This is a genomic window from Bradyrhizobium sp. 154 (genome assembly GCF_023073875.1).
In the GTDB taxonomy this organism is placed as follows: domain Bacteria; phylum Pseudomonadota; class Alphaproteobacteria; order Rhizobiales; family Xanthobacteraceae; genus Bradyrhizobium.
Genome location: NZ_JADPKG010000023.1, coordinates 55420 through 112815, shown reverse-complemented (window position 1 = coordinate 112815; position 57396 = coordinate 55420). Strand labels below are relative to the sequence as shown.

Genomic DNA, 57396 nt, shown 5'->3' with positions numbered 1-57396 from the left:
TACATGCAATATATCCATGTTCAGCCATCACCGCGCACGATCCAGTTTTCGATCAGACCAGGGACGATCCGGCCCCTCGCGCGCTCGGGCCTTGGATGGATGCTATTGAGCGCCCGTTCGGATGATGTGGTCGAGAAGCTCGTGCGCCGCATCAACTTCGAAGAAGAGGACCGAAAGAAGAAGGTCGACCTGAAGGAGCTGATGCAAAAACTCCGTAAGATCCGCAAAGATGGCTACGTCATCTCCCTTCATACCGTTACAGCCGGTGCTGGAGTGATTGGCATGTTGCTCCCGGAGCGGCGTCATGGTCGCATCCTGGCGATTGGCGTCGGGGGCCCGGTTGAACGGCTGGTTTCCAAGCGAACGCAGATCCTCAGATCGTTGCGCGAAGGCATCGACAAATTCGTCTCAAGGGAGGACCTCACACCTGCGACGAAAGCCCGCGACTAAGCAGTTCATTTTCACATATCTGTAAATATCAACGCATATCTGTAATGCTCTAGCTTTCAGCATCGGCTCGGCACATTGTCCTCCCACTCCACGCCCCGAATGCGCGGAGATACTAAGATGGTCAATAAGGGTGGGATCGTGCAGGAGAAGGTCGTCGATCTGAAAACCAGGGATGGGGTGATGAACACGTATGTGTTTCATCCTGACCGTCCAGGACCGTTCCCTGTCGTCATCTTCTATATGGACTCGGTCGGTGTCCGCGAGGAGCTGTCAGACATGTGTCGGCGTCTCGCGACGGTCGGCTACTACGTCATCATGCCGAACATGTATTACCGCATGGTCCGCTGCGTTGATCTCGACGCCAATCGCCTGTGGGACCCGGCTTGCGTGGACAAGCTGGAGCTGATGTGGAAGCTCAACCGCCATCTCACCAACACGATGGTGATGGAAGACACTCAGGTCATGTTCGACTTCCTCGCCAATGAGGAGGCTGCGCGACAGGGCAAGACGGGATGCGTTGGCTATTGCATGAGCGGCCGCTACGTCTATCGCGCGATGGGCGTGTTTCCGGATCGCATGGCCGCAGGCGCGTCTGTCTATGGTGCTCGGCTCGTCACCGACCAACCAGATTCCGCACATCTCGTCACGGACAAGATCAAGGGCGAGATCTACTTTGCCCTCGCCGAACACGATCACTACGCACCGCCCGAGATGCTGGAGCAGGTGTCGCAGGCAATTAAGACGGCCGGTATTAACGGACGGTTGGAATACTATCCAGAAGCCGAGCACGGTTTCGCGTTTCCAAGCCGGCGCCTCTACCACAAGGCCAGCACTGAGCGACATTGGGAGCGCCTGTTCGATCTCTTTCAGCGCAATCTGAATTGAGTTCGAACATCTGAGCCGACCTGCATTCAAGGAACCCGCCGGGGCGTCGCAGCGCGTCCGGCAGAAAATCATAAGGGAAGAACGATGAAGCTTGCGGATCGTATAAAGGTCATGTTTTCGGCAGGGGCCGTCGTGGCCACCACTTTGCAGCTCGCTTACGCGCCCAGCGCGATGGCTGCGGACCCGGTAAAGATCGGCCTTGCGCTGCCGCTGAGCGGCGCGGCAGCGACTTACGGACAAGAGCTGCAGCGCGGCGCCGAATATGCAGCGGACCTCATCAATCAACGCGGCGGCATTCTCAGTGGCCGGAAGCTCGAGCTGGTTTTCGAAGACGAAAAAGGCACTCCGCAGGGCGGAGTCGCAGCGGTCCAGAAGCTGATGTCCGTCGGGCGCGTGAAGGCGATTACCGGTGGGACCAATAGCTCGGTCGTGCTCGCGGAATCTTCCGTGACGAAGAAGCGGATCCTGCAGGTGAACGCGGGCGCACAGGCCGATGCCATCACCGATCAGGGCAGCCCCTGGCTATTTCAAATCAACAATACCGTCTCGCTGAATTCGGAGGCGTTTAACGCCTATATCGTCAAGACGTTGAAGCCGAAGACGGTCGCCTACATGGGCGAGAATTCCGAGTTCAACAAAACTGTTCTCGAGAAGCTCAGAGAGAGCCTCAAGTCGGCTGGCATTGAGCTGGTCAGTACATCAACCTACGACGCGGAGACGAACGACTTCACGTCGATCCTCACCAAGATCAAGGCAAGCAATCCGGACATGATTTACGTCGCCGACGCCTATCCGGCGCGCGCTGCTCAGCTCTGGAAGCAGGTGCGCCAAATCGGTGGCTTCAAGACTGAGGTGATGTCGCCAGGCGTTGTGACGCCGGGCATGATCAAACCCTCAGAAGGCGCCATGAATGGCGTTATCACGGGTGAGATTTTCATGGCGTCCGATCCGGGGCCGGACGGGAAAGAATTCGTCGAGAATTACCAGAAGAAGTTCAACAGTGTCCCGGGCAAAGGCGAACTGGTGATCTTCGAAGCGATCAACCTGATTGCGTCCGCGATGGACAAGGCCGGCACCGATAGCGACTACGACAAGATCTCCAAGGTCATTCGCGAAGGCGCCTGGCAGAGCCCGCGTGGCCTGCTGAAGTTCGACGAAAAGGGCAGGGCGCGCGCGCCGTACTTCTACATTCAGCGGGTCGAGAACGGGGCTGTCGTTCAGCTCGAGCGCGTCAGCTCGAACTGAAGATCGACCGCAGATCAAAGTAGAAGGTACGTCGCCTTTGGAACTTCTGGCTCAAACCCTGGTCAACGGATTGGTGCTGGGCGCCGGCTATGCCGTCATCGCCGTCGGCCTGACGCTGATCTTTGGAATCGTGGGCATCGCAAACTTTGCCCATGGCGCGTTCTTCGCCATGGGCGGCTACGCCTGCTATTTGCTGACGTCGCAAGGCCTGAGCTATTTGGCCGCTGTTCCGCTGTCCGTCCTGATAGTCGTGATCATCGGAGCGCTGACCGAATGGATTGTCATCAGGCGAAGCCTCTACGGAGACTCACATCACGGCTCGTTGATCGTGACCTTCGCGCTCGGTCAGGCGGCGGTGGCCGGACTGATCCTGATCTTCGGGCCGGATCCGCTTCCTGTGCCGTCGCCTTTAGGGCAGAGCACGATGCGATTTTTCGGGATCTTCGTCACTTCGCAGCGCGCTTTCATCTTCGTTTTCTCGGTGCTCGTGCTCGGTGCCCTTGGCCTGTGGCTTCGTCTGAGCATCAAGGGTCAGCAGGTCGTCGCGGTTGCCCAGAACGCGCGCGGTGCGCTTTATTCCGGGATTGACGTGCCCTGGATACGCGCGCTTGCCTTTGTGCTCGGGGTCGCCGCGGCGGGTCTTGCCGGTGCCCTGCTGGCGCCGATCACGACGATCTATCCGACCATGGGATATAGCGCCCTGATCGTCGGATTTACTGTCGTGATCCTCGGCGGCATGGGCAGTATTCCCGGCGCGATGCTGGGAGCGCTTCTGATCGGTGTCGCCAACGCGCTGTTCGAAACTTATGTCTCGGTCTCCTGGACGCCCGCGTTGGGCTGGGCGCTTGTCATCGCCACGCTGCTGTTCCGTCCACAGGGACTGCTTGGTCAACTCCAGCAGCATCGGCACTAGTATGGCGACCCAGGACTTCGGCACGATGATCGACAGGAAGCAGCTCGCTGTCTCGGACAGGGAAAGGTCTGCACGCACCGCGCGGGAGGCCTCCTACGTCGCCTGCGCCCTCATTGTCATCGCCGTGTTCGCTTACACCTTCACCGACCCGTTTGTGGTAACTCTGGCAGGCTATACCTGCGCGTTCGCCTTGTTTGCCTTGAGCATCAACATCATCCTCGGCGGTGTCGGCGAAGTCCCGCTTGGCCAATGCTTGTTCTTCGGTGTCGGGGCTTATGGCGCGGCGATCGGAATGGGCAAACTGGGGCTGCCTTTCGAGGTCTCGGTGCTCATCGCGCTCGTCTTGTCCGTAGTGCTGGCCGCGATCATCGGCGTCATTACGCTGCGCCTGACCGGTGCGTATTTCTCGATCGTCTCGTGGGGGCTTACCGGCGTCGCCATGGTAGCGGCGACAAATCTCGAGGAAATTACCGGAGGTCCGCTCGGTCTGTTCGGGTTCCCGCCAATCGAGATCGGTCCACTTCAATTGTCGGATCCGCAAACCTACTTCGCGGTCACGGCCACTATTCTCCTGCTCGCAATCCTTTTTCTCGTAGCCCTGCGCCGGTCTCCCTTCGGCGCCGCGATGGAGAGTGTGCGCCAAAATCCCCATCTCGCCCGCTCGGTGGGCGTCGATGTCGCGCGTGTCCGGCTGAAGGCATTTATGCTGAGCGCGCCGTTCGCTGCGCTGGCCGGCGCTCTGGCTGTTCCCTACAGCCAGATCGTGACACCCGAGGTGTTCAGCGTTGCAAACACTGTGGACGGACTCTTGATGGTACTGCTGGGCGGCGCTCAGCTTGTGGTCGGTCCCGTCATCGGTGCAGCAATGTTCACGTTGATTCCGCAGGCCTTGAACCTCGATCCGAACATAAGGATCCTGGTGTTCTCGTCGATCATCATTCTGATCATGATGTTTGCCCCAGGCGGTCTGCATCAATTGGGTGTCGTCCTGCGGGATCGGTTCGGAGGGAAGACAGATGACGATCGCAGTCGCTGAGCGTCCGGCCGTCTCGGCCCGGGATATCGTCAAGCGGTATGGAGGCGTGACGGCCTTGAACGGCGTCAGCCTCGACGTTCAGGAAGGCGAGATTTTCGGCATCATCGGTCCGAATGGCGCGGGCAAGTCGACGTTGTTCGACATCCTCTGCGGTATCACAGCCCCGACAAGCGGATCGATCCGCATCATGGGCAGCGAGATCGCGGGGATGCCGCCGCACCACATCGCGCGCTCGGGTGTCGCCCGAACCTTCCAAAGGACAGCGGTGTTCGCCGAAAGCACGGTGCTCGAAAATCTCCTGTTCGGGCGCCATGCAAGCTTTCACCACGGGGTGCTGGGACGGATCGTCGGTAGCAAGTCGTATGCGGAAGATCAGCGGGCTTTCGAGGCCGGCGTCGAGGAGGTGCTCGCGCTGATCGGCCTCGACGGCGAGCGGCACCGCAAGGCCGGCGTGCTGGCCTATGGTGTGCAGCGCCGGCTCGCCGTCGGCATCGCCTTGATGTCCGATCCCAAGATCATGTTCCTCGACGAGCCCGCAGCCGGCATGAACGGCCGCGAGACTGCCGATTTCATCGCGCTGATCCGTGCGATAGCCCCGGGGCGGACGATCCTGATCGTCGAGCACGACATGGCCGTCATCCGGCAGCTTTGCGGCCGCGCGCTCGTCGTCGTCGACGGCACGCCGGTCGTGGTAGACGCGCCACATCACGTTCTCAATCATCCGGAGGTCGTGACCGCATATTTGGGGGCTGACGATGACGAGTGACGGCACGCTGCTGACCGTCAAGGACGTCTCGGCAGCTTACGGCAAGGTCGTTGCCCTCCGCGGAGTCTCGCTCTCGGTCAATCGCGGCGAGATCGTCGCCATCCTCGGCGCCAACGGCGCCGGCAAGACCACGCTCCTGAATGCCATCTCCGGCGTTCTGCCGATCACCGCGGGCCGCATCGAATTCGCCGAACAGCGCATCGATGGGCGCAAACCCTGGACGCTCAGCCGCGCGGGCATCAGCCACGTCCCCGAGGGACGCGAGATATTTCCGTCGATGACTGTCGAAGCGAACCTGAAGATCGTCGACGCGTTCGGCAGTGGCCCCGTGTTCTCGGTCGAAGACGTGCTGAACATGTTTCCGCGCCTGCGCGAACGTTTCCGGCAGGCGGCCGGAAATCTCAGCGGCGGTGAGCAGCAGATGCTGGCGATCGGCCGCGGCTTGATGGCGCGTCCGCGGCTCATCCTGTTCGACGAACCGTCACTCGGTCTGTCGCCGTTCTTCTCCAAATTCGTGCTCGGCGCGATTGGAGCGCTGCGGGCCAAAGGCCTCTCGGCGCTTCTGGTCGAGCAGAACATGCGCGCGGCGCTCAAGATTGCCGACCGCGCCTATGTCCTCAGAGTGGGCTCGATCGTGCGCGAAGGAACGGCCGGCGAAATCGCCGATGCCCCTGATATCCAGGAAGCCTATCTCGGCGCTTAGCGCAATCAGTTCGTTGCAGGGATTTGAGACAGACACATGCAAGGTCGACGCAATCTTCCACTCGATGGCCTCACGGTCATCGATCTCGGGCAGGTTTATCAGGGGCCGTACGCGACCTACCTGATGGCCAAGGCCGGCGCCAAGGTGATCAAGGTCGAACCGCTGGCCGGTGAGCCGGTGCGTCAGCGCGACAGCGTCAGCCGCGGCTCGGGCGCGCCGTTCGCGATGCTCAACGGCCACAAGAAGTGCATCACCCTCGATCTGAAATCCGCGAAAGGCAAGGAGATCCTCAAGCGTCTGGTCAAGGACGCCGACGTCCTCCTGGAAAACTACGCACCGGGTGTGATGGATCGTCTGGGCATCGGCTGGTCCGTGCTGCACGAGCTCAATCCCCGATTGGTCTACGCATCGGGATCCGGTTACGGACTGTCGGGTCCGGATAAGGACAATCTGGCCATGGACGTGACGGTTCAGGCCGTGTCAGGCTTGATGAGCGTCACCGGCTTTCCAGATAGTCCGCCCGTCAAGGCCGGCCCGGCCCTGGTCGACTTCATGAGTGGAATTCACCTCTATGCCGGGGTGGTGACGGCGTTGTACGAGCGGCAGATCACGGGCGTCGGCCGGCTGGTGGAAGTGGCGATGCAGGAGGCCGTGTTTCCCGCGCTCGCCTCGAACCTGGCGTACATGTACGACATCGGCAGGGCACCGCCGCGCACCGGCAATAGACACGGGGGGCTCTCCGCGGCGCCTTACAACGTCTATCCGGCAAGCGACGGCTACATCGCGATCATTGCGACCAACGACAAGCATTGGGGCAATCTGCTGCAAGCGATCGGACGGACTGAACTCGCGGACGATCCGCGATTCCGCGACAAGGTCGCGCGCGTTCGCAACATGGACGAAACCGACCAGTTGATCGCGGACTGGAGCTCGAAGATCACCCGCGAGGAGGCCTGCGCGGCCCTGGCGAAATTCAAGGTTCCGTCCGCGCCGGTCCGCGACCTCGAAGAGGTCTGCAATGACCGGCATATGCATGCGCGCGGGATGCTGGAATGGCTCGAGCATCCGCAATTCGGACGGATCGTGATTCCGGACAGCCCGATCCGCATCCACGGTGCCGACAGGCTGCCGGCCGCGATCTCCTCCAGATTGGGTGCGAACACCGACGAGGTACTGTCGTCTATGCTCGACATGTCGGAATCCGAAATCGCCGTGCTCCGAACCGAGGGCGTAATCGGCCCGCACCCTTCATCCACCTAACGAGAGAATGACGATGTCAGCTTCGGAAACCCTCGTCGTCGAAACTGCCGCGCGTGTCCTTGCGGATTTGGCCGATCCGCAGACCATTGTCCAAAGCCGCGACGATGCCTGGAAGGTACCGCTCTGGTCGTCGCTTCAGGAGATCGGGCTGGACCTTGCCTGGGCTTCCGAGACCGCTGGCGGGGCAGGGGCGTCGCTTGACGATGGCTTCGGCATCATTCGCGAGGCCGGCCGCGCGGCATTGGGAGTGCCACTCGCGGAAACGCTTCTCGCCGGGTGGCTGCTGGATCGTGCGGGTCTGACCGCGCCGGGCGGCCCGATGACGGTGGCGCCGGTGCGGCCGAAGGATCATCTCACGCTCGACAAGGCCGGCCGCGTCAACGGCCGGGCCCGCATGGTGCCCTTTGCAAGCGATGTCGAGCATCTCGTCGTTCTGGCCACCGGAGACGACGGGCCGTCAGTGGCTCTGGTCCGAACGGCCGATTGCAAGCTGAAGCCCGGCAAAAGCCTGGCGGGCGATGCGCGCGACACCGTGGAGTTCGCGAACGTGCTGCCGGTTCATCGTGCGCGCCTGAAGGAATCGGGAGCGCGCGAGAAGGACGTCCTCCTGCTGATGGGCGCAGCTGTGCGAGCGCAGCAGATTGCAGGCTCTCTGGACAGGATCCTCGAACTCTCCGTTCTTTACTCGCAGCAGCGTGTGGCGTTCGAGAAGCCGATCTCGAAATTCCAGGCGATCCAGCACAGCCTCGCGCGGCTCGGTGGAGAAGTTGCTGCGGCAGCGTCCGCTGCGGCGTCAGCGGCTGATACCATCGTCAATACCAGCTTCGATGACGACGCCGCATTGCTGGAGATCGCAGCGGCCAAGATCCGTTGCAGCGAGGCTGCGGAGGTCGGGACAGGCATTGCCCATCAAGTGCACGGCGCGATCGGCTTCACTGACGAGCATATCCTGCACCGGTTCACGCTCCGTCTGCTGTCGTGGCGGGATGAGTTTGGCGACGAAACGTTCTGGAGTCTCAAGCTCGGCGAGCTCATTGCAGCCAGAGGTCCCCGGAAACTCTGGCCCCTGCTGGCCTCTCGCTGAAAGGAGCCGCGATGTCCCTCATTCATTTCGATGCCATGCGCCTGCCGGCTCATTGCCAGGAACTGCGCAAGGAGGTCCGGGCGTTTCTGGAAAGCGAGATCGCTGCCGGCACGTTCGATCCGGACAGGCCGGAGGTCGGCGACAAGAACGCGGACGAGTTCTCGCGCCGCGTCGGCGCGAAAGGCTGGATCGGCATGACGTGGCCGAAGAAATATGGCGGTCAGGAGCGCAGCTTCCTCGAGCGCTATGTCGTCACCGAGGAGATGCGCATCGCCAATGCGCCCGTGCGGCGCTTCTTCGTCGCGGACCGGCAGAGCGGCCCGACCCTCATTCGATACGCCCATGAAAAGATCAAGCAGGACGTCCTTCCCCGCATCATCCGCGGCGAGCTGTTCTTCTGCATCGGCATGAGCGAGCCCAACTCCGGCTCGGACCTGTTCGCGGCAAGCACGAAGGCGACCAAGACGGACGGCGGCTGGCTGATCAACGGAACGAAGGTTTGGACGAGCAGCGCGCACATTGCGGACTACATGATCGGCCTGTTCCGGACCTCGGGTTCGACTAAGGAGAACCGGCGGCACGGCCTGACGTCGTTCCTGGTCGACATGAAGACGCCGGGCATCACCTGCCGGCCGATCGGGCAGATGAGCGGCCAGCGCGACTTCAACGAGGTCGTGTTCCAGGACGCTTTCATCCCGGACGATCACGTCATCGGCGAGGTCGACGGTGCCTGGAAGCAGGCAACCAGCGAGCTGGCCTATGAGCGCTCCGGCCCTGAACGGTTTCTCGAAACCTACGACGCGCTGCTTGCTCTCACTCACGCGGCGGGCGCGAAACCGGACGTGCGCGTGACCGTCGGCATCGGTCGGTTGGTCGCGCAGTTGCACACGCTGCGCCGCATGTCGGTCTCGGTGGCTGGGATGCTCGAAGCAGGCCGTGAACCGGTTGTGGAGGCCGCGATCGTCAAGGACCTCGGCACGGTGTGGGAGCAGGGCCTGCCGCACCGGGTTCGCGAGCTCGCCTCGTTGCTCGACCTCGAGGACGACGAGGAGGACACCTTCCGCAACAAGCTCGACTTCGAGCTCAAGATCGCACCGAAGCTGACAATCCAGGGCGGCACCACGGAAGTCCTGCGCGGCATCATCGCGCGCGGATTCGGACTTCGCTGATCAAGAAAAGGGAATCTGACACCACATGAGCACTGATATCGCGGTTACCACGCAGGGCCACGTCGCAATGATCGAGATCCAGCGGCCGCCGCTGAACTATTTCGATCTTCAGCTCATCCGCGACATCGCCGATGCGCTCGAAAAGATCGATGCAAACAGCGAGATCCGGTCCGTCGTTCTTGCCGCGCAGGGCAAGGCGTTCTGTGCCGGCGCGGATTTCAATACGCCGGCCCGGGACGCGCCGGCCAGTGGCGACCAGCGAGACGGCGGCCACCTCTATATCGAGGCCGTCCGCATCTTCCGGAACAGGAAGCCGATCGTCGCAGCGGTGCAGGGCGCCGCGATCGGTGGCGGCTTTGGCCTCGCGATGTCGGCGGATTTCCGTGTGACCTGCCCCGAGGCCCGGTTTGCCGCGAACTTCACGCGCCTTGGCTTCCATCCGGGCTTCGGACTGACCGTCACCCTGCCGGAAGCCATCGGCAAGTCGAACGCCGAGCTGATGTTCTACACCAGCCGGCGCGTCACCGGTGAACAGGCGCTGGCGATGGGATTGGCCAGCGTGCTGGTTCCTCAGGACCAGGTTCGCGCGGCCGCCATGTCGCTCGCGCAGGAGATTGCCGAATGCTCGCCGCTCGGCCTGCTGTCCACCCGTGCGACGATGCGTGCCGGACTGGCGGACCGCGTCAAGAAGGCGACGGACCATGAACTCGCCGAGCAGAACCGTCTGCGCGTGACGGACGATTTCCGTGAAGGCGTCAAATCCACGGCGGAGCGCCGATCCGCCAATTTCACCGGCAAGTGAGGGGGCAAAATGATCGAGAAGCTCGAAAAATTGCCGGATGGCAGCGCTGATTGCCACGTCCACATCTATGGGCCGTTTGATCGTTTCCCGGTCGACTATTCCGGCAAATTTGCTCCGAAGCAGGAATTCCCGGTCGAGATGCTATTCGAAGTCTGGAAGTCGATCGGCATTTCGCGCGGCGTGATCGTCCATGCAGGCAATGCCGGCTCGGATAATGAGGTGACGTTCGAGGCGTTGAAGCGTTTTCCGGACAAGCTGCGTGCAGTCGCTATCCTCAATCAGGACGTGACCGACAAGCGGTTGGACGAGTTGACCGATGCCGGCTTCAAGGGCGTGCGCATCAATCTCCTGTATCAGGACGGCAAGCCTGTGTTGTCGGGCGGCGGCATGAATCTGGACGACCTGAAGGCCTTGGCGCCGCGCATCGCCGAGCGTGGCTGGCACGCGCAGCTCTGGATCGAGACCGGCGATCTGCAGCAGCTTGCGCCGGAGATCGAAAAGCTCCCGCTCGACTTCGTCATCGACCACCAGGGCCGCACCATGGCAGACAAAACTGTCAGTTACAGCGGCTACCAGTGGTTCTGCGACCGCGGCCTCAAGAGCGGCCGCTATTGGTGCAAGCTGTCTGGCGCGGACCGCAACACGCGCATTGGCAGCCCGTACAAGGACACCGAGGACTTCATGAAGGCGCTGGTTGCCGCCAACCCGGACCGGCTGGTCTGGGGCAGCGACTGGCCGCATGTCGGGCACGCAGAAGACGCCGTCCCGAAGGAGTCCGTGCTGATGGATCTGTTCAGGCGTTGCGTGCCTGACGAAGCCGTCCGCAAAAAGATCCTGATCGACAATCCGACCCGGCTCTACGGCTTCTGATCGCCGAGAGCTGCAAAAAGATCACGCCGGGCTGGGCCCGGCGGAATTCCTGGGCCGTAGAGCCACCGTCGAACTCGCAGTTGCGATAAGCACGTCGTTGGCGTCCCGCAGCTCGGCCTCCATGAAGCCGATGCTGCGGCCCTGCCGAACGACCTTGCCATGGGTGCGGTACAGGCCGGGATGCGCCGGAAGCAGGAATGCGACCTTGATCTCCAGGCTCGCGACCGTGATCAGGTATTCACCGCGCAGCAAGCTGGCGGTCGCCATGGCCGCATCGAGCCAGCCCGTGACGATTCCACCTTGCACGATGCCACCCTTGGGATGGCCTTCAGTGGAATGACAATGCCGCGGCTCGGCATGCCATTCGATCACGACGCGATCGCGTGTCTGATCGTAGGCGACAGCGCCGACGCCGAGCAACTCCCAAGCCGCTGGCCGTCGGGCCTCGGTCTGCTTGATCAAATCTTGGTACGACATGTCTGGTGATGGCTCGCATTGCTGGATGTTCACGAGGCGAGCCGCAGCACGCTCCGCAAACAATCAGCACAGGCAATGTCGCTGCGCAACCACCCCCGGCGGTTATCAGCTATCCGCCGCGATGCCTTTCTGCCATGTGGAGGGATTTCCGCCAAAGCCGCGGCGGGCCCGCTTTTCGAGCCAGTAACCCATTTGCGGCGGGACCGCGCTGAAAGTCGGGTCGACGCCGAGTTTCTGCGCCGCATCCATCGCCCAGTTCGGGTTGTGGATGAACTCGCGGCCGACGGCGACGAGGTCGGCCTTCTTGTCCTGAAGGATCGCTTCGGCCTGGTCGCCGTGAATGATGAGACCGACTGCCATGGTCATGATATCGGCTTCGCGGCGGATATAGTCCGCGAACTGGACCTGATAGCCGTACTCGTTGAGGCGGAAGAAGTTGGGGACCTTGCTGTTGAGCCCGCCGGTGCTGCAGTCGATGACATCGACGCCCTTCGTCTTGAGGATGCGCACTAGCCTGGCGTTCTCCGTCGGACCCCAGCCGGCCTCGTCCTCTATCGACAGGCGGACGAACAACGGCTTCGACGCCGGCCAGTTGGCGCGCACGGACTCGGCGACCTCGATGGCAAACCTCATGCGGTTGGCTTCGCTGCCGCCATAATCGTCCGTGCGCTGGTTCGCTTCCGGCGAGAGGAACGAATGGATCAGATAACCATGGGCGGCGTGCAGCTCGACGACGTCGAAGCCGGCCCGATCGGCGCGCGCGGCCGCCTTGCCCCAGGCGTCGATCGCATCGGGAATTTCGCTGCGCTCCAGCGCGCGGGGCGTGAAATAGCCGTTGCCGAACGCAAGCGCGCTCGGACCGATCAGGTCCCAGCCGTCAACGTCATCGACGTCAGCAAGGTCCTGGGCGGAGAGGGTGCCATCTCCCTCCCAGGGCCGCCGGGCCTTTCCTTTCCGGCCGGTATGACCGAGCTGGATGCCGGCTGTGGCGCCGTTCGACTTGATGAAGCTCGCGATGTCACGGAGCGGAGCGATGAACTTGTCGTCCCAGATGCCGAGGTCTCCGACCGTTCCGCAGCCGCGGCGCTCGACCTTGGTCGACTCCACGATCACCATGCCGGCGCCGCCTGCGGCGAACTTGCCCGCGTTGGCGATATGCCAGGCGGTCGGAAAGCCGCGCTCCGCAACGTATTGCAGCATCGGCGGGACCACGATCCGGTTCTTGAATGCGACGTCCCGAATGCGTAGCGGCGAGAACAGCAGCGTTTCGTTCATCCCGGACTCCCTTGTTTGTTGCGGGGAAGATTAGGGGGCCGGTGTTCGCGTGCCAATGCGTGTCACTGACGGCGCAGCATTTCCATGGATGTGAAAAGGGACGCACGTTGACGACATCCGCGGCAGCGCCAGGCGGCAGCACTGCGTCCGCCGCCCGGCTTTCTCACAATACCTGGCGATCACGACTTCTTCATCAGCGAACACTTGCTTTGTTCGCGCGGAATGTTGGCGTCTTCGGCCGGGACGGTTGCGACGACGTCATAGAAATCCCACGGCGTCTTGGACTGCTCCACCGTCTTTGCCCGCAGCAGATAGTAGTCGTGGATGTGCATGCCGTCTTCGCGCACATAGCCCGTCTCCGAGAAGAAGTCGTTCACGGGCATTGAGCGGAATTTTGCTAGTACCGCAGCGGTGTCGAGCGTGCCGGCCGCCTGGACGGCCTTCAGGTAGTGCATGGTCGCCGAGTACATGCCGGCCTGAACCATGGTCGGCATGCGGCCGAGCTTGTCGAAGAACCGCTTCCCGAACGCGCGCGAGGCATCGTTGCGATCCCAGTAGAAGGCTTCCGACGTGTACAGACCCTGCATGTTCTTCAGGCCGACCGACTTGGCGTCGGTGATCTGAAACAGCAGCGCTGCAACTTTCATCTTGCTCTTGAGACCGAGCAAGCCGAATTCGTGAGCCTGCATCAGCGAGTTGGAGGTATCACCGCTGGCATTGGCGAGCGCCAGCACATTGGCGCCGGAGCTCTGGGCCTGCAGCAGGAAGGAGGAGAAGTCGCTGGTGTTGAAGGGGTGGCGCACCGAGCCGACGACCTTGCCGCCGTTCGCTTTGACCACAGCCGAAGCATCCGTTTCGAACGCATGACCGAAGGCATAATCGGCCGTCAGGAAGAACCATTCGTTACCGCCTTGGTTCATCAAAGCCTTCGCTGTGCTGCGCGCCAGCGTGTTGGTATTGTATGTCCACTGGAAAGTGTTGGGAGAGCATTTTTCGTTGGTGATCGTCGAAGCGCCCGCCGACGACACAATCATCATCTTGTTCTTGTCGCGGACGAGGTCCGCCAGGGCCAGCGCGACCGCGGAGTTGCCGATATCGAGAATGACGTCGACGTTTTCGGTATCGATCCATCGCCTGGCGATGCCCGAAGCAATATCCGTCTTGTTCTGGTGATCGGCGAAAGTGAGCTCGATCGGCTGTCCCAGCAGCTTGCCGCCGAAATCGGCGATCGCCATTTTGGCGACTTCGACCGCCGCAGGCCCGGCGGCATCCGCATACTGCCCCGACTGATCGTTGAGCACGCCGAGCTTGACCGGCTTCGATGCAGGCGCCTGCGCGTGAGCCGAAGCAAGGCTCAGGAAAACCATCGATGCTGCCAGCGCACTTTTCATTTCTTCACTCCCTTTGGAAATGTCTGTTTCTTGAACTTCGATTGATTTCGCGACGAGATCCGCGCGAGCGAGGTCTTATTCGGCCGCCTCGCGGTATCGCTCCACCCCGTCCAGGCTTTCGCCATTTGCTCGAAGGGCGCCGCCCCATTTCGCCAGCCACCAGCCATATTGCTCGGGCCATTTTTCGAAATTGCCGGTCAACCCGAAATGCTCTGCGGCGTGGAGAGCCCAGAACGGATCGTAGAGCATCTGGCGGGCGAGGAAGATGAGATCGGCCCGCCCGTCCTGCAGGACTTTCTCGGCGAAGTCAGGGGTCCGGATCATGCCGACGGCGCCGGTCGCAATGTCGGCGTCACAGCGAATGCGTTCGGCAAAGGGTACCTGGTAGCCGGGACCGCGGCCGAGATTGGCATTGGTCGATCCGGCGCGCAGATTGCCGCCCGTCGAACAGTCGACCAGATCGACGCCCAGCTTTTTCAATTCGCGGGAGAAGACAACGCTGTCCTCGATCTCCCAACCGCCGTCGATCCAGTCTGTCGCGGATATGCGCACGAACAACGGCGTGGATGAAGGAAGCGCAGCCCTTACGGCGCGCGTCACTTCGAGCGGAAAACGCATCCGGTTTTCGAGCTTGCCACCATATTCATCGTTGCGGAAATTGGCGAGCGGCGACAGGAACGATTGCAGCAGGTAGCCGTGCGCCATATGAAGTTCGATGACGTCGAAACCCGCGAGCACGGCGCGCCGCGCGGTCGCGACGAAGGCATCGCGCACGCCCTCGAGACCTTGCTTGCTGAGAGGAATAGGGGTCTGAAAACCATCGGAGAACGCGACATCCGACGGGCCCGTGGGCACCCAGGTTTCCTCGCCCATCTCGATATCGCGGTCGGTCAGATGGCTGTTGCCCCGGAACGCGCGCTGCTGGCTGGATTTGCGTCCGCCGTGATTGATCTGGATCGCGGCTTTTGAGCCTCCGGATTTGATGACATGAACGATCTGGCGCATGCCGTCGATCTGGCCGTCTTCCCATAATCCGGGATCGCCGTTGGTGATGCGCCCCTTCCGGGTGACCGATGTCTGCTCTACGAAGACGAGACCGGCGCCGCCTTGGGCGAACTTGCCGTAGTGAACCAGATGGAACGGCGTGACGTAACCGTTCACGGCCGAATACATCCCCATCGGCGAGACGACGATGCGGTTGCTCAGCTCGACGCCACGGAATGCGATGCTTTCAAACAGCTTGACCATTGTGATCTCCCCCTGAATTTCGCGGACCGAGACATTCGCCCCTCGATGTTCGTCATGCTTGTGCGATGGCGCCGGCGCGGCGGAGCGCATCGATCTCGCCGTCGGACAGGCCGAGATATTGCGACAGCACTTCGCCATTGTGCTGACCGAGACGCGCGGACGGGATGTAGTCCGGCGCCGCTGTATCATGCAGCACCAGCGGACTGCGATGAACGAGGATGTCGCCGTATTCGGGATGGGCGATCTCGCGCAGCATGCCGCGGGCGTGGAGATGCTTGTCTTCGGTCACCTCGCGCAGGTCGCGAACCGCGGCGCAAGGAACCCGGTTGGCGCGGCAGAGCTCGGTGATCTCGTCGCGCGTGAGCTGCGAGGACCAGTCGGACACCATCTGGTCGGTCAGGTCGATGTGCTTCAAACGGTCAAGCACCGTCTTGAAGCGCACGTCGTCGGCCAGTTCCGGCCGCCCCATCGCGCGCGTCAGTCCAGTCCAATGGGATTCGTTGACGCTGATGATGGCGACGTGGCCGTCGGATGCGGGGTAGACATTATAAGGCGCCTCGGCCAGTCCGCCGTGACGGTTGCCCGTGCGGGGAGCCGCCGCCTTGCGATTGAAGACATCGGCCAGATTCGAGGCCATTGCCGGATAGACGGTCTCGACCATCGCGATCTCGACCAGCCGGCCGCGGCCGCTCTTCTCACGGTCGTAGAGCGCGGTGAGGATGCCCGCGTAAAGATGTACGCCGCTGATGAAGTCGGTGATAGCCGGGCCGGCCTTGACCGGCGGACCATCGGAAAAGCCCGTCACGCTCATGATACCCGACACGGCCTGCACCGTCAGGTCCATCGCCAGATTGTCGCGGCTCGGACCCGACAGGCCGTAGCCGGTCGCCGAGCCGTAGATCAGCCGCGGATTGATCGCGCTGAGCTCGGCATAGCCGATGCCCAATCGATCGAGCACGCCCGGCGCGTAGTTCTCAATCAGCACATCGGCCTTCGCCGCGAGCTCCTTCAGGACCCTGACTCCATCAGGCGACTTCAGGTTCAGGCTGATGTTGCGCTTGTTGGCGTTCAGCATCGCGAAGGGGACGGCGTTGCCCTTGCTGATGCGGGCGCGATGACGCACCGGCTCGCCGTTCGGCGGCTCGACCTTGATCACGGTCGCACCGGCCTGCGCCATCAGGAAGCCGGCATACGGACCCTGATACACCTGGCCGAGATCGATGACGATCACGCCGTCGAGCGGCAATGTTTTGTTATTGTCCAAAGTGTCCCCGGTCCTGTCAGAAATTGTAGAGCCGCGCCGGATTGGCGATCAGGATCTTTCGGCGGGTGGCCTCATCAGGTACGCATTCGTGCAACAGACGAAGCAGGTCCTGGAGGTCGGGCATCGTCTCGGCGCTGTGGCCGACATGGGGCCAATCGCTGCCCCACACGACCTGGTCGGGCCCCGCCCGAACGATGGCGCGCATGAAGGGCGCCGTGTCCGCATAGGGACGGCCGATGCGCGTGTTGCGGTCGGCACCGGATATCTTGGTCCAGTAACGCCCGGTCTTCAGCCGGTCGGTGAAGGCCCGGAAATCCGGGTGCTCGTGGCCCTTGTCAGCCATCGTCCGTGACATGTGGTCGATCACGTAGTCGAGTGGCAGCTTCTCGAGTTCGGCCGCGGCGGCGGCCAGATCCGAGCTCTCGATCCAGAGCTGGGCGTGCCAGCCGCGCTCCGCGATGCGAGGGGCGAGCTTGACCAGATCGTCGTAGCTGGTGCCGAGCGTCGAGACTGGCTTGCCGTCCTGCCGGATCATGGTCACGCGCACCGCCTTGAAGCCGGCGTCGGTGAGTTCATCGAGCCGCCGATCCGAGACGTCAGGCCGCAGGATCGCGACGGCGCGAAGCCTGTCGGGGTAGCGACGCAGCGCGTCGTAAGTGACGGCGTTGTCGTCTCCCGATCCGACCGCATGGACAATGACACCACGCGTGATGCCGAGCTTGTCCCAGATGACAAAGGCGTCTTCGATGGTGAACGGCTTCGCGGCGGTAAATCGTCCCTCGTCTCCCTGCGGAAAGCGATCGAAGGGGCCGTAGATGTGAAAATGACAATCGCAGCTGCCTTCAGGCAATCTGTAGTCCATGCAAGCAAATCCCTGTTCGGTCCTAATGTTGCCGCTGCTGCGCGCCGTGGCCCGGTCAGCGTCACCGACGTGAATGCGACGGTCGACATTCGAGGAGAATCGTCGGAGGAGGTTCAACTTGGCGACGGGACGCCCGCGCAGCGGCCAGTCGACATCAGTCGATCGCAGCATTCCATTCCCGGCTCCATGACGTCTCCCTGCAGCACGCCCACCGGTGTGTGTGACGTTTGTTTTTTGAGCGGCTATGACGCCGGGCCTCGTCGACCAGGAAGAACACTAGGAGCGGCGCGGCTCAGAGTCCATAAATTACATATATGTAGTTTCATTTCCATATATATGGAAGAACTGGTTGCGAGGGAGGCCGGAGAATTGGTAATGCTCGCAACGCTCAGGGACCGCTTGACGAGGGTCGTCCCATAGTGCGGAACTCTTTCCAATGTGTAAGCGATGGATTCCAGCATCAAGTCGGCCAAGCGGATCTTCGAAGTCCTCGAGTACTTCGAGGATGTGAAGCGCCCGATTTCACTCAAGGAAGTCGCGACCAAGTGCGACTATCCGACGTCCAGTGCCGCGGCCCTGCTGAAAAGCATGGCGATGCTCGGATACCTGTTCTACGACAGCTACAATCGCACCTATATGCCGACGATGCGCATTGCGCAGATGGGCCGATGGCTGGACACCGGGCTCTTCGGCGACAGCGCCATCCTTGCCTTGGTTGATTTCGTTCATGGGAAGCTCGACGAGCTTGTAAGCATCAGCACACAATCTGATCTGCATGCTCAGTACATTCACGCCCTGCAAACCAGCAAGCGCCTGCGCTTTGAAGTTAAACCCGGTGATGTCCGGCCGCTTGCGATCAGCGGAATCGGACGCACGCTGCTCAGTGGTCATACCGACGTTGAGATTGAACGGCTCCTGCGCCGCATCAATGCCGTTTGCCCGCCGGAAGAGCACTTCGAACTGAAAGCGTTGATGAAGATAATTAACGGCATCCGGCGCGACGGCTACATGTTTTCAAAGCACATCATCGTCCAGGATGCGGGTGTGATTGCAGTCCTGCTGCCAAAGCGCGACTTTGGACGCAATCTGGTCCTCGGTGTCGGCGGGCCGGTCTCCCGTCTTGAGGAGCGGCAGGACGAAATCCTAGCCTGTATCCGCGAAGGTGTTGCGCGGTTCCTGGCGTGAACTCGGATGATGGGCGCGCTCAGAGACTTTGAATGCACACTCGCGTTCGCCGCGACCCCAAATGCGTCAGCTTTGACCCCGAACCGAATCAAGAAGACGGCGTTTTCTGATGCGGAGCTTTCCTCCACTGCTGCCGGATAGCAGCGGGACGGGCACCTTTCTGTCTTTGACGGTATCTTGAAATCTCCGTGCCTGTGAGCCTGTATCAGTCTTGGATACGCAAGCGAGGGGCGATCCTGTCGATAGACCCCAATAGGTAGCGGAATTGCTAGCGCTTCGGGTCGATGAATTTTTCCTGTGAATTCAAGAGCAAAAATTTGCAGCGGGTATACCGGCGGCATTGCTCCGTCGGAGTTGAGAATTTCTTCTTAGAAATCAATGACGAGCCGGCGTGCTAAACGACTGAGTGGGGGTAGTATGGGCGGCGGCTGTCTCGCAATTTGGCGTGGTTTGGTGGGGAGGTTCTCACTTCCTTTCGTATTCGAGCGTTGACCCCACTTAACCTCGATCGGTGCGTGAATTCCACGTGCTTCCACGAGCAGAGTACCGTGGCGCATTATAGCGTGCAGAATAGCAAGAGCCACGAGAGGCGGAGCCTCGGAGTCACATCGGCTCGATGCCGATTTTCTTGATGATCCTCGCCCATTTCGCGGCTTCCGAGGCCATAAATTCCTTCAGGCCGTGCGGGTCCATCACCAGCGGCTCCGCGCCCTGTTCGACGAAGAGGGCGCGCACTTTCGGGTCGTTCACGGCTTCGGCCATCGCTTTATACAGCCTTTCGACGACGGCTTTCTCGGTATTCGCCGGCGCAAGCAGCGCGAGCCAGGCCGCGCTCTCGTAATTTTTAAGGCCGGCCTCGGCCGCGGTCGGCACATCCGGCAGCGCCGTCATGCGCTTGTCGCTGGCAACCGCGAGCGGACGTGCATCACCGCTTTTGATCAGACCGAGGACGTTCGGCAGGAGTTGGAAGCCGAGCGGGACCTGTCCGGCAATGAAGTCCGGCGTGTAGGCGGCGATGTTGCGGTAGGGCACGTGCGTCAGTTCGGCGCCCGTGAGCTGCTCGAAGTAGGCAGCCGACAGGTGTTGCGAGGAGCCGACGCCGACGGTCCCGTAGTTTAGCTCGCGCGGATGCGTCTTGGCGTAGTCGATCAGCTCGGCCAGCGATTTTGGCGGCAGCTTCGAGTTGATCACGATGACATTCGGCAGCGTCGCAAACAGACCGATCGGGGCGAGATCTTTCAGCGGATCGTAGGGGAGGTCCTTGTAGAGAGACTTGTTCGCGGCCAGCGGACCGGAGGTGCTCATCAACAAGGTGTAACCGTCAGGCGATGCATGAGCCGCCGCGGCGGTGCCGATATTGCCGCCGGCGCCGGGGCGGTTGTCGACCACGAAGGCCTGCCCGAGCGATGTGGACATTCGGTTGAGCAGGATGCGCGTGACGACGTCGCTGGCGCTGCCGCCGGCAAAGGGCACGAGCACTTGCACCGGCCGGGCGGGATACTCCTGTGCTCGTACAGTACGAAGTCCCGTGGCGGCGAGCGCTGCGCCCGCGCCAAACGACAGCAAGGACCTACGGTTGAGGCGAAAGCCGTTGGCGCACGGCGCCGTGCTGTCCGCGATCTTGCTGCGACCGAACCGTGTCATCTCGGACTGGACCTCCCTGTGTCTTGTTCTGCAAGACCTGGAATCGTCCGGGACAGGAGTCATCGGGATGAGCGCCAGGTTCGCGAGCTTCTGCGCCTGGACTGTAGTTAGCAGGCCATTCCGGCCGTGATGTCGGCTGGTCTCAAAACTTACCAGCGCGTCTCATTTTGCAGCGGGCGTGACATCTTGTCCGCGCGGAATTCTGCATTCAGGAGATCGCCTTCCGACTCGGTTTCCTGCGCTCCTTACGTGAGGGCGAAGTTGCGTTACCCGAGGCAGGCTCCACGAACCCGCTCGCCACGGCGGCGGCCTGCGCAAGATCCTGGCTGATGACATCGAGCACGGCCTTGGCTGCGACTGAGACGGCGCGCCTTGGGTGATGCACCCATGCAATCGAGCGCACGATCCTCTGCTCGTCGAAGCGATGCGCCCGGATGCTGCCGCTGGCGAGCGATTGCCGGAGCGCGATGGTCGGCAGCACCGTCGCAAAGTCAGTGGTCGCGATCACGTCGCAAAGCGCGGGCAGGGTGTCGAGCTCCAGCCGCGGGCGCAGGTCGATGCCGATTGCGGCGGCGTGCTCGTCGAGAATCAGTCGCAGGCCGTGGCGCTTGGAGGGCAGCACGAGGTCGACATTCGCGATGTGGTCGAAAGGCAGTTTTGCCGGCGGCCTGATCGGGCCGTCCTTGCGGCAGGCGAACACCATCTCCTCGTCCATCACATGATGCGCGGCCAGTGGCGTCTTGCGGCGCGGCACGTTGATGAGCGCGAGATCGAGTTGGCCGGTGTTGACCCAGTCGACCAGCGTCTCGGTGTAGCCCTCGCAGGCTGACAGCGTGATCTCGGGGTAGCGGCTCGCGACCGTCGCCGACGAGCTCGCCATGGTGCTCTGCGCCACCGAGGTGATGAGGCCGACCGAAACGCGGCCCGAGATGCGCCCGCCGAGCTGCGCCATCTCCTGCCGCGCATATTCGGCATCGCGCACGATCGGCGCCGTCAGCCGCACCAGCGCTTCGCCGGCGCTGGTCAGAGTCATGCCCTGGACGCTGCGGTCGAACAGTTTCTGGCCGAGCTCGGCCTCGAGCTTGGCGATCTGCATGCTCAGCGCCGGCTGCACGATGTTGAGCTGGCGCGCAGCCCTTGTGACGTTCTTCTCCTCGGCCAGGCACAGGAAATATTGCATTTGCCTGAGTTCCACGGGGCTGTCCTTCGTTCGCCGGTCTTGTCCTTTGTTATCATTTCAGATGATTGGTGACATAAGCAATCATTATTTGTTCTGATGGATGCGATTGCCTAGTCTGGTTATGGACCGCAGCCTCAAGGGCGCGTGCCCGAGGGAGCGAAACCAGACCTATGCAGGACTCAATGCCCAAGGGGATGATCATCGGCATTTCCGGCGCCTCCGGCGTCACCTATGGCGTGCGCCTGCTCCAGCTCCTGCGCAATGCCGGCGTCGAGACGCATCTGGTGATGTCGAAGACCGCCGAGCTGACCTTTGCCTACGAGACCGATCTGAAGATCGCGGAGGTGAGGGATCTCGCCAATGTCTGCCATGGGATCGACGACATGGCGTCCGCCATCTCCAGCGGCTCGTTCCGGACCGCCGGCATGATCGTGGCGCCGTGCTCGATGCGCTCGATGTCCGAGATCGCCTCCGGCGTGACCACGACGCTTTTGACCCGCGCCGCCGACGTCGTGCTCAAGGAGCGCCGGCGCCTGGTGCTGATGGTGCGCGAGACCCCGCTGCACACCGGGCATCTCAGAACGATGACGGCGCTCTCCGAGATGGGCGCGATCATCGCGCCGCCGGTGCCGGCCTTCTACGCCAAGCCCGAGAACCTCGAAGACATGGTGGAGCACACCGTCGGCCGCGTGCTCGACCTGTTCGACATCGATATCGGCGTCGTGCGCCGCTGGGGCGAGGACGAGGCGCTCAAGCGCCGCCCGCCGCAGCTGCGCAAGATCGCGCCCTGACCGTTAGACGCTAAGGATAAAGTTCATGCAAATGGAAAATCCGGCCAGGAAGAGCGCCACGGCGCAAGCCGATCTGCGCGGCTGGCTCGCTTACCTCGCTGAACGCGGCAAGCTCGCGATTGCCCGCGAGGGCATTGGCCTCGCCGATGAGCTCGCTGCCGTCGCCAAGCGGCTGGAGCGCGACAGCGCCGTGCTGTTTCCGCGCCCCGACGGGCACGAGATTCCCGTTGTCGCCAACCTGTTCGCCGGCCGCGACTGGGTGGCCGATTCCATCGGTGTGACCGAGGACGAGTTGTTGCCGGGGTTCCTCGCTGCCGCGAACCATCCGTTGCCGACGCATGAGGTGCCTACCGGGCCGGTGCAGGACGTCGTCCACGAAGACGTCGATCTGCTCCGCCAGCTTCCGGTGCCCAAGCACAATGAGCGCGACAGCGGTCCCTATATCACGGCCGGCCTGCTGATCGCGCGCAATCCCAAGACGGGCGTTCAGAACGTCTCGATCCATCGTTGTCAGATCAGCAGCAGGAACCGCATCGGCGTGTTGCTGCTGCCGCGGCATACTTTCTCCTATTATCGTCTCGCCGAAGAGCTGGGCCAGGCGCTGGAGATCGCGATCGTGATCGGCGCGCATCCGGCCTTGATGCTGGCCTCGCAGGCGATCGCCGCGCTGGACGAGGACGAGATGGCGATTGCCGGTGCGCTGTTAGGTGCGCCCGTCGATGTCGTGAAGTGCCGGACCAATTCGGTCCGCGTGCCCGCCCATGCGGAGATCGTGATCGAGGGGCGCATTCTCCAGGGCGTGCGTGAGCCCGAGGGCCCGTTCGGCGAATTCCCTCAATATTACGGTCCGCGCGCCAATCGCGAAGTGATCGAGGTCGATGCGATCACGCATCGCGCCAAGCCGATCTTCCACACCATCGTCGGCGGCGGTTTCGAACATCTCATCCTCGGCGGCGTGCCGCGTGAGGCGACGCTGCTGCAGCATCTGCGCCGCAGCTTTCCCAATGTGCTCGACGTCCGCCTGACGCGCGGCGGCACCTGCCGCTATCATCTCGCGATCATGATCGACAAGGCCAATGACGGTGAGCCCAAGAACATCATGATGTGCGCCTTCGGCGCGCATTACGACATCAAGCAGGTGATCGTGGTGGACAAGGATGTCGACATCTCCTCGTCCGACGAGATCGAATGGGCGGTGGCTACGCGCTTCCAGGCCGACCGCGACCTCATGGTCGTCGCCGGTGCGCTCGGCTCGAAGCTCGATCCGACCACCGACAACGGCATCAGCGCCAAGATGGGGCTCGATGCGACCGCGCCGGTCAGCGCGCCAGAGCTCGCCTTCAAGCGCATCCGCGTCAAGGGCGAGGAGGACGTCGATCTCGCCACCGCGTTGCAGGCCGACCCCAGTGCAGCGGTCGCGCGTCTGCTTGCGGAGGCGCGCGCATGAGCGGAGTACCACCCGCCTGCAACTTGCGTCTTTGTGCGCGGTTGGAATATGAAGCGGGTGCCGCTAATAGTGCCGCGCCAATGAAGCGATCATTTTGCAGCGCAATGCTGCCGGGAGGATGGAACTGATGTCGACGGCCCTGCGCATCGCTCATGGCGCTTTCGGCAGGGTCGCGCTGCTCGACATGGACCGTTCGCTGGTCCGCCACGCCCATCATCACTGTCACGTCCTGCTCAAGGTCGAGGGCGCGGACACGCAGTTCATGGTCGGCGACCAGGTGACGCCGCTGACTGATACAGCGGCCGTGCTGGTCGACGGCTGGAAACCGCATGCCTATGTGCATGACGCCAATCGTCCGCGCACGCTGATCATGGCGCTCTATATCGAGCCGGAATGGCTGAAGGAGTTCCGTCCCGGCTGGGCCGCAAGCGGCGCGCCCGGCTTCTTCGAGCGGCCCTCGGGCGAGGTGTCGCCGCGCATCCGCCAGCTCACGCTGCATCTGGCGGCTGAAATGATGGCGAATCCAGACGCCGTGCGCACCCACGTGCAGACGCTGTCCGACCTGATGATCGCGGTGATCGAGCGTTTCACGCCGTGGCGGAGCTTTCCGATTTCGATCCGCGGCATGAGCGCTGTGAGCTGCGACTGGCGCATCCGCCGCGCGATGGACGCGATGCGCGTGCAGGACTCTTACGGCAATGTCGATCAGTTCGTGAAGGGCGCAGGGCTCTCGCGCGCGCAATTCTTCCGCCTGTTCGAGACCTCACTCGGTATCTCGCCAAAGATCTATCTCAACGTCGTCCGCATGGAACGCGCGCTCGAAGCGGTCATGCGCGAGGACACGCCGCTCGGCGAACTCAGCGAGCGCTTTGGCTTTCCGGAGCCGGCGCATTTCACGCGCTTCTTTCGCGATCATGCCGGCGTCAGCCCGCGCGAGTTTCGCAACGTCTCGCGTCTTGCTGGTTGAGCCTCGCAGGCTGATATTGCGCTGCACGCTCTCGAATGAGACGATTTGGTAAGTCGTGAGAGCGGGCGGTATGGCCCGCGCCGCCGCCGTCCTGACATCTGTCACCGCCGCGTCAAAGAGCGCGTCGGGAGGTATGCCGGGACATGTTGCAGGCGGTCAAATCCGCAAATCCGGAACGAGGCGATGAGCCGTGGGTCGGGCGTTCGATCGAGCGCGTCGAGGACGCAGCGCTGCTCACGGGCCGCGGCCGCTTCATCGACGATCTCGGCGTCCCGCCCGGCACGCTGCATGCGACGATCCTGCGCTCGCCGCATGCCCATGCCGATATTCTCTCGATCGATGCTGACGCTGCAAAGCGCCTGCCGGGCGTCGCCGCGGTTTTGAACGGCAGCGACGTCAAGACCGTCACCACGAGCCTCGTCGTCGGCGTGAAGGCAGCGGTCGAGTGCTGGCCGATCGCCATGGACCGCGTGCGCTATGTCGGCGAACCCGTTGTTGTGGTGGTCGCAACCGATCGTGCGCGTGCCGAGGATGCGGCCGAGCTGATCAATATCGAATATCGTCCGCGCGTTGCGGTCGTCGATCCGCTCGGGACTCTCGCGCCCGGCGCGCCCATTCTCCATGACGGCTTTCCCGGCAATCTCGCCAGCGATCGCCACTTCCGTTATGGCGATCCCGAGAAGGCCTTCGCGGATGCGCCGCATCGCTTCTCCATCGACATCCGCTATCCCCGCAATTCCTGCACGCCGATCGAAACCTACGGCGTCGTCGCCTCGCACGATGCCGGCGAAGACGCCTATGAGGTGCTCGCCAATTTCCAGGGCCCGTTCAGCATCCACACGGTCATTGCGCGGGCACTGAAGGTCCCGGGCAACCGGTTGCGGCTGCGTACGCCGCCGGATTCCGGCGGTAGCTTTGGCGTCAAGCAGGGCGTATTTCCCTATATCGTGCTGATCGCGGCCGCAGCACGTATCACTGGTAAGCCGGTGAAGTGGATCGAGGACCGGCTCGAGCATCTCACCGCATCGGTGTCGGCGACCAACCGCGCGACGAAATTGTCGGCGGCGGTAGCCGCGGACGGGAAGATCCTCGCGCTGGACTGGGACCAGGTCGAGGATTGCGGCGCGCATCTGCGGGCGCCCGAGCCGGCGACGCTGTATCGCATGCATGGCAATTTGACCGGCGCCTACGACATTCCCCACGTCAAGATCCGCAACCGCGTCGTCGTCACCAACAAGACACCGACCGGTCTCAACCGCGGTTTTGGCGGCCCGCAAGTCTATTTCGCGCTGGAGCGATTGGTCCAGAGGATCGCAACCGGCCTTGGCCTCGATCCGCTCGATGTCATCAAGCGCAACCTGATCGACGCCGGCGCATTTCCCTATCGCACCGCGACCGGCGCGCTGCTCGATTCCGGCAATTACCAGGAAGCCGTCGCGCGCGCGGTGGAGCAGGGCATACTTGCCGAGCTGAAGGCGAAGCGCGACGCGGCGCGGGCGCAGGGCCGTCTCTATGGCATCGGCTTCACCGCGGTGGTCGAGCCCAGCGTCTCCAACATGGGTTACATCACGACCGTGCTGACAGCGGCCGAGCGCCGCAAGGCCGGTCCCAAGAACGGCGCGCAGGCGACGGCCACGGTCGGGCTCGATCCGGTCGGCAGCGTCACCGTTCATGTTGCGTCGGTGCCGCAGGGGCAGGGCCATCGCACCGTGCTGTCACAGGTCGTCGCCGATGTGTTTGGCCTCCAGCCGAAAGACATCCGCGTCAACACCGAGATCGACACCGCCAAGGACGCCTGGTCGATCGCATCGGGCAATTACGCCAGCCGCTTTGCGGCGGCGGTGGCGGGCACCACAAAGCTCGCGGCCGAGCGCGTCGCCGGCAGGCTCGCCCGCATCGCCGCCAGCCAGCTTAACGTCGAAGCCGCCGACATCGTCTTCGCAAAGGGCTTCGTCGCCTCGAAGCATAATCCGGAGAACCGCATTGCGTTCTCGCGCGTGGCCGCGCTCAGCCACTGGTCGCCTGGCTCGCTGCCTGACGATGCCGGCCAGACCATCCGCGAGACCGTGTTCTGGACGCCGCCGGAGCTGACGCCGCCCGACGAGGACGACCGCATCAACTCCTCGCTCTGTCACGGCTTCATCTTCGACTTCTGCGGCGTCGAGATCGATCCCGTCACCATGGAGACGCGGATCGACCGCTACGTCACCATGCACGATTGCGGCACCATCCTGCATCCCGGCATGGTCAACGGCCAGATCCGCGGCGGCTTTACCCAGGCGCTCGGTGCCGCGCTGCTCGAGGAATATGCCTACGCCGAAGACGGCAGTTTTCTGACGGGAACGCTCGCCGACTATTTGCTGCCGACCACGACAGAGGTGCCGGAGCCCGAGATCTTCCACCTGGAGACGCCGTCGCCGTTCACGCCGCTTGGCGCGAAGGGCGTCGGTGAAGGAAACTGCATGTCGACGCCGGTGTGCCTCGCCAATGCGGTCGCGGATGCGCTCGGCGTGGACGACCTCACTTTGCCGCTGGTGCCGGCGCGGCTTGCCGAACTGGTGCGCGGTGCCGAGCCGCCGCCGCCCGCTGGCGGTGCGACTGCTGCGCCGGTGCGCGAGGGTGACCGGCGGCTGCGCGGCGAGGGGCAGGCCTCGGTGAAGGGCGCGCCAGAGCAGGTCTGGGCGATGCTGCTCGATCCCGCCACGTTGCAATCGGTCATTCCCGGCTGCCAGAGTGTCGACAGGATCACCGACACGCATTTCCGCGCCGACGTCACGCTCGGCATCGGCCCCGTCAGCGGTCGCTATCGCGCCGATGTCGAGCTGTTTGATCTCGATCCACCACGCGCGGTCACCCTGCGCGGCGGCGCCACCGGCGCGCTCGGCTTCGGCAATGCTGAAGGACGCATCACGCTCGCGCCCGACGGCAATGGCGGAACCAGGCTGACCTACAGCTTTGACGCTGCGATCGGCGGCAAGGTCGCCAGCATCGGCGGCCGTCTGCTCGATGGCGCGACGCGCGTGATCATCGGCCAGTTCTTCACCGCGCTTGCTCGTAAAGCCGGCGGTGGTGGCGCGGAGGGCGGCGGCTTCTCGTTGTTCGCCGTGTTGGCGAAGCTCGCTAGCCTATTCGGGGGGCGCCGATGAAGCCGCCCGCATTCGACTATCTCCGCGCCGAGAGCGTTGGCGATGTCCTCGAAGGCCTCGCGCAGCAGGGCGGCGATGCCCGCGTGCTCGCCGGCGGGCAGTCGTTGATGGCGATGCTCAACATGCGCCTCGCCAAGCCAAAGCTGCTGATCGACATCATGCGGCTCAGGGAGCTGCGTCAGATGGAGCGGAAGGGCGATGCCGTCGTCATCGGCGCCGGGGTGCGCCAGGCCGATTTGCTGGCATGGCCTGATCTGGCCGAAACGCTGCCGCTGGTGTCGCTGGCGCTGCCCTGGGTCGGGCACGTGCAGACCCGCAGCCGCGGCACGATCTGCGGCTCGCTCGCACATGCCGATCCCAGCGCCGAGATGCCGCTCGCGCTGGTCGCGCTCGGCGGCGAGGTATTTTTGCGCAACGCCAAGCGACGGCGCCGGGTCGCTGCCAAAGACTTCTTTGCCGGCATGATGCTGACCGCGCGTGCCGATGACGAGTTGATCGAGGGCATCTCGCTGCCTGTGGTCAAAGGAGCGCGCGTCGCCTTCCGCGAGGTCGCGCGCCGTCACGGCGATTTTGCCATCGTCGCCTGCGCCGCGATGAAAACGTCAACGGGCGTGCGCCTCGCTGTTGGTGGTGTCGCCGACGTGCCAACCGCGCGCGACTGGCCGCGGCTGGAGGGCAGCGCGCTCGACGATGCGCTGAATGCCTTCGCCTACGAACTCGGCGCCCGCGATGACGTCCACGCCACCGCGCGTTACCGCCGCGACCTCGTGCGCAGGATCGGCCGCGACCTGATCGGCGAGGTGCTGCAATGACCCGTCTCAAGGCCGATCAGCGCCATGCGGTCCGCTTCACGCTCAACGGCAAGCCGGTCGAGGCAGAAGCCGAGCCGCGCATGCTGCTGTCTGACTTCCTGCGTCACCAGTTGGGTGCGACCGGCACCCATGTCGGCTGCGAGCACGGCGTCTGCGGCGCCTGCACAATCGTCGTCGACGGCATGCTGACGCGCTCTTGTCTTACGCTCGCGGCTCAGGTCGAGGGTTGCGAGCTGGAGACGGTGGAAGGGCTCGCACCTTCTGCCGACCGGCTCGGCGTGCTGCAGCAAGCCTTTCGCCGCAACCACGCGCTCCAGTGCGGCTTCTGCACCGCCGGCATATTGATGTCGCTCGATCATTACCTCGCGAAGAATCCGGCGCCGACGGAGGTCGAGATCCGCGATCTCCTCAGCGGGCATATCTGCCGCTGCACCGGCTACACCCCGATCATCCAGGCGGCGTTAGATGCCGCTGCTGAGCTTGCTTTATCCAAAAAAGAGACGTCGAATGCTTGATCTCGCCAGGAGCTTTATCGCCAGTGCCGCGCGCGATCCCCACGCGATTGCCCTGGTCGACGGCGACCTCCGTCTGACTTACCGGCAATGGTACGACAAGATCTCCGCGCTCGTGGCCTCGTTCGACCGTCTCGGCCTCAAGCCGGGCGACCACGTCGTCACGCTGCTGCAGAACCGCTGGGAAGCGGCGACGCTGCACTGGGCGTGCCAGTTCGCCGGCCTCGTGATCACGCCGATCAACTGGCGCGCCAAGGCGGATGAGCTCGATTACTGCATCGAGAACGCCGAAGCTTGCGCGATCGTCTATCAGGACATTTCCGCTGAGGCGGTGCAGGGCTCGGCGCTGGCGGGCAAGCTGCTGCGCGTGTCCGTCGATCCCGGCACCGGCGAGGCGACGAGCTTTGCCGATTTGATCAAAAACAGTGCGCCGGACGCCGCGCCGCGTGTCGGCACCGACGCCTGGTCGATCATGCTCTATACGTCAGGCACGACCTCGCGCCCGAAGGGCGTGCCGCGCCGGCATCGCGCCGAACGCGCCGCGGCGATCGCCCATGTCGCGCAAAATCTCTACGGCCGCGGCGAGCGCACGCTCGGCGTCATGCCGCTCTACCACACCATGGGCGTCCGCTCGCTGCTGGCGATGTCGCTGATCGGCGGCACGTTCATCTGCCTGCCGCGCTATGACAGCCGCCAGGCGCTGGCGCTGATCGAGCAGGAAGCGATCACCAACCTCTATCTTGTGCCCACGCTCTATCATGACCTCGTCCATCACGAGGCCTTTGCCAAAACCGACGTCTCCAGCGTGCGCAAGCTCGGCTTTGCCGGCGCCTCGATGACCGATGGTTTGCTGAAGAAGCTCAACGAGGCGTTCAAGCCGGAGTTGTTCGTCAATCACTACGGCAGCTCCGAGATCTACACCTTCACGATCGACCAGAACGCCGCTGCAAAACCCGGCTCGGCCGGCAAGGCCGGGCTGAACCAGCACGTCAAGGTCGTGCGTATCGGCGCGAAGTCGATCGCGGATATCGCCGCCGTCGGCGAGGAGGGCGAGATCATCGCGACCCTCGTCGGCGACGAAGCTTTCGAAGGTTACTGGCGCCGCCCCGAGGCCGACGCCAAATCGCTGCGGGAGGGCTGGTACTTTACCGGCGATACCGGCCTCATTGATCCCGACGGCGATCTCTTCGTCACCGGCCGCGTCGACGACATGATCATCACCGGCGGCGAGAACGTCTCGCCGGTCGAGATCGAGAGCTGCCTGTCGCTGCATCCCGCTGTTGACGAGGTCGCGGTGGTCGGCGTCGCCGACGAGAAATGGGGCAAGGTCGTCGCCGCCTTCGTCAAGCGCAATCGCGCGGTGTCGGAAAGAGAGCTGGAACAGTTTTGCCGCACCTCTGGCCTTGCCAATTTCAAGCGGCCGCGCCGCTACGTCTTCGTCGACGCGATCCCGAAATCGCCGGTCGGCAAGCTGCTGCGGCGACTGCTCGTCGCCGGAGAATACGAGGCCGAGCGCCTGCCGCCGCCGGACGCGGCCTGATCATCAACCATCAACAATCAACAGAAGGAAGACAACATGGCGTCACCCTATTCATTCACCGATCCCCGGCTCGCCAAGCTCGACGGGTTCAAGGTCGAGATCGACGAGGCGCGTGAGCGCGCCGACATCATCCTGGGGAGGCCGCCCTACAACGTCGTGGCGATGCCTCAGCGCGACCAGCTGCGCCTGACTTTCGAGACGCTGGACGAGGATCCGCGCGTGCGCGTCATCGTGCTGCGCGGCGAGGGCGAGCACTTCTCCAGCGGCGGCAATATCGGCGGCTTCATGGAGGCGAGCCCGGAGCACGTCTCCAAGCTCGCCTGGAACATCGCCGCGCCCGCGCGCTGCGCCAAGCCCGTCATCGTCGCGAACCGCGGCTATTGCTTCGGCGTCGGCTTCGAGCTGTCGCTGGCCTGCGATTTCCGTATCGCCTCGGAGACCACGCAATACGCGTTGCCGGAGCAGAAGCTCGGCCAGATCCCGGGCTCGGGCGGCTCGGCACGGCTCCAGAAGATGGTCGGCATCACCCGCACCAAGGACATCGTGATGCGCTCCAAGCGCATCTCGGCCAAGCAGGCCTATGACTGGGGCATCGCCACCGATTGCGTGCCGGATGCCGAGCTGGAGACGGCGACCGACAAGCTCGTCGATGAGCTCCGCACCTTCTCGCCGCTGGCGCAGCGCACCGCCAAGAAGCTCCTCAACGACACCGAGGATTCGACGCTCGCCATCGCCATCGAGCTCGAAGGCCATTGCTACAGCCGCCTGCGGCAGTCGGAAGACTTCAAGGAAGGCGTCGAGGCCTTCAACGCCAAGCGTCCGCCGAAGTTCACCGGCCGCTGAGACGCGACGAAACTGCCGCGGTTCGCAATGGTGCGAACCGCGGTGTCATTCAAAACGGGGGAGGTCAAACAACATGGCTGAGATGGATATGCCGGTCGCGGGTGCACAAGCATCGGCCGATAACAAGCAGATGGTCAACGCGATCATCGCCTCGGTGCTCGGATGGGCACTCGATCTGTTCGATTTGTTCATTCTGCTCTACGTGGCGCCGGTTGTCGGCGCGCTGTTCTTTCCGTCGAGCAATCCGGCACTGTCGCTGGCCGCGGTCTACGGCTCGTTCGCCGTCACGCTGCTGATGCGGCCGCTCGGCTCGGCGATCTTCGGCCATTATGCCGACGTGCACGGCCGCAAGCAGGCGATGCTGATCGCCATCATCGGCGTCGGCGTCAGCACGGCGGCGTTCGGCCTGCTGCCGACCATCGCGCAGGTCGGTGTGATCGCGCCGGTCATCTTCCTGATCCTGCGCCTGGTGCAGGGCATCTTCGTCGGCGGCGTCGTGGCGTCCACCCACACCATCGGCACCGAGTCCGTGCCGCCGCAATGGCGCGGTGCGATGTCCGGTCTGGTCGGCGGCGGCGGTGCCGGCATCGGCGCGCTGCTGGCGTCCTTCATCTTCCTGATCACGTCCTCGGTCTTCCCCGGCGATGCCTTCGCGGTGTGGGGCTGGCGCTTCATGTTCTTTTCGGGACTGCTGAGCTCGCTACTCGGCTGGTTCATCTTCCGCAACCTCGAGGAGTCGCCATACTTCAAGGAGCTCAAGCGCCAGCAGGGCAACAAGCAGGCGAAAGTCTCGAAAGCGCCGGTCAAGGACGTGTTCTCCGGCCAATATCGCGGCGTGCTGCTGGTCAATCTGCTCATCACCTTCGGTGGCGGCGCGGGCTACTACCTGACCTCGGGCTATCTGCCGAGCTTCCTGAAGGTCATCAACGCGGTCCCGAATCAGACCTCGTCGCTGATCCTGATGGGCGCGAGCGTGTCGGCGTTCTTCTCCGCGGTGCTGGTCGGCGCGCTCAGCGACCAGATCGGCCGCAAGAAGACGTTTTTGCTGATCGGCGTGCTGGCTGCGGTATTGCTGCCGCTGTGCTATCTCAATCTCGCAGCGACAACGGACACGACGCAGATCACGCTCTATGCGCTCGCCATCGCCTTCATCGGCAATGCCGGTTACGCCCCGGTGCTGATCTTCCTCAACGAACGTTTTCCAACGGCGCTGCGCGCGAGCGGCACCGGCCTGTCCTGGAATATCGGCTTTGCGCTGGGCGGCATGATGCCGACCTTCGTCTCGCTGGTAAGCGGCAGCCCCGCGGAGATTCCGATGTCGCTGGCCTACTTCGCGGTCGGTGTGTTCGTGATCTATCTGATCGGTGCGATCGTGATCCCCGAGACCAAAGGCGACTTCCGCTGAAGCAAACCGGCGCGGCCACGACGGCCGCGCCGACCATTGCACGACGAGACAGGAATGGATGAGCTGCATTTCGACGATGTGATCGTCGGCGGCGGGTCGGCGGGCTGCGTGCTCGCCAATCGGCTTTCCGCGGATGGGGGGCGTCGCGTGCTTCTGATCGAAGCCGGGATGGATACGCCGCCGGAGGCGACGCCGCCCGAAATCCTCGACAGCTATCCGATGACGCTGTTCTTCGGCGACACGTACATCTGGCCCGGCCTGTCGGCGGCGGCCGGCCGTAATGCCGAAGGCAAGCCTGTTATCCGCGCCTATGAGCAGGGACGGGTGATGGGCGGCGGCTCCAGCATCAACGTGCAGTCGGCCAATCGCGGCCTGCCGCGCGACTATGATGAATGGCGCGATCTGGGTGCGCGGGGCTGGGGCTGGGCGGATGTGCTGCCATATTTCCTCAAGCTAGAATCCGATCTCGATTTCGACGGACCGCTGCACGGCAAGCACGGTCCAATCCCGATCCGACGCATCGCGCGCGAAGCGATGCCGCCGTTCGGCCACGCCGTCGGCGAGGCGTTGTCCGCAACTGGCCTGCCATTCCGAAAGGACCAGAACGGCGAGTTCGAGGACGGCATTTTTCCGCCGGCGTTTTCGAACCGCAATGACCAGCGTGTCTCCACGGCCGCCGGCTACCTCGATGCGGCGACGCGGGCGCGGCCGAATCTGACCATCTGGGCCGACAGCGAGGTCGAGCAACTTCGGCTTGACGGCCGCCGCGCAACGGGTGTGATGGTCGCTCGCGGCGGCGAGCGGCTCACCGTCGGTGCCCGCCGCGTAATCCTCACGGCAGGCGCGCTGCAATCGCCGGCGATCCTGATGCGGGCGGGCATCGGCCCCGGTGCGGCGCTGCAAGCTCTGGGCATTCCCGTGGCGATCGATTTGCCCGCGGTCGGCAGCAATCTGCGCGACCATCCCGCGCTGACGTTCTGCCAATATCTGCCGAGGCAGCTACGGCTGCCGCTGACCCGGCGGCGCCCAAACTTTGCCGCGATGCGCTTCTCCTCCAAACATCGAGGCTGCGATGCTTCCGACATGTACATCACGGCCTCGGCGCGCGGAGGCTGGCACGCGCTGGGCACGCGGCTCGGTCTCTATTTCCTCTGGTGCAACCGGCCGTATTCGAGCGGATCGCTGAAGTTGGCGACGCCCGATCCCGAGACTTTTCCGGTTGTCGATTTCAACCTGTTGTCCGATCCGCGTGATCTCGAACGGATGATTGCGTCCGTCCGCCTGCTTGCGAGCCTGGTCGTCCATCCCGCGGTCAATCCTGAGGCCGGTGATTTCTTCCCGGCCTCGTATTCCCCGCGCATCAAGCGGCTCAGCCGGTATGGCACGGTCAATCGCATCGTCGCATCCATCCTCGGGCCGATGCTCGACGTGCCTGCGGTCCTCCGGCAACTCCTGATCCGGCTGGTCCTGCTCAACGGCACCGCCTTCCGGGCGACGCTGGCGGACGACCGTGCCCTTGAAGCCTTTGTGCGGCAGAGCGTGTTCGGCGTCTGGCACCCCGTGGGGACATGCCGCATGGGCGATTCCGCCGACCCCACGGCGGTAGTCGATCCCGAGGGCAGGGTGATCGGCAGCGACAATATTTTCGTGGCGGATGCCTCGATTATGCCGCGGTTGCCGACGGCCAATACCAACATCCCCGTGATCATGGCGGCCGAGAAGATCAGCGATGCGCTTTTGCCCCGAAGTTAGAGTGGGATGCCCCGACCGCAGGCGCGCGCAAGGATGGCCGAAATCGCCCGACACGTCACCGAACTTCCGGATCAGCTAGACTGGACACCGACCGAAGCTGACTATCAATGGGGTTGTGCGCCAATGACCGCTGACGGTATCGGCTGACAGTCGGCCAAAGCCCAAGAGGAGTCCGTTTCGGCTTAGTGTACGTCTATGTTCGTCGACTGATACCGATAGTTGCTGAAAGTGCCGCCCCTCAGAGCCTCGGAAATTTTCCTGTGAATTCAAGACCAAAAATTTGGGTCGGGTATACCGTCGGCATTAGACCGTCAGCTTTGAGGATTTATGCTTGTTAATCAACGCGAAAACGGCTTCCTGAATCATTGAGTGGGAGTAGTGCGGGTGGCGAGGATAGCGCAGTTTAGCGTATTTGGTCGAACTGTTCTCCGCCCGTCGCGCTGAGAGGCGGGCCGGCCAGCGAGCTCGGCTTATCCCGGCGGAGATCTGAAAGCCATTGTCTTTTCATTGATGGAGAAATTCCGCGCGCTTGGTCGTACATAAAGGTCGGGCGCTCAGAGTCTTCGACACCGATAGGTCCGGGCCACAGGGGTTGATTAGCACCGATCCTTTCGTCCAAGGTAGCCTCAAGCAGCTCGGGCATGGATTGAAGAATTCAGAAAGTTCAATTTCTGAGGTGGGCTGCGTGTGGATGACGTGTGCACCGACGGACCAACAAGGATTCGGTTACAGCCATCATGCGCTTTTGACAGCAGGGCCTCCGGTTGCGGCACGAGGATTCGGCGGCTTGATAGCTCTAATTGCCCGATCTGATTGATCCGTCTGCGCAATCCCAGCCGCGACATGCCCGCGGGCGCCGCAATGCATGTCAAAAAAGTATCAGTCGCACATTGAAATCGTGGTGGCGGGTCCAGATACCGCTCGCTACGATCTCGGGCGAGAGGAAGCGCTGAAGCAAATTCAGCCAATAAGGGAACAGGTGCGGCTCATTGCAAACCGCACCGGCCTGAAGGGAGCGGATATGGAACCGGACCTGGAAGTTGTCCAGATACGGCGCGGCGAGTCGTTCAAGGCGTGGTCGCACGGCTACCCATTCCACACCGTCCGCTGGCATTTCCATCCCGAATACGAGCTCCACCAGGTTGTGACGACCAGCGGTCGCTATTTCGTCGGCGACTTCATCGGCGAGTTCGAGCCGGGCAATCTCGTGCTCACCGGCCCCAATCTGCCGCACAATTGGGTGAGTGATGTGCCGGCCGGAAACACCATCCCGCTACGCGGGCGCGTCCTCCAGTTCAGCGAAGAGTTCATCGGCGACCTGATGAAGGTCATGCCGGAGCTGTCGGGCCTCGCCGCGCTGCTGGATTTCTCCCGGCGCGGCGCGCTCTTTACGCGCAGCACCAGCGACAAGATCTCTCCGCTGATGGAGGAGATCGTGACTGCGAACGGTGTGCGCCGGATCGAACTGTTCCTGATGATCTTGGGGACACTCTGCCGCGCCCGCAATGCGCGTCCGCTCTCCAGTCCGAATTATCTGCCCGACCCGTCCGGGTATATGTCGGCGGGCATGAATAAGGCGCTTGCCTTCATCCGACAGAATTTGACTCAGCCTTTCGGTGAAGCCGAGCTTGCGGCGATCGCCGGCCAGTCGCAAAGCGCGTTTTCGCGCTCCTTCCGCCGGCACACGGGCATGTCGCTGGTGCAATACGTCAAGCGCCTGCGCGTCAATCTCGCCTGTCAGATCCTGATGAGCGACGAGCAGGCTTCCATCACCGACATCTGCTTCGAGGTCGGCTTCAACAATCTCTCCAACTTCAATCGGCAGTTTTTGGCCGAGAAAGGTATGCCGCCTTCGCGCTTCAGGCGATTGCTCGCGCAGAACATCGATACGGCACGCGCGGCCTAGCCGGCGAAAAAGCAAAGGAGGAGACCAAAACGGGAAGAATGACGCGGGCATGCCGATGGCAGCCCGCGACAGGAATCGCTTGTCCAGGAATTCCGTGCGGCTTCAGAGCCCCGGCACTCATCGCCGCCGGGACGGGAGCCGCGAAGGCCCATCTTCAAGGATCAACCACAGCACTCCAGTTCTGGAAAGGAAAGTCCGAATGAAAAAGTTCTCCCCGAAACATGCAGGCACGCTTGCTCTGGCGGTGTCGCTGCTCGGCACAACGGCCATGATCTCGCAGGCCGCAGAGGTGAAGGATGCGACTGTTGCCTTCCTGATGCCGGACCAGGCCTCCACCCGCTACGAACAGCACGATTATCCGGGCTTTGCCGCGGAGATGAAGAAGCTCTGCGAGAGCTGCAAGGTGATCTATCAGAACGCCAGCGCCGATGCAGCGCGGCAGCAACAGCAGTTCAACTCGGTCATCTCGCAGGGCGCCAAGGTGATCGTGCTCGACCCCGTCGATTCCACCGCCGCAGCCTCCCTCGTCAAGATGGCGCAGTCGCAGGGCATCAAGGTCATTGCCTATGACCGGCCGGTGCCCGACGCCAAAGTCGATTTCTACGTCTCCTTCGACAACGAAGCCATCGGCAAAGCCATCTCCGACTCGCTCATCAAGCATCTGAAGGCCACCAACGTCGCGGCGAAGGAAGGTGAGGGCGTGCTCGAAATCAACGGGTCGCCGACCGATGCCGCTGCGGGCCTCATCAAGAAGGGCATCCACGCGGGCCTTGATAAGAGCGGCTATCCGCTTCTCGCCGAATACGACACGCCGGACTGGGCGCCGCCGAAGGCGCAGCAATGGGCGAGCGGCCAGGTCACCCGCTTCGGTAAGAAGATCCTCGGTGTGGTGGCCGCCAACGACGGCACCGGCGGTGGCGCAATTGCCGCTTTCAAGGCCGCGGGCGTCGATCCGGTGCCGCCGGTGACGGGCAACGATGCGACGATCGCCGCGCTTCAGCTCATCATCGCCGGCGATCAGTACAACACGATCTCCAAGCCCAGCGAGATCGTGGCCGCTGCGGCGGCCGAGGCGGCGGTGAAGTTCCTTTCCGGCGAGACGCCCAAGGCGGAAACCACGCTTTTCAACGCGCCATCGAAGCTGTTCGTGCCGGCGGTCGTCACGCAGGAGAACCTGAAGGCGGAGATCATCGACAAGAAGATCCAGACGGCCGATCAGCTCTGCACCGGCCGATATGCCGTCGGCTGCAAGAAGCTCGGCATCACGCAATGAATGCCTGGGTCCCGGCCGCTCGCCGCGGCCGGGACCGACGTCGAGAGGACGGACTGGATATGACCACGACCCCGGATGTCGATCGCGCGCAGGGCGGACCGCGTCAGCCGGTCCTGAGTCTTCGCGGAATTTCCAAGCATTTCGGCGCCGTGTCCGCCCTGACCAACGTTGATCTCGACGTGCATGCCGGCGAGGTCGTGGCGCTCGTGGGCGACAATGGCGCTGGGAAATCCACCCTGGTAAAGATCCTTGCCGGCGTGCACCAGCCCAGCTCCGGAACGATCGCCTTCGGCGGCGAACATGTCGTCCTGTCCGATCCGGCCACCGCGCTCGGCCTCGGCATCGCCACCGTTTTCCAGGATCTGGCGCTCTGCGAGAATCTCGATGTGGTCGCGAATATCTTCCTCGGCCGCGAGCTCAATCCGCTGCGGCTCGACGAGGTCTCCATGGAGCTTCGCGCCTGGACCTTGCTCAACGAATTGTCGGCGCGGATTCCGAGCGTGCGCGAGCCCGTGGCATCGCTCTCCGGCGGACAGCGCCAGACGGTTGCGATCGCGCGTTCACTGCTCACTGAACCGAAGCTCATCCTGCTCGACGAGCCCACCGCCGCACTCGGCGTCGCCCAGACCGCCGAGGTGCTCGACCTCGTCGAGCGCGTTCGCGCCCGCGGCCTCGGCGTCATCATGATCAGCCACAACATGGAGGACGTTCGCGCCGTCGCCGACCGGATCGTGGTGCTGCGGCTCGGCCGCAACAACGGTGAATTCGAGCCCGACGTCTCCAACCAGGATCTCGTCACGGCGATTACCGGTGCGGACGAAAACTCGGTCTCGCGCCGCGCCAGCCGGCGCCGCGCCCATCAGCCGCCGGAGCTTGGGCGATGACGGGCGAGACGCACCCGGTTTCGACGGCGCGGCTGCTCGACCGCAGCGACGAACGGGTCAAGCACGCGGATACGCTCGGCAACACGATCCGCGCCTTTGTCGACCGGGTGCGGTCGGGCGACCTCGGCTCGCTGCCGGTGGTCGTCGGGCTCATTGTCATCTGCACGGCATTCGAGAGCCTCAACCCGGTCTCTCTCGCGCCGGACAATCTGGTCAATTTGCTGTTCGATTGCTCGACGGTGGGCGTGATCTCGCTGGGCATCGTCTGCATCCTGATGGTCGGCGAGATCGATCTCTCGGTCGGCTCGGTGAGCGGGTTTGCATCGGCACTCGTCGGCGTGCTCTGGGTCGGTCAGGATTGGCCGGTCGCCGTTGCGATCGTGACGGCGCTGGTGCTGGGCGCGGCCATCGGCGCGCTCTATGCGTTTCTGTTCAATCGCCTGGGGATGCCGAGCTTCGTGTCGACGCTGGCCGGCCTGCTGGCGTGGCTCGGCCTGCAGCTCTATCTGCTCGGCTCCTCCGGTTCGATCAATCTTCCGTACGGATCGCCATTGGTCAATTTCGGTCAGATGCTCGTCATGCCGCCGATCGTGTCTTATGTGCTGGCGGCGGTCGCGATCCTGGTCATGTTCGTGACCGACTACCGGACGGCCGCGCGTCGGCGGGCGGCGGGCCTCTCGGCCAGTTCGCTCGGCCGCATGGTGCTGAAGGCGCTGCTGGTCACCATCGTGCTCGAATTCGTCGTGTATTATCTCAATCTCGGGCGCGGCATTCCCTGGATGTTCGGCCTGTTCGTCGGCTTGTGCGTGGTCATGAACTACGCGTTGACGCGGACCAAATGGGGCCGCTCGATGTCCGCCGTCGGCGGTAATCGCGAGGCGGCGCGCCGCGCCGGCATCAACGTTCGCCGCGTCCATTTGTCCGCGTTCGTGCTGTGCTCCACACTGGCGGCCGCCGGTGGCATATTGGCCGCGGCGCGGCTGGCATCGTCCAGCCAGCAGGCCGGGACCGGGGATGTGAACCTCAACGCAATCGCCGCCGCGGTCATCGGCGGCACGAGCCTGTTCGGCGGCCGCGGCAGCGCCTATTCCGCATTGCTCGGCGTCATCGTCATCCAGTCCATCGCGAGCGGCTTGACGCTGCTCGATCTCTCCTCGTCGCTACGGTACATGATTACGGGCGCGGTCCTTGCCATTGCGGTCATCGTCGATTCGCTGGCACGGCCCTCGCGTCTCTCCCATGGCCGAGCTTGAATAACCCGAACAAGAAAAGGACAAGCCTTGGCCCAAGAACTTGCAGGAAAAGTTGCCGCGATCACCGGCGCCGCGTCGGGCATCGGTCTGGAATGTGCCAGAACATTGATCGGCGCGGGTGCGCGGGTGGTGCTGATCGATCGTGCGGAGGAGGCGCTGAGCAGCGTCTGCGCCGGGCTGGGCGACCGGGCGATTCCATTGCGTGTCGACCTCACCGATCTTGTGAGCGTGCAAACCATGATGCCGCAGGTGCTGGAGAAGGCGGGCCAGCTGGACATCTTTCATGCGAATGCCGGCGCCTATGTCGGCGGCGAGGTGCTTGGCGGCGATCCCGACGCCTGGGACCGCATGCTCAATTTGAACGTCAATGCGCTGTTCCGCTCCATCCATGCGGTACTGCCGCATATGGTCGAACGAAAAAGCGGCGACATCATCGTCACCAGTTCGATCGCAGGGCTCGTCCCCGTCGTCTGGGAACCGATCTACACCGCCTCAAAGCACGCCGTGCAGGCTTTCGTGCACACGCTGCGCCGGCAGGTCGCCAAGCATGGTTTGCGCGTCGGCGCGGTTGCACCAGGTCCGGTCGTGACCGCGCTCATCAAGGACTGGCCCAAGGCGAAGGTGGAGGAGGAAATGGCGGCCGGCGGGTTGATGCAGCCGGTGGAGGTCGCAGAGGCGGTGCTCTTCATGCTGACGCGTCCGAGAAACGTCACCATCCGCGACCTCGTCATCCTGCCGCAGAGCAACGATCTGTAGCGTCTCATGACCAAGCAATCCGATAACCGCCATTTCCTTGGCATCGATGTCGGCACCAGCAGCGCACGGGCCGGCGTGTTCGACCGCGCCGGCAAGCTCCTTGCGAGTGACAGCGCCCCTGTCGCGCTCTGGCGGGAGGCCGGCGATGTCGTCGAGCAGTCCAGCCAGGATATCTGGCATGCCGTCTGTCGCAGCGTGCGGGGCGCGGTGGCGCAGGCCGGCGTCGCGCCCGACAGCATCGCCGGCATCGGCTTCGACGCGACCTGCTCGCTGGTGGTGCTAGGCGAGGGCGGCGCGCCGCTGCCCGTCGGACCGTCCGGCGATCCCGCCCGCAACGTCATCGTATGGATGGATCACCGCGCCGCCGATCAGGCGCGCCGCATCAACCAGACGGGCGAAAAAGTTCTCGACTATGTCGGCGGAACGATCTCACCCGAGATGGAGACGCCGAAACTGTTGTGGCTCGCCGAGAACATGCCAGACACGTTCTGCCATGCGTGGCAGTTCATGGACTTGACCGACTTTCTCTCCTGGCGGGCGACAGGGAGCCTGTCTCGCTCCACATGTACCGTGACATGCAAGTGGACCTATCTGGGTCACGAAAACCGTTGGGACGATCAATTCTTCCGCAAGGTCGGCCTCGGCGTGCTCGCGGACGAGCAGTTTCGCAGGATGGGCACCGAGATCGTGCCCGGGGGAACGAGATTGGCGGCGGGCCTGACGGCGAAGGCCGCGGCCGATCTCGGCCTCATTGCGGGTACGGCGGTCGCCGCCGGCCTTATCGACGCCCATGCTGGCGGCGTCGGAACGGTGGGCGCGCGCGGTACGGCGGGCACGGTGCTGACGCGCATGGCCTATGTGTTCGGAACCTCCGCCTGTACCATGACGACCACGTCGGCTCCGTCCTTCGTCCCCGGCGTGTGGGGACCCTATTTCTCGGCCATGGTGCCCGGGCTCTGGCTCAATGAAGGGGGGCAGTCCGCCGCCGGCGCTGCTATCGAGCATCTGTTGCAGATGCATCCGCATTCCGCGCAAGCGACGCAGGCTGCACGCCAGAAGCAGCAGACGCTTGCCGATTGGCTGGCCTCCGAAACCGAATCCCGCGGCGGTGCCGGAATGATTCCGCAGTTGGTCGGCGAGGTGCATGTGGTCCCCGAATTCCTCGGCAATCGCGCGCCGTTCGCGGATCCTGATGCGCGTGCGCTGATTGCCGGGCTCGATATGCGCGCGGATCTGGACAGCCTGCTGGCGCTTTATCTCGCCGGGCTGTGCGGTCTCGGCTGCGGCGCGCGGCAGATCGTTCGCGCCCAGCAAGACAAGGGCATCGCGGTCGATACGATGGTGGTCAGCGGTGGCGCCGCAAAGAGTCCCCTCGTGCGGCAAGTCGTCGCCGATATGACAGGCTTGACGGTCGCCGCGTCGGCCTCACCGGAGGCCGTCCTGCTCGGCTCCGCCATGCTTGGATCGGTTGCTTCGGGCGACCATGCCGATCTCGGCGAGGCGATGCAGGCGATGTCGGTTCTGGGAGACATCCATCGACCCCAGGCCGCTCTGGCAGATTGGGCCGACCGGCGCTTTGCAGCCTTCGAGGCCCTGCAAAAGGTCGGTCGGGATATCAGAAGCGCTTCCTAGCCGCTCTGCAGGCTGGACCCGGTGTCCCCAGGCACGCTCGTTTCTGGCGCCCGTGTTGGCTGTTGTGCGCGAGGGCCCTCGACCCTCTTTCATCATATCGACACATATGTCATGATAGAAATACAAATGTATAGTCCAGGTGTCCTTGCCTGGCGAGGGAGGGCTGCCCATGGGTAGGAAAGTCGCATTCATTGCGGCCTTGTTCGGCGCGTTGGCACTGGCTGGTCCGGCGCAGGCACGGGTCGAGGTCCAGTGGTGGCACGCCATGAGTGGCGTCCTCGGCGACCGGCTCAATGAGCTGGTCGAGAAGTTCAACAGCTCGCAGGACAAGTACACGGTCGTGGCGGTTGCCAAGGGAAACTATGACGAGGTGACCAACGGGGTGATCGCCGCCTATCGCGCCAAGCGGCCGCCGGAGATGGTGCAGATCGCCGAGCGCGGTTACATGACCATGCTGCTGTCAGGGGCCATCGTTCCCGTGCAGGATCTGGTGGAGCAGAAGGGTTACAAGATCGACTTTTCTGATTTCATCAAGCCCGTGGCGAGCTTCTGGAGCTACAAGGGGCGGATGTCCGCGATGCCCTTCAACTCGTCGACGCCCATCTTCTGGTACAACAAGGATCACTTCCAGAAGGCCGGCTTCGACAAGCCGGCCGAAACCTGGCAGGAGCTGGAGAAGCAGCTCTACGCCATCAAGTCCAAGGGGATCAGCGAGTGCGGCACGGTGCTGCCCGGCGATTTCTACTGGAGCCTGCTCGAGAACTACAGCGCCATCAACAACCAGCCCTACGGCACGCTCGCGAACGGCTTCGACGGGCTCGGCACCGAGTTCGTCTACAACAAAACGAAGGTGGTATCGCAAGTCGCGCGGCTCAAGAAATGGCTCGATGACGGTGTGATGCAGATCGCGGGCCAGGGCTTCAGTCCCGAGCAATTGTTCACGTCGGGCCGGTGTTCGACCTTCGTCAATTCGACCGCCTCGCACGGCAACATCGAGCGCAACGCGACCATCAACTGGAGCGCCACGTTCCTGCCGCACGAGAGCGACATTAATCCGCCGCTCAACAGCACCATCGGGGGCGGCGCCATCTGGGTCATGAAGGGTCACACGCCGGAGCGCTACGAGGCCGTCGCGGCCTTTCTGGATTTCGTCGCCCAGCCGGAAACCCAGGTCTGGTGGCACGGTGCGACCGGTTATGTTCCCGCCACCAACCGCGCCTATGCGCTCGCGCGGGAGCGGGGCTATTACAAGGATCATCCGACAAGAGAGATCGCGGTGCTGCAGCTCTCGCGCGGCACGCCGAACGAGAACTCGCGCGGCTTCCGCTTCGGCAACTTCGTGCAGACGATGCTGGCGCAGCGCCAGGAGGTCGAGGCCGTGTTCGCCGGTCAGAAGCAGCCACAGCAGGCGATGGATGACGCAGTCAAGCGGGGTAACGAGATCCTGCGGCAGTTCGAGAAGCTCAATGCCGGGAAGACTCCGGAAACCGAGCGTCCATGACGCTGCGCCTGTCCATCCCGTGGCGTGACGCTTGCGCCCCCGTGCTTCAGAGAAGGCACGGGAGCGGCGGGTCCAAGGCCCAGCCGGTGGCGGCCGCCGGCAGCTCGCGCAGGGCGGGAAAGACGCGGCGGCGCGAGGAGGCCGGACTGAAGCGCGCCAATTTTGGCGACGGTCCGGGCCTGCCGACGCTGCTGTTGCTGCCGCAATTGCTGATCCTGCTGTTCTTCTTCTTCATTCCATCGCTGCGGGCGCTGATGCAATCCGTCCTGCTCAGCGATCCCTTCGGCAATAATGTCCAGTTCGTCTGGTTCGACAATTTCAAGGCGCTGCTGGCGAGCACCGACTACCGCCAGTCGATCGCGGTGACGTTCTGGTTCACGGTGGCGCAGAACGTGCTGACCTTGGGCAGCGCGCTCGTGCTGGCCTTCGCCACCGACAGGATCGTGCGCGGTCGCTCGGCCTATCGCACGATCATCCTGTTGCCCTATGCCATAGCGCCCGCGATCGCCGGCATCCTGTGGGCTTTCCTGTTCAATCCGGCGGTCGGCCCGCTCGCGCAGGTGCTGCACAGTTTCGGCATTGCCTGGGACCCCAACCTCAATCCGACCGATGCGCTGATCCTGGTGACGCTGGCCGCGTCCTGGAAGCACATCTGCTACGACTACATCTTCCTGGTCGTAGGATTGCTCGCGGTGCCGGTCTCGCTGATGGAGGCCGCCGCCGTGGACGGCGCGGGACCGATCCGCCGCTTCGTCTCGATTGCGCTGCCGATGCTCGGGCCCACCATCTTCTTCCTCACGGTGATGAACTTCATCTATGGTTTCTTCGAAACTTTCGCCATCATCGATGCCGTGACGAAAGGCGGACCAGCCGGTGCGACCAACATTCTGGTCTACAAGGTCTTCGTCGACGGCTTCGTCAATCTCGATCTCGGCTCCTCGGCCGCACAATCGGTCCTCCTGATGAGCTTTGCGCTGATCTGCACGCTGCTGCAATTCCGCTACTTCGACCGCAAGGTCAATTACGGGGTCTAGCCGCATGGTCGAACGCTCGCCGGTCCTCAACATGGTCTGCCATGCGATCCTCATCGCGGGCGCGCTGATGGTCTGCGTACCCCTGTATTTCGCCTTCGTGGCGGGCTCGCTCACGGTGGCCGAGGTGCAGAAGGTGCGGCTGCCATGGCTGCCGGGCGGCCAGTTGTTGGACAATCTGCAGCTGGCCTGGAGCAAGGGCAATTTCAGCCGCACCTTCGCCAATTCGATCATCGTGGCGCTCGGCATCACGGCCGGCAAGATTGCGGTATCGCTGCTCTCGGCCTTCGCGATCACCTATTTCCGCTTCCGCTATCGAATGCTCGCATTCTGGCTCATCTTCATGTCGCTGATGCTGCCGATCGAGGTTCGGATCGTGCCGACCTTCGAAGCCGTGGCAAATGCGGCGCTGCCGCTGCAATGGCTCCTGGAAACTCTGCGTGTCGCCGATCTCTGGACCTGGATCAGCGGTCATAAGATCGCGATCGCGCTCGAATGGAACATGGTCAATACCTATCCCGGGCTGATCCTGCCGTTGATCGCCTCGGCCACCGCCACGTTCCTGTTTCGGCAGTTCTTCCTGACGATCCCGGAGGAGCTGTGCGAGGCGGCGCGGCTGGACGGCGCCTCGCCGCTGCACTTCTTCTGGAGCATCCTGCTGCCGCTGTCCGTGCCGAACATGGTGGCGCTCGCCATCATCCTGTTCCTGTTCGGCTGGAATCAGTATCTCTGGCCGTTGCTGTTCACGACCGACAAGGACATGGCAACGGCGGTCATCGCGTTGAAGGGCCTGATCCCGCGCTCCGACAGCGAGCCGGCCTGGAACATCGCCATGAGCGGTGCGCTTCTCACGATGTTGCCGCCGGTATTGGTCGTTCTGCTGTTGCAACGCTGGTTCATCAAGGGTCTTGTCGACAGCAGCAAGTAGGTCTGATCATGGTTTTCATCGCCGGGCATCGCGGCGGACGCAATCTTTGGCCGGAGAACAGCCTGACCGGCTTCCGCAATCTGTGCGGGGAAGGGGTCGACGCAGTCGAGTTCGACGTCCATCAGAGCACGGATGGCGGTCTTGTCGTGATCCATGATCCGCTGCTCGATCGCACCACCTTCGAGACCGGGCCGGTGGGCGAGCGCAGCCTGCGGCAATTGACGGCAACGCGCCTGCGCGATGCCGGCGATGACTGCATTCCGCCCCTGGACGAGGTGCTCGATGTGTACAGCGAGACCACGTTCGAGCTGCATATCGAGATCAAAACGGATGCCCTCGGCAATCCCTATTCCGGCCTCGAGGCGCGCCTGATCGACCAAATCAAGCGCCGGGGCTTGGAACGGCGCGCGGTCGTCACCTGCTTCGTGCCCGGCGTGATCGAGACCGTGCGCCGGCTGTGGCCGGAGGCGCGGGTGCTCGTTTCGCTCGACCGCCGTTCCGCAGAGATGATGGGCGGGATTGAGCCCGCGCTGGCGCAATTGGCGGCTATTCCCGGCTGCATCGTTGCGGTTGAAAAATCGCTGCTGGGGCTCGCCTTGCCGCTCGCCCTTAGGATGCTCGGCTCCGAGCGCCTCGGCGCATGGGTGACCAACGAGCCGGAGGATATCGCTTACTGGCTTGCCCAGCCGGTGCGGCAGATCACGACCGATCGGCCGGATCTCGCCGTGAGCATTCGTCGCAGGCTCGAAACGATGCCGGCGCGCCCATGATTCCGCGCCGCCGCTTTCTCGTGGGATCGCTGGCGAGCGCCGCCCTGGCTGCGCCCGCCGGCTTCGTGCGGGGAGCGCCGGTGTCGTTCAGCGCAGATCCCTTCACGCTCGGTGTTGGCTCGGGATGTCCGCGTCAGGATCGCGTCATGCTGTGGACCCGCCTCGCGCCGCAGCCGCTCGAGGGCGGCGGCATGCGGGACGCGTCGGTGGACGTCGAATGGCAGGTTGCGGACGACGAGGCCTTCTCGCGCATCGTCGCCCGTGGCGTCGCGCGGGCGACGGCCGAGCTTGCCCATTCCGTGCATGCCGAGGCGACCGGCTTGCTGCCGGACCGTGTCTACTGGTACCGGTTCCGTGCCGGCCCGGCGCTCAGCCCGGTCGGACGCACGCGAACCGCGCCTGCGGGGTCGGCGCGGCCCTTCCGCTTTGCCTTCGCCTCCTGCCAGCAATACGAGCAGGGCTATTTTGCCGCCTATCGCGACATGGCCGCACGCGATCTCGACCTCGTCGTGCATCTCGGCGACTACATCTATGAGAAATCCTGGGGATCGCGCCACGTCCGCCAGCACGGCGTCGGAATTCCGACCACGCTCGAGGAATTTCGCAACCGCTACGCGCTCTACAAGGGCGATCGCGATCTGCAGGCGGCGCACGCCGCCTTTCCCTGGCTGTCGGTCTGGGACGACCACGAGGTGATGGACGATTATGCCAATGCTCGTTCCTACACGGTGGGCGATGCCGCTCAGTTCCTGAAGATCCGTGCGGCAGCCTATCAGGCCTATTACGAGCACATGCCGTTGCCGCCCTCGGCGCAGCCACGGGGGGCCGACGCCACGATCTACGAGCACTATCGTTTCGGCGAGATGCTCGACGTGCTGCTGCTCGACGACCGGCAATATCGCTCGGCGTCGGCCTGTGTCGGAGGCGGACGGCCGACTTGGGTGACGGACTGCGCGGACCGGACGGACGAAGCGCGAACGATGCTGGGCCGCGAACAGGAACGATGGCTCGATGCGCGCCTGCGCGACTGCCGCGGCCGATGGACCATCGTCGCGCAGCAGACCTTGATGGCACAGGACAAGCGGAAAGGGGATGACGGCGCGCGTTTCTGGATGGACGGCTGGGACGGCTATCCCAATGCCCGCCGCCGGCTACTTGATTCGCTCGTGGCGCAGCGACGGCGCAATCCGATCGTGATCGGCGGCGACCGCCACGCCTTCTTCACCGCCGATCTGAAGCAGGACTTCGCCCGGCCGGACGGGCCGACCATTGCGACCGAGTTCGTCGGCACCTCGATCACCTCGGACGGGCCGAGCGAAGCCGGAGTCCGCAAGGCGCTGGCGGAGAATCCGCACCTCATCTATGCGCGTGGCGACAAGCGCGGCTATGCGACGGTCGAGCTCGACGCCCGGCATTGCACCGTGGGATTCGAGGCCCTCGACCACGTCAAGGACGCCGGCAGCGCCGTGCGGCGGCTGACGAGCTTCGTAGTCGAGGACGGCGTGCCGGGCGCGAAGGCCGCATGACGATCTCCGCAGGGTGCCGATTTGACGGCCAACGAAAGATCGCCTCAAATGCTCCGACGTCCGACCTTGTTTCGAGGCCGCTGCTTGGGACTGCGCCGTGACTGATCAAACCATCCTGCGGGTCGCCTGGCTCTACTACATGGAGAATCTGACCCAGGCCGAGATCGGCGAGCGGCTGGGGCTGACCCGCGCCCGCGTCAACCGCATGCTTTCGGATGCCCGGCAGACCGGCATCGTCAATATCCGCCTCAACTCCGCCTTTGCGAGTTGCACGGAGCTGGAGCACCGCCTGCGCCGGGAATGCGGCCTCGAGGATGTCGTCGTCATTCCGAGCCCGGAGAATCCCGAGCAGACCGGCAGCCTGATCGGGATGGCGGCCGGAGCCTATTTGTCGAAATTCCTCGAGCAGAAGCGCCCGCGCATCATCGGGATCGGCTGGGGTGCGACCTTGCGCGAGACTATCCGTTACGTCACGCCGGCGGACTATCCTGATCTCTCGATCGTCTCGATGATGGGCGGCCTGTCGCGCGGGCTGGAGCTCAACACGTTCGAAATCGCTGGCGAGCTCGCGCACCGGCTGCACGCCCAGTGCAGCTATCTGGCGGCACCGATTTTCGTCAGCAGCCGCCGCTCCCGCGACACCTTCCTGGCCCAGGAGGTCTATCAGGAGGTGCTGAACAGCGTCGAGAAGATCGATCTGGCGCTGCTCAGCATGGGAGATTTGACGCCGCGCTCGCTCTTGATGCGGCATGGACTGCCGCCGGACGTGCGTGCCGAGCAGCTGCGGGCGGCGGGCGCCGTCGGCGACGTGCTGGCGCAATTCCTCGACAAGGCCGGCCGGCCCATCGATCACGGCATCAACAGTCGCGCCATTGCGATGCCGCTGGAAAAGCTGGCGCGCGTGCCGACCTCGATGCTGATCGCCGGGGGGCTGAACAAGGCCCCGATCATCGCGGCGGTGTTGCGCGGCCGGATCGGCAAGGTGCTGGTGACGGACGAGAACACCGCCGTCGCCGCGCTGAAGCTGTTCGACAAGCAGAAATAGCGGCATTTCCGTAGCGTAGAGGGGAGCGCGCCTTCGGTACCGGGAGCGCGATGGTCACGCACGTGCGCCGTGAGCATGTGGAAAGCATTTGTCACCTGACAATTACATATGTAATATAACGGAGACAATTACTCAGAGGGAATGCTTCGACATGCGCGCTGCGGTGCTCCAGGACATTCGTGATATCCGCGTCCTCGATATTCCCGAGCCGAGGCCGCTCGCGGATGACGAGCTCATCATTCGCGTCAAGGCGGTCGGTGTCTGCGGCAGCGACCTGCACTCCTATCTTGAGGGCGGAACGACGGGCCCGACGCAAGTCAGGCCGTTCGTCCTGGGACATGAATTCTCGGGCGTCCTGACGCCGGACTCGGCCCGCAAGGCGGGGTTCTCGGCCGATGCGCTGGTGGCGGTCGATCCGTCCATTCCCTGCGGCCGTTGCGAGTGGTGTCACCGCGGTCACACCAATCTCTGCCCAAATGTAAAGTTTCTGGGCTACGCGCCTCACAACGGGGCAATGGCCGAATTCGTCTGCGTGCCGAAATCCGCCGTGCATGTGGTGCCTGACAGCATCGATCCCGCCGGCGCGGCGATCCTGGAGACGCTCGGTGTCGCGATCCATGCCATGGATCTGGCGCGACCGCGGCTTCAGGAGACCGTGGCGGTGCTCGGCTGCGGGCCGGTGGGACTGCTGCTGGTGCAGCTGGCGCGGCTCGCGGGTAGCGGCAAGATCATCGCGATCGACCCTGTCGAGCAGCGCACGGCACTGGCGTGCGACCTCGGTGCGGATGTTGCCTGCCGCAGCTTCGCCGAGGTCGGTGAAGCCACCGAAGGCCGCGGCGTCGATCTCGTCATCGAAGCGACCGACTCCTCGCACGGCTTCGAGCATGCCGCACGCTGTGCGCGCATCGGCGGCCGGGTCGTTCTGGTCGGCATTCCCGAGAACAACCAGTATGTCCTCAGCGGCGCGGAGTCGCGCCGGAAGGGGTTGTCGATCAAGTTTTCGCGCCGCATGCCTGAGGTCTATCCGCGCGCCATCGCCCTCGCGCAGTCTGGGCAGGTCAAGCTCGCGCCGCTGGCGACCCATAGCTTCTCGCTCGACCAGACGCCTGCCGCGTTCGAGCAGCAGGTCGCGCGGCGCGACGGAATCATCAAGGCGATCATCTGCCCGTAAGGCCATGGCGAAATCATCCAAACTCGTCGTCGCGAGAAAGGGCCGCGTCCTGATGGTGAGGCGCAGGCGCGACGGGCTCTGGATGTTTCCGGGGGGAAGACGGCGGGCAGGCGAGAGCGACAGGCGCTGCCTTCGACGCGAGATCAAGGAGGAGTTGCCCAAGCTGAAGCTCGGGCCGTTGAAGCTCTGGAAGGAAGTGAAGGCGAAGAAGGCGGAACCGGCCGGCGGATGAGCGATGCGATCTTCCTGGCCAAGAAGGTGTCGCGGCGCCTGAAGGTCGGCGACAAGAAGGAGATCGACCGCGCGGTTTGGCGGAAGCCGCGCGGCGCCAGATTGACCCCGACCTCTCGCTACATCCGCGACAAGCTGTTTCCGCGATAGCGTTCCGTCATTGCAGCGCCTGGCGCAGAAGCGCCAGCAACTCGTCGTGGATCAATCCGTTGGAGACGATCTTGTCGAGATCTTCGTTGCGGCACGGCCGTCCAGTCAGCGTCGTGACCTTGCCGCCGCCGGCCCACACCATTGGCATCGCGGCCGCGTGCGAGACGATGTCGGCCTTCAGCGAGACAAAGCCGTCGAGGCGGCCCGAGGCCACCATCGTCGTCTCAAAGGCGCCCGAAACGACGATACGCACGCCGCGCACCACCTCGCCGAGCAGTTCGATGACACGCGCCGTCCGCCGGACTTCCTCGGGCGTGAAATGCGAGGTCAGGATCACGGAGATGACCGCATCCGACAGCGAACGCGTCGAGGAGACGCGGGCCGGCACGCCGTCGATCGTCGCGCCTTCCCCGGCGAGGTAGCGCGCCTTCAATCCAATCTTCGGCGCGTCGATCAGGCCAAGTTTGGTCTCGCCGCCGACCTCGTAGGCGACCGTGACGGAAAACCACGGCAGCCCGCGCGCGTAGTTGATCGTCCCGTCGAGCGGATCGATGATCCAGCGCGCGGCGTGATCTCCCGGGCTTGCGCCGCTCTCCTCGGCCAGGATGCCGGCATCCGGCGTCAGGCGCTTCAGGCCGGCGACGACGATCGCCTCGGAGGCGAGGTCCGCCTCGGTGACGATGTCGAGCCCCTCCTTGCGCTCGGTGTGCAGGGGCGAGAATTGCATCGCGACCAGCCTGGCTGCGGCCTCGTCGACGACCGTGTCCGCGCGGGCCAGCAGGGTCGAAAGGCCGTCATCTCGATCCGTCCTGGGCTGGCGATCGGATACGAATTCGAGCGAGCACCCGTAGTCTCCGATCGGGACCACGTGGCTGCTGACGCCCATGTCCGGCTGCCAGCAATGCAAGGCAAATCCGGGCGGCTCCATGATGAAGCGGTTGGCGTGCCCGGGTCGCAGGTCGAGCGCCACTTGATGTGCCGTGCCGGGGGCGACATAGCCCACCGTGCCCGCATAGCGCGTCGTGATCGAGCGATGGTAGTGGCCGCACAGCACGCGTTCGATTTCGAGATGGTCCTTGATAATTGCGTCGAGCGGATCGGCCCCGATGAGGCGCAGCTCGTCCATCCCGTCGGCTCCGACCAGGAACGGTGGGTGATGAATGATCACGAGCGTCGGCTTGCCGCCCCCCGCCACCAGTGCGTCGCGCAACCATTGCTGTCGCGTCGCGCAGAAGGTCCCGTGGCCTTGTCCGGCTTCGACGCTGTCGAGGAACACCAACCGCAGCGGGAAATCGTCCACGACGAAGTTGATGAAGCCATCGGGCGGCAGATAATGGTGGCGTGGCCGGAGCGAGCGGACGAGCTGTTCGCGGTTATCGTGGTTGCCGGGAATGACGAACACAGGTATCGGCAGCCTAGCGAGGCCGGCGTCGACGATCCCGTATTCCTCCGCGAGCCCGCCATCCGTAAGGTCGCCGCTGACTACGACACAATCAGGCCGCGGGTCCAGCATCAGAACCGCGTCGATGGCGTCGTGAAACATCGCGTTGGTATCGACGTGGCCGTAAGCGAGCTTGCCGCGCGATCGCACATGGAGATCGCTCAGCTGGGCAATGATGAACACGTAATTCCGTCTCCTGAAGCGTTGCGGCCGGCACGTGGCCGTTGCCGCAATCGATGATCCAGTACTTAAGAGCTCTTCATCAAGGCGTTGCTTTCCTTGACCATGCGATCGAGCCCGGCCTCGGGGGTGGTCTCGCCGCGCATCACGGCGTGGATGGTCTCGCGCTGCGTGCGCCATATCTTCACGGACTGCCCGCCGGGGTAACCCTGCCAAGGCTTCGCGCGCTCGATCTGCTGCGAAACGGTGCGGAAGTTCGGGTTCTTATCGTAGAACGGGGCCAGGAATTCGGGCCCCGAGGCGCGCAGATTGGTCGGCATGTAGCCCGTGGTCTCGACCACGATCTTCTGCGCTTCAGGTCCGCTCACGAACTTCAGGAACTCCCAGGCGGCCTGCTGCTTTGCGGCGTCCTTTGCCGTGATGATCGCCGCGTTGCCGCCGGTCGGCAGTCCGCCCTTCTGCTTGTCGTCGATCGGGAACGTGCAGGTTCGCAATGTGAACTTGTCGCCGATCAGGTCGGTGACCTGGCGCAGCCGGGCCGGCGTGTCCGCGAAGACGCCGATCTTCCCGGCGATGAACTGCTGGCGCGAGGAATCCCAATCGATCAATGGCATCTTGGCGTCAGCGACGAATCTGCGGCAATGGCTGAGCGCCTTGAGCCCGGTCTCGTTGCCGAAACCGGCAGCGGTTTCCGATGCGTCGAGCATCTGGCCGCCGCCCTGCAGGATCAGGGAGCGGAACAGCCAGTCGTCCGGCCAATCATGGATGTTGTAGGCGATGCCGGCGACATCGGTGCCCTTGGTCTTGATGTTGGCCGCCAGGTCGATCATGCCGGGCCAATTGTCGGGCATCTTGTCGGGATCGCCGCCGGCCGCTTTCACGAGCTGCGTGTTGAAATAGATGACCGGCAGGGATGCATTGAACGCGAGACCATAGATATTGCCGTCGACCGCGCCGAGCGCCAGGATTCCGTCGGAGTAGTTGGCCTTGCGCCAGGCGGCATCCTCCTTCTGCAGCAAGGGCGCGACTTCCGTGATCTGGTTGCGTTTCACCAGTGTGCGCACGAGCTCCGCGAGCAAATGGTAACCCGAATAGTAGACGTCGGGAAGCTGGTTGGTGACGGCCTGCCGCAGCATGGTTTGATGACCTTCGTCATAGCTCGCCGCCGGGGCCCGGAACTGGACCTTGATGCCCGATCGCTGCTTCATGAATTCCTGGGCGATCGGCTCGTGGAATTTCGCGAAGGCGGGGAAGGCATAGAGGACGTCCAGCGTCACTTCCTGCGCCTGTGCGGAGCGCGCCAGAAACGGGCTTGAAAGCGCGGTGCTCCCGACGGCGGCGGCGCTCTTCAGGAGGTCTCGGCGATGCAGCATGACAGTGTCTCCCCTAGCAGTGGTTGACGTCACTTGATTCCGGTCATCGTGATGCCGGCGATGAAATGCCGCCGCGCGATCAGGAACGCGATCACCAGCGGCGCGGTGATGATGGTGGCACCGGCGGCCAGCGCGCCGTAATTCGAGCCCAGCTCGGAATCGGCGAAATACATCATGCCGAGCGGAGGTGTTGCGAGCTTGGTGTCGGAGACGACGATGAGCGGCCAATAGAGGTCGTTCCAGTGCGCCACGACCGAGAAGATCGAGAACGCCGCAATGGCAGGCCAGGCGCTCGGCACGACGATGCGCCAGACGATTTCGAATTCGCCGACGCCATCGAGCCGCGCCGCTTGGATGATCTCGTCCGGATAGGATTTGAAGAACTGCCGGAACAGGAAGATCGCGAAGACCGACAGGAAGAACGGCATCATCATCGAGAGGTAGGTGTTGAGAATTCCGAGCTCGGCGAACGCGATGTAGAGCGGGAGCGAGGGCGCCTGGACCGGAATGCAGAGCCCGAGCAGGACCAGCGAGAAGAGGACCGGGCGTCCCGGAAATTTCAGCTTGGCGAGCGCGTAGGCGCAGGGAATTGCGACCAGCAGCTGGACGATGAGAATTCCGCCGCAGACGATCAGTCCGTTGAGCAGGAAGCGCAGCAACGGCGCGGTGCTCAGGGCGGATTCGAAGTTCTGCCATCCATAGAACTGACGCGGCCAAAGCCGAAACGTCGCCTCGAAGATCTCGCCTGGCGGCTTGATCGCGCTCGTCAGCATGAAGACAAAGGGCAGCAGCATGAAGACGGCGCCGCCGATCAGCACCGCGTGCACGAGTGCGAGCGAGACGAGGCGGCGTATCCGGATCGCGACCGGTGCGGAAGGGCGGAGGATCGTGGCTGGCTGATGCATCAGTAGTGCACCCGGCGGTCGAGGACGAAGGTCTGCAGCACGGAAAAGACCAGCGTGAACGCCAGGAAGACCAGCGTGAGGGTCGCCGCATAGCTCATGTGAAAATACTGAAACCCTTCGAGATAGATCGCATACAGCAGCACCTCGGATGCACCTCCGGGGCCGCCACGGGTCATCACCGCGACCGTGTCGAAGATCTTGAAGGCCGTGATGAAGGTCGTCACGGTCACGAACATCGTGGTCGGACCGAGCATCGGCCACGTCACTTTGAGAAAGCGGTCGACGGGATGGCTCGCGCCGTCGATGTCGAGGGCCTCGTAGAGATCCCTTGGGATCGCCGAGAGCCCGGCGAGGAATAGCACCATGTTGAAACCGATGAGCTGCCAGATGCCGATCGCGGCGAGGGTCGGGATGACGAGGCTAGGCTCGCTCAGGAATGCCGTCGGCCCTAAACCCAGGCTCTTGAGGACCTGATTGACGAGCCCGAGGGTCGGATGCAGCAAGAACTGCCACATCGTGGCCATTGCGATGAGCGTCGAGGTGACCGGGAGGAAGTAGATGACCTCATAGAGGCTGCGCGTACGCTTGCGCTGATGGATCAGGATTGCGACCAGCAGCGAGATCAGGACGCCGCCGGGCACCACGATCGCGACATAGAGCAGGGTGTTGGTCACCGAACGCCGGATCACGGGATCCTGGAGCGCCGTGTTGAAGTTCTTGAGGCCGACCAACGAGAAGTCGAGCGCGCCCAGCTCGTAATTGGTGAAGCTCAGGAATGCGAGGGCGGCAAGAGGCGCCAGATTTGTCAGCACCAGCAGGATGAAGGCCGGCGCGGCAAAGCCCAGCCCCGCGAACCGCTCGATCCAGCGTTGGCGGCTGGCCGGCGGCGCGGCGCCGAGCGGGGCGATCTCGACCGCGGCGGTGGTCATCGGACCTCGCTCGCGCGGCGCAAGTCGCGGCCAGCCGCGGCGCGGCTGTCAGCCTCGATGCGTCGGCCGTTGTTGTCGAAGACGTGACAGTCCCGCGGCTCGAAGGAGAGCGTGACCTCGCCCTCGGGGATTGGCACGTCGTTGTCGATCCGGCAGAGCACTGCGACCTCGGGTGAGGCCGTGAGGTCGAAATGAAGAATGCTCTCCGAGCCGAGATTCTCGCGGCGTCGGAACCGGCAGGTGATCGTGCACGGTCCGCCTCCGATCCGCATCGCCTCCGGACGCACGCCAACCATCAATTCCGGGGCAGGGGCGTTCCGAACGTCGATCGGCAGCGTGCGGCCGAGAAGCTCGACCTGGCCACCGGGGCCGAGGCGGGCTGGGAGCAGATTGATCGCCGGACTGCCGATGAACTGGGCGACCGCGGTCGTGGCGGGACGCTCATAGACTTCGGCGGGCGTGCCGAGCTGGAGGATGTCGCCGTGATCCATCACGGCCAGGCGATCGGACATCGTCATCGCCTCGACTTGGTCGTGGGTGACGTAGATCATCGTCGCGCCCAGCCGTGCATGGAGCTCGGTCAGCTCGCCGCGCATGTGCACACGCAGCTTGGCATCGAGGTTCGACAATGGCTCGTCCATCAGGAAGGCTTGCGGGTGACGCACCATTGCGCGGCCGAGCGCAACGCGCTGTCGTTGCCCGCCCGAGAGCTGCCCAGGCCTGCGATGAAAGAAGGTTTCGATGCGAAGCTGCTCGGCGACGGCCCGCACCTCGCGCGCAATTTCGCCCATGACGCGCCGGCGGCGGGAAGACAAATGACGCATGATCGGCAGGCGCTCGAACAGGTTGAGGCGCGTCATGGTGAGCGGCAGCGCGATGTTGTCGAACACTGACATGTGGGGATAGAGCGCGTAATTCTGGAACACCATGGCGATTCTGCGCTCATGAGGCCGCAGATGATCGACCGAGGTCTCGCCGATCGACACCGAGCCGCCGTCCTGCGATTCGAGGCCGGCGATGATGCGCAGGAGCGTCGACTTGCCGCATCCGGAGGGACCAACCAGCGTCAGAAATTCGCCGTCCGCAATGTCTAGATCGATGTCGTTGAGGACAGTCGTGTCGCCGAAAGTCTTATGGATGCCGCGCAATGTGAGGCCGGCCATCGCGGATTAGTCCTCAGCTTTTCGGGGCGGATAGACTTCGTGAACGACGTCGTCGATCCAGTAATCGGTAAGGCCAGGCACCGGACGAATGCTCACCTCGATGTTCTCGCCCTCGATGTCGTAGACCACTGCGCCGAGCCGGGCGGCGCCGCCCATTGGCGGCGCCAGTTTCTCACCGACCAGAAAGCCGGCCGCCGGCCCCCAGACGTAGTGCGTTCCGTTTAGCCGGATCTCGTGCCAGCGATGCAGATGACCGCTGGCTACGATCTCGACCCGGTAGCGATGCAGCAAATCGAGCAGGGCGCGGCGTGGCTCCGGTTTGACCGACCAGTAACCGGTGTCGCCCTCGGTCGGTGATTCGATGAACAGTGGCCGATGCGTGAACCAGGCAAGGCGACGCCCAGCAGCATCGGCCATCGCGGCT

At 63.6% G+C, this 57396-nt stretch carries 50 protein-coding genes and 1 pseudogene (2 of these 51 cut by a window edge); 37 read left to right on the top strand and 14 right to left on the bottom strand.

Going from position 1 to position 57396, the window contains the following annotated elements:
- From IVA92_RS03540 to IVA92_RS03485, 12 genes are all read left to right on the top strand, one after another.
- A protein-coding gene (locus IVA92_RS03540; RefSeq protein ID WP_247279471.1) for an IclR family transcriptional regulator C-terminal domain-containing protein crosses the window boundary here: on the top strand, positions 1-450 show its 3' portion. It extends 330 nt beyond the left edge of the window; 450 of the gene's 780 nt are visible here — the last part of the coding sequence; its start codon lies beyond the left edge, outside the window; the stop codon is at positions 448-450.
- A gap of 117 nt (positions 451-567) precedes the next feature.
- Positions 568-1335, top strand: coding sequence for a dienelactone hydrolase family protein (locus IVA92_RS03535; protein ID WP_247279470.1), 768 nt, complete (start codon positions 568-570; stop codon positions 1333-1335).
- Between the two features lie 84 nt (positions 1336-1419).
- Positions 1420-2580: an ABC transporter substrate-binding protein gene (locus IVA92_RS03530; RefSeq protein ID WP_247279469.1), complete on the top strand. Its 1161-nt coding sequence runs from the start codon at positions 1420-1422 to the stop codon at positions 2578-2580.
- 37 nt (positions 2581-2617) lie between these two features.
- A complete protein-coding gene (locus IVA92_RS03525) occupies positions 2618-3493 on the top strand; it encodes a branched-chain amino acid ABC transporter permease (RefSeq protein WP_247279468.1) in 876 nt (291 codons plus the stop codon).
- Between the two features lies 1 nt (position 3494).
- The gene (locus IVA92_RS03520) at positions 3495-4529 is read left to right on the top strand and encodes a branched-chain amino acid ABC transporter permease (RefSeq protein WP_247279467.1); all 1035 of its coding nucleotides are present in this window, start codon (positions 3495-3497) and stop codon (positions 4527-4529) included.
- Positions 4510-5295, top strand: coding sequence for an ABC transporter ATP-binding protein (locus tag IVA92_RS03515; RefSeq protein WP_247279466.1), 786 nt, complete (start codon positions 4510-4512; stop codon positions 5293-5295). The genes IVA92_RS03520 and IVA92_RS03515 overlap by 20 nt, the downstream gene beginning before the upstream one ends.
- Positions 5285-5998, top strand: a complete 714-nt coding sequence (locus tag IVA92_RS03510; protein ID WP_247279465.1) for an ABC transporter ATP-binding protein — start codon at positions 5285-5287, stop codon at positions 5996-5998. The genes IVA92_RS03515 and IVA92_RS03510 overlap by 11 nt, the downstream gene beginning before the upstream one ends.
- A 36-nt stretch (positions 5999-6034) precedes the next feature.
- A complete protein-coding gene (locus tag IVA92_RS03505) occupies positions 6035-7258 on the top strand; it encodes a CoA transferase (protein WP_247279464.1) in 1224 nt (407 codons plus the stop codon).
- A 13-nt stretch (positions 7259-7271) separates the two neighbouring features.
- A complete protein-coding gene (locus tag IVA92_RS03500; RefSeq protein WP_247279463.1) occupies positions 7272-8342 on the top strand; it encodes an acyl-CoA dehydrogenase family protein in 1071 nt (356 codons plus the stop codon).
- Between the two features lie 11 nt (positions 8343-8353).
- A complete protein-coding gene (locus IVA92_RS03495) occupies positions 8354-9511 on the top strand; it encodes an acyl-CoA dehydrogenase family protein (protein WP_247279462.1) in 1158 nt (385 codons plus the stop codon).
- Positions 9512-9536: 25 nt separating this feature from the next.
- Positions 9537-10313, top strand: a complete 777-nt coding sequence (locus tag IVA92_RS03490) for an enoyl-CoA hydratase/isomerase family protein (RefSeq protein ID WP_247279461.1) — start codon at positions 9537-9539, stop codon at positions 10311-10313.
- Between the two features lie 9 nt (positions 10314-10322).
- Entirely contained in the window at positions 10323-11183 is an 861-nt protein-coding gene (locus IVA92_RS03485; RefSeq protein ID WP_247279460.1) for an amidohydrolase family protein, read from the top strand.
- 21 nt (positions 11184-11204) lie between these two features.
- On the opposite strand, the gene IVA92_RS03480 is transcribed toward IVA92_RS03485, so the two are convergent.
- The 6 genes from IVA92_RS03480 to IVA92_RS03455 all read right to left on the bottom strand — a co-directional run bounded on the left by IVA92_RS03480 (position 11205) and on the right by IVA92_RS03455 (position 17700).
- Positions 11205-11660, bottom strand: coding sequence for a PaaI family thioesterase (locus tag IVA92_RS03480; protein ID WP_247279459.1), 456 nt, complete (start codon positions 11658-11660; stop codon positions 11205-11207).
- A 105-nt stretch (positions 11661-11765) separates the two neighbouring features.
- Entirely contained in the window at positions 11766-12935 is a 1170-nt protein-coding gene (locus IVA92_RS03475; protein WP_247279458.1) for an NADH:flavin oxidoreductase/NADH oxidase, read from the bottom strand.
- Positions 12936-13114: 179 nt separating this feature from the next.
- Positions 13115-14326, bottom strand: coding sequence for an ABC transporter substrate-binding protein (locus IVA92_RS03470; protein ID WP_247279457.1), 1212 nt, complete (start codon positions 14324-14326; stop codon positions 13115-13117).
- Positions 14327-14401: 75 nt separating this feature from the next.
- Positions 14402-15664 carry an NADH:flavin oxidoreductase/NADH oxidase gene (locus tag IVA92_RS03465; protein WP_247534134.1) on the bottom strand — a complete coding sequence of 421 codons (1263 nt, stop codon included), beginning with the start codon at positions 15662-15664 and terminating at the stop codon, positions 14402-14404.
- Positions 15627-16838, bottom strand: coding sequence for a CoA transferase (locus IVA92_RS03460; protein ID WP_247279455.1), 1212 nt, complete (start codon positions 16836-16838; stop codon positions 15627-15629). Before IVA92_RS03460 ends, IVA92_RS03465 begins: the two co-directional genes overlap by 38 nt.
- A gap of 16 nt (positions 16839-16854) precedes the next feature.
- A complete protein-coding gene (locus IVA92_RS03455; protein ID WP_247279454.1) occupies positions 16855-17700 on the bottom strand; it encodes an amidohydrolase family protein in 846 nt (281 codons plus the stop codon).
- Positions 17701-18147: 447 nt separating this feature from the next.
- Between IVA92_RS03455 and IVA92_RS03450 the strand changes: the two genes are divergently transcribed.
- A complete protein-coding gene (locus tag IVA92_RS03450; RefSeq protein ID WP_247279453.1) occupies positions 18148-18885 on the top strand; it encodes a helix-turn-helix domain-containing protein in 738 nt (245 codons plus the stop codon).
- A 603-nt stretch (positions 18886-19488) separates the two neighbouring features.
- Here IVA92_RS03450 and IVA92_RS03445 read toward each other — a convergent pair.
- Positions 19489-20529 (bottom strand): tripartite tricarboxylate transporter substrate binding protein, encoded by a 1041-nt coding sequence (locus tag IVA92_RS03445; protein WP_247279452.1) that lies wholly within the window; start codon positions 20527-20529, stop codon positions 19489-19491.
- A gap of 208 nt (positions 20530-20737) precedes the next feature.
- A complete protein-coding gene (locus IVA92_RS03440) occupies positions 20738-21709 on the bottom strand; it encodes a LysR family transcriptional regulator (RefSeq protein WP_247279490.1) in 972 nt (323 codons plus the stop codon).
- Positions 21710-21879: 170 nt separating this feature from the next.
- Between IVA92_RS03440 and IVA92_RS03435 the strand changes: the two genes are divergently transcribed.
- The 24 genes and pseudogenes from IVA92_RS03435 to IVA92_RS03320 all read left to right on the top strand — a co-directional run bounded on the left by IVA92_RS03435 (position 21880) and on the right by IVA92_RS03320 (position 50981).
- Complete coding sequence (locus tag IVA92_RS03435; protein ID WP_247279451.1) at positions 21880-22500, top strand: UbiX family flavin prenyltransferase; 621 nt, start codon at positions 21880-21882, stop codon at positions 22498-22500.
- Positions 22501-22525: 25 nt separating this feature from the next.
- Entirely contained in the window at positions 22526-23947 is a 1422-nt protein-coding gene (locus IVA92_RS03430; RefSeq protein WP_247279450.1) for a UbiD family decarboxylase, read from the top strand.
- A 127-nt stretch (positions 23948-24074) separates the two neighbouring features.
- Complete coding sequence (locus tag IVA92_RS03425) at positions 24075-24914, top strand: AraC family transcriptional regulator (protein WP_247279449.1); 840 nt, start codon at positions 24075-24077, stop codon at positions 24912-24914.
- Between the two features lie 143 nt (positions 24915-25057).
- Positions 25058-28060, top strand: a complete 3003-nt coding sequence (locus IVA92_RS03420; protein WP_247279448.1) for a molybdopterin cofactor-binding domain-containing protein — start codon at positions 25058-25060, stop codon at positions 28058-28060.
- Positions 28057-28872 (top strand): FAD binding domain-containing protein, encoded by an 816-nt coding sequence (locus IVA92_RS03415; RefSeq protein ID WP_247279447.1) that lies wholly within the window; start codon positions 28057-28059, stop codon positions 28870-28872. Before IVA92_RS03420 ends, IVA92_RS03415 begins: the two co-directional genes overlap by 4 nt.
- The gene (locus IVA92_RS03410) at positions 28869-29387 is read left to right on the top strand and encodes a (2Fe-2S)-binding protein (RefSeq protein WP_247279446.1); all 519 of its coding nucleotides are present in this window, start codon (positions 28869-28871) and stop codon (positions 29385-29387) included. Before IVA92_RS03415 ends, IVA92_RS03410 begins: the two co-directional genes overlap by 4 nt.
- Complete coding sequence (locus tag IVA92_RS03405; RefSeq protein WP_247279445.1) at positions 29380-30924, top strand: AMP-binding protein; 1545 nt, start codon at positions 29380-29382, stop codon at positions 30922-30924. Before IVA92_RS03410 ends, IVA92_RS03405 begins: the two co-directional genes overlap by 8 nt.
- Before the next feature lie 36 nt (positions 30925-30960).
- Positions 30961-31767 carry an enoyl-CoA hydratase-related protein gene (locus tag IVA92_RS03400; RefSeq protein WP_247279444.1) on the top strand — a complete coding sequence of 269 codons (807 nt, stop codon included), beginning with the start codon at positions 30961-30963 and terminating at the stop codon, positions 31765-31767.
- Between the two features lie 73 nt (positions 31768-31840).
- Positions 31841-33172: an MFS transporter gene (locus IVA92_RS03395; RefSeq protein WP_247279443.1), complete on the top strand. Its 1332-nt coding sequence runs from the start codon at positions 31841-31843 to the stop codon at positions 33170-33172.
- A 54-nt stretch (positions 33173-33226) separates the two neighbouring features.
- The gene (locus IVA92_RS03390) at positions 33227-34924 is read left to right on the top strand and encodes a GMC oxidoreductase (protein WP_247279442.1); all 1698 of its coding nucleotides are present in this window, start codon (positions 33227-33229) and stop codon (positions 34922-34924) included.
- A 1021-nt stretch (positions 34925-35945) separates the two neighbouring features.
- Positions 35946-36830 carry an AraC family transcriptional regulator gene (locus tag IVA92_RS03385; RefSeq protein ID WP_247279441.1) on the top strand — a complete coding sequence of 295 codons (885 nt, stop codon included), beginning with the start codon at positions 35946-35948 and terminating at the stop codon, positions 36828-36830.
- Positions 36831-37029: 199 nt separating this feature from the next.
- Entirely contained in the window at positions 37030-38103 is a 1074-nt protein-coding gene (locus tag IVA92_RS03380) for a sugar ABC transporter substrate-binding protein (RefSeq protein WP_247279440.1), read from the top strand.
- Between the two features lie 59 nt (positions 38104-38162).
- Positions 38163-38987: an ATP-binding cassette domain-containing protein gene (locus tag IVA92_RS03375; protein ID WP_247279439.1), complete on the top strand. Its 825-nt coding sequence runs from the start codon at positions 38163-38165 to the stop codon at positions 38985-38987.
- Positions 38984-40240, top strand: a complete 1257-nt coding sequence (locus IVA92_RS03370; RefSeq protein ID WP_247279438.1) for a sugar ABC transporter permease — start codon at positions 38984-38986, stop codon at positions 40238-40240. The genes IVA92_RS03375 and IVA92_RS03370 overlap by 4 nt, the downstream gene beginning before the upstream one ends.
- A gap of 27 nt (positions 40241-40267) precedes the next feature.
- Positions 40268-40996, top strand: a complete 729-nt coding sequence (locus IVA92_RS03365) for an SDR family oxidoreductase (protein ID WP_247279437.1) — start codon at positions 40268-40270, stop codon at positions 40994-40996.
- 6 nt (positions 40997-41002) lie between these two features.
- Positions 41003-42628 carry an FGGY-family carbohydrate kinase gene (locus IVA92_RS03360; protein ID WP_247279436.1) on the top strand — a complete coding sequence of 542 codons (1626 nt, stop codon included), beginning with the start codon at positions 41003-41005 and terminating at the stop codon, positions 42626-42628.
- A 169-nt stretch (positions 42629-42797) separates the two neighbouring features.
- Positions 42798-44129, top strand: a complete 1332-nt coding sequence (locus tag IVA92_RS03355) for an extracellular solute-binding protein (protein WP_247279435.1) — start codon at positions 42798-42800, stop codon at positions 44127-44129.
- On the top strand, positions 44126-45163 hold the full coding sequence (locus IVA92_RS03350) for an ABC transporter permease subunit (protein ID WP_247279434.1): 1038 nt from the start codon (positions 44126-44128) through the stop codon (positions 45161-45163). The genes IVA92_RS03355 and IVA92_RS03350 overlap by 4 nt, the downstream gene beginning before the upstream one ends.
- A gap of 4 nt (positions 45164-45167) precedes the next feature.
- Positions 45168-46088: an ABC transporter permease subunit gene (locus IVA92_RS03345; protein WP_247279433.1), complete on the top strand. Its 921-nt coding sequence runs from the start codon at positions 45168-45170 to the stop codon at positions 46086-46088.
- An 8-nt stretch (positions 46089-46096) separates the two neighbouring features.
- Positions 46097-46858, top strand: a complete 762-nt coding sequence (locus tag IVA92_RS03340) for a glycerophosphodiester phosphodiesterase family protein (RefSeq protein WP_247279432.1) — start codon at positions 46097-46099, stop codon at positions 46856-46858.
- Positions 46855-48384, top strand: a complete 1530-nt coding sequence (locus tag IVA92_RS03335) for an alkaline phosphatase D family protein (protein WP_247279431.1) — start codon at positions 46855-46857, stop codon at positions 48382-48384. Before IVA92_RS03340 ends, IVA92_RS03335 begins: the two co-directional genes overlap by 4 nt.
- 97 nt (positions 48385-48481) lie before the next feature.
- Positions 48482-49429, top strand: a complete 948-nt coding sequence (locus tag IVA92_RS03330) for a sugar-binding transcriptional regulator (protein WP_208764256.1) — start codon at positions 48482-48484, stop codon at positions 49427-49429.
- Positions 49430-49580: 151 nt separating this feature from the next.
- Complete coding sequence (locus IVA92_RS03325; RefSeq protein WP_247279430.1) at positions 49581-50600, top strand: alcohol dehydrogenase catalytic domain-containing protein; 1020 nt, start codon at positions 49581-49583, stop codon at positions 50598-50600.
- A 4-nt stretch (positions 50601-50604) separates the two neighbouring features.
- Positions 50605-50981, top strand: a pseudogene (locus IVA92_RS03320) (NUDIX hydrolase).
- A 7-nt stretch (positions 50982-50988) separates the two neighbouring features.
- On the opposite strand, the gene IVA92_RS03315 reads toward IVA92_RS03320, so the two are convergent.
- From IVA92_RS03315 to IVA92_RS03290, 6 genes are all read right to left on the bottom strand, one after another.
- Positions 50989-52605 carry an inositol monophosphatase family protein gene (locus tag IVA92_RS03315; RefSeq protein WP_247279429.1) on the bottom strand — a complete coding sequence of 539 codons (1617 nt, stop codon included), beginning with the start codon at positions 52603-52605 and terminating at the stop codon, positions 50989-50991.
- A gap of 65 nt (positions 52606-52670) precedes the next feature.
- Entirely contained in the window at positions 52671-53975 is a 1305-nt protein-coding gene (locus IVA92_RS03310; RefSeq protein ID WP_247279428.1) for an extracellular solute-binding protein, read from the bottom strand.
- A 29-nt stretch (positions 53976-54004) separates the two neighbouring features.
- A complete protein-coding gene (locus IVA92_RS03305; RefSeq protein WP_247279489.1) occupies positions 54005-54769 on the bottom strand; it encodes a carbohydrate ABC transporter permease in 765 nt (254 codons plus the stop codon).
- A gap of 110 nt (positions 54770-54879) precedes the next feature.
- Positions 54880-55809: a sugar ABC transporter permease gene (locus IVA92_RS03300; protein WP_247279427.1), complete on the bottom strand. Its 930-nt coding sequence runs from the start codon at positions 55807-55809 to the stop codon at positions 54880-54882.
- Positions 55806-56972, bottom strand: coding sequence for an ABC transporter ATP-binding protein (locus IVA92_RS03295; protein WP_247279426.1), 1167 nt, complete (start codon positions 56970-56972; stop codon positions 55806-55808). Before IVA92_RS03295 ends, IVA92_RS03300 begins: the two co-directional genes overlap by 4 nt.
- Positions 56973-56978: 6 nt before the next feature.
- Positions 56979-57396 carry the 3' portion of a metallophosphoesterase gene (locus IVA92_RS03290; protein WP_247279425.1) on the bottom strand. 407 nt of this gene lie beyond the right edge of the window, so 418 of the gene's 825 nt are visible here — the last part of the coding sequence; its start codon lies off the right edge, out of view — the gene reads right to left on this strand; the stop codon is at positions 56979-56981.

What these genes read in the sequence shown, in the direction of transcription:
- IVA92_RS03435 (WP_247279451.1), top strand. Translation starts at nt 21,880, where the DNA reads ATGCAGGACTCAATGCCCAAGGGGATGATCATCGGCATTTCCGGCGCC.
- IVA92_RS03335 (WP_247279431.1), top strand. Translation starts at nt 46,855, where the DNA reads ATGATTCCGCGCCGCCGCTTTCTCGTGGGATCGCTGGCGAGCGCCGCC.
- IVA92_RS03350 (WP_247279434.1), top strand. Translation starts at nt 44,126, where the DNA reads ATGACGCTGCGCCTGTCCATCCCGTGGCGTGACGCTTGCGCCCCCGTG.
- IVA92_RS03530 (WP_247279469.1), top strand. Translation starts at nt 1,420, where the DNA reads ATGAAGCTTGCGGATCGTATAAAGGTCATGTTTTCGGCAGGGGCCGTC.
- IVA92_RS03445 (WP_247279452.1), bottom strand. Translation starts at nt 20,529, where the DNA reads ATGACACGGTTCGGTCGCAGCAAGATCGCGGACAGCACGGCGCCGTGC.
- IVA92_RS03390 (WP_247279442.1), top strand. Translation starts at nt 33,227, where the DNA reads ATGGATGAGCTGCATTTCGACGATGTGATCGTCGGCGGCGGGTCGGCG.
- IVA92_RS03505 (WP_247279464.1), top strand. Translation starts at nt 6,035, where the DNA reads ATGCAAGGTCGACGCAATCTTCCACTCGATGGCCTCACGGTCATCGAT.
- IVA92_RS03535 (WP_247279470.1), top strand. Translation starts at nt 568, where the DNA reads ATGGTCAATAAGGGTGGGATCGTGCAGGAGAAGGTCGTCGATCTGAAA.
- IVA92_RS03475 (WP_247279458.1), bottom strand. Translation starts at nt 12,935, where the DNA reads ATGAACGAAACGCTGCTGTTCTCGCCGCTACGCATTCGGGACGTCGCA.
- IVA92_RS03360 (WP_247279436.1), top strand. Translation starts at nt 41,003, where the DNA reads ATGACCAAGCAATCCGATAACCGCCATTTCCTTGGCATCGATGTCGGC.
- IVA92_RS03500 (WP_247279463.1), top strand. Translation starts at nt 7,272, where the DNA reads ATGTCAGCTTCGGAAACCCTCGTCGTCGAAACTGCCGCGCGTGTCCTT.
- IVA92_RS03430 (WP_247279450.1), top strand. Translation starts at nt 22,526, where the DNA reads ATGCAAATGGAAAATCCGGCCAGGAAGAGCGCCACGGCGCAAGCCGAT.
- IVA92_RS03420 (WP_247279448.1), top strand. Translation starts at nt 25,058, where the DNA reads ATGTTGCAGGCGGTCAAATCCGCAAATCCGGAACGAGGCGATGAGCCG.
- IVA92_RS03340 (WP_247279432.1), top strand. Translation starts at nt 46,097, where the DNA reads ATGGTTTTCATCGCCGGGCATCGCGGCGGACGCAATCTTTGGCCGGAG.
- IVA92_RS03345 (WP_247279433.1), top strand. Translation starts at nt 45,168, where the DNA reads ATGGTCGAACGCTCGCCGGTCCTCAACATGGTCTGCCATGCGATCCTC.
- IVA92_RS03310 (WP_247279428.1), bottom strand. Translation starts at nt 53,975, where the DNA reads ATGCTGCATCGCCGAGACCTCCTGAAGAGCGCCGCCGCCGTCGGGAGC.
- IVA92_RS03415 (WP_247279447.1), top strand. Translation starts at nt 28,057, where the DNA reads ATGAAGCCGCCCGCATTCGACTATCTCCGCGCCGAGAGCGTTGGCGAT.
- IVA92_RS03490 (WP_247279461.1), top strand. Translation starts at nt 9,537, where the DNA reads ATGAGCACTGATATCGCGGTTACCACGCAGGGCCACGTCGCAATGATC.
- IVA92_RS03325 (WP_247279430.1), top strand. Translation starts at nt 49,581, where the DNA reads ATGCGCGCTGCGGTGCTCCAGGACATTCGTGATATCCGCGTCCTCGAT.
- IVA92_RS03295 (WP_247279426.1), bottom strand. Translation starts at nt 56,972, where the DNA reads ATGGCCGGCCTCACATTGCGCGGCATCCATAAGACTTTCGGCGACACG.
- IVA92_RS03480 (WP_247279459.1), bottom strand. Translation starts at nt 11,660, where the DNA reads ATGTCGTACCAAGATTTGATCAAGCAGACCGAGGCCCGACGGCCAGCG.
- IVA92_RS03465 (WP_247534134.1), bottom strand. Translation starts at nt 15,664, where the DNA reads ATGCGCTCCGCCGCGCCGGCGCCATCGCACAAGCATGACGAACATCGA.
- IVA92_RS03305 (WP_247279489.1), bottom strand. Translation starts at nt 54,769, where the DNA reads ATGCTGCTGCCCTTTGTCTTCATGCTGACGAGCGCGATCAAGCCGCCA.
- IVA92_RS03375 (WP_247279439.1), top strand. Translation starts at nt 38,163, where the DNA reads ATGACCACGACCCCGGATGTCGATCGCGCGCAGGGCGGACCGCGTCAG.
- IVA92_RS03470 (WP_247279457.1), bottom strand. Translation starts at nt 14,326, where the DNA reads ATGAAAAGTGCGCTGGCAGCATCGATGGTTTTCCTGAGCCTTGCTTCG.
- IVA92_RS03395 (WP_247279443.1), top strand. Translation starts at nt 31,841, where the DNA reads ATGGCTGAGATGGATATGCCGGTCGCGGGTGCACAAGCATCGGCCGAT.
- IVA92_RS03385 (WP_247279441.1), top strand. Translation starts at nt 35,946, where the DNA reads ATGGAACCGGACCTGGAAGTTGTCCAGATACGGCGCGGCGAGTCGTTC.
- IVA92_RS03425 (WP_247279449.1), top strand. Translation starts at nt 24,075, where the DNA reads ATGTCGACGGCCCTGCGCATCGCTCATGGCGCTTTCGGCAGGGTCGCG.
- IVA92_RS03400 (WP_247279444.1), top strand. Translation starts at nt 30,961, where the DNA reads ATGGCGTCACCCTATTCATTCACCGATCCCCGGCTCGCCAAGCTCGAC.
- IVA92_RS03520 (WP_247279467.1), top strand. Translation starts at nt 3,495, where the DNA reads ATGGCGACCCAGGACTTCGGCACGATGATCGACAGGAAGCAGCTCGCT.
- IVA92_RS03450 (WP_247279453.1), top strand. Translation starts at nt 18,148, where the DNA reads ATGGATTCCAGCATCAAGTCGGCCAAGCGGATCTTCGAAGTCCTCGAG.
- IVA92_RS03510 (WP_247279465.1), top strand. Translation starts at nt 5,285, where the DNA reads ATGACGAGTGACGGCACGCTGCTGACCGTCAAGGACGTCTCGGCAGCT.
- IVA92_RS03405 (WP_247279445.1), top strand. Translation starts at nt 29,380, where the DNA reads ATGCTTGATCTCGCCAGGAGCTTTATCGCCAGTGCCGCGCGCGATCCC.
- IVA92_RS03515 (WP_247279466.1), top strand. Translation starts at nt 4,510, where the DNA reads ATGACGATCGCAGTCGCTGAGCGTCCGGCCGTCTCGGCCCGGGATATC.
- IVA92_RS03355 (WP_247279435.1), top strand. Translation starts at nt 42,798, where the DNA reads ATGGGTAGGAAAGTCGCATTCATTGCGGCCTTGTTCGGCGCGTTGGCA.
- IVA92_RS03440 (WP_247279490.1), bottom strand. Translation starts at nt 21,709, where the DNA reads ATGCAATATTTCCTGTGCCTGGCCGAGGAGAAGAACGTCACAAGGGCT.
- IVA92_RS03455 (WP_247279454.1), bottom strand. Translation starts at nt 17,700, where the DNA reads ATGGACTACAGATTGCCTGAAGGCAGCTGCGATTGTCATTTTCACATC.
- IVA92_RS03380 (WP_247279440.1), top strand. Translation starts at nt 37,030, where the DNA reads ATGAAAAAGTTCTCCCCGAAACATGCAGGCACGCTTGCTCTGGCGGTG.
- IVA92_RS03300 (WP_247279427.1), bottom strand. Translation starts at nt 55,809, where the DNA reads ATGACCACCGCCGCGGTCGAGATCGCCCCGCTCGGCGCCGCGCCGCCG.
- IVA92_RS03485 (WP_247279460.1), top strand. Translation starts at nt 10,323, where the DNA reads ATGATCGAGAAGCTCGAAAAATTGCCGGATGGCAGCGCTGATTGCCAC.
- IVA92_RS03370 (WP_247279438.1), top strand. Translation starts at nt 38,984, where the DNA reads ATGACGGGCGAGACGCACCCGGTTTCGACGGCGCGGCTGCTCGACCGC.
- IVA92_RS03495 (WP_247279462.1), top strand. Translation starts at nt 8,354, where the DNA reads ATGTCCCTCATTCATTTCGATGCCATGCGCCTGCCGGCTCATTGCCAG.
- IVA92_RS03410 (WP_247279446.1), top strand. Translation starts at nt 28,869, where the DNA reads ATGACCCGTCTCAAGGCCGATCAGCGCCATGCGGTCCGCTTCACGCTC.